This window comes from Mycolicibacterium hodleri (assembly GCF_025822245.1).
Taxonomy (GTDB): domain Bacteria; phylum Actinomycetota; class Actinomycetes; order Mycobacteriales; family Mycobacteriaceae; genus Mycobacterium; species Mycobacterium hodleri.
On the sequence record NZ_JACKTL010000004.1, the window covers coordinates 1 to 41260 of the forward strand.

Consider the following 41260-nt stretch of genomic DNA (forward strand, 5'->3'; position numbering starts at 1 on the left):
CGTGGCCGCCACGGCCAGTCCGCCCGCCGGCGGTGGCGGCGAGGCCAGCGCGAGCATGCCCGCCACCAGTGGCCGCGGACCGTGCCGCCGGGCCGCCCTGTCGTCGGCACACATCTCGAGCAACTCGGCAACGGCGGCCGCACCGCGGGTGAACAGCGGGAGGTGCGCCATGCGTGCGGCCAGTGCCCGCAGCACCATCAGCAGTTGGTGATGCCGGCCGGCGATGTGGGCGTTCTCGTGGGCGAGCACCGCGTCGAGTTGAGGTCCGTCGAGCGCCGCCACCGCCGCCGTGGTCAGGACGATTGCGTGGGGACGGCCGACGACGCAGTACGCCGCGGGCCGCGTGCCGCTCACCACCACCACACCCGCTGCGGCCGTGGGCGTTCCGACCATCCTGGCGGCGTCGGCGTGCTCCGCGCTGGTCGTGCGCAGCACGCGCACCGTCCGGCCGACGCCGAACGCCACCACCGTCGAGATGCCCAGGCCGACGGTCAGGAGTGCCACGACGCCGGAGGGTCCCAGCGTCGCCCGCCGCTCCGAGACCCCGAGAAGTTCCAGGCACACCACGACGACCGACCCCGTCGGGCCGCTGCGCAGGAGCGGCGCGACGAGGACGACCATCGCGGCGATCCAGGCGACCACCACACCGGCCATCGCGGTGAGCCACGCCGCGACGCCCAGGCGTGGGTTGGTGCCGCGGCGCGTCAGTCGGGCCAACGGCGACGGTGCCAGCCAGGCGACCAACGCCCCGTAGAGCAGCAGGTAGACGGCGCCGGTCACGTGCGACGCCTGGGCCCGCCGCCGAGCCGCAACGCGGCTTCCAGCTGCGCCGACTCCTCCGCCGTCATCTGCTCGACGAAGAAGGCGAGCACCGCCTCGGTGTCGCCACCGGCACTGAACGCCGCGCGCATCAGGTTTGCCGACCGTTCCTCACGCGTCATCGTGGGCCAGTACCGGTAGGCCTTGCCCTCGCGATCGCGGCGCACCCATCCCTTGCGGTGCAGGTTGTCCATCGTGGAAAGCACTGTGGTGTAGGCAATCTGCCGGACTCCGGCGAGCTCGTCGAACACCTCGCGGACGGTGACGCCGTCCTCGCGAGCCCAGACGCGGTCCATCACGGTCGCCTCGAGATCGCCAAAACCCCGCTGCTGCATCGTCACCTCCCGTGGCTGGTGCCTTCGAATCTAGCCGCCACCCACCGTGCACACACGAAGTCGCCGTTGCGGCCCACCTCCCGCAGGGACCACTCGGTGCGCAGCGGCAGGACGCGCGCACCCGAGCCGAGCGAGCAGGGCGCGTAGGACACCACCACCTCGTCGACGAGTCCCGCCGCGGCGAACTGCGCCGCGACGTCGCCGCCGCCGACCACCCACACGTCCCGCCCGGCCGCGGCCGCCTGCAGGACGGAGTGCAGTTCGGCGACGTCACCGGCGAACGTCGTGACGGGGTGCCCGTCGGCGACGATCTCGGGCCGGTGGGTGAGCACCCAGCTCGGCTGGTCGTACATCCAGTCACCGGGTTGGTTCTCGAGCAGCCACTCGTAGGTGGACGCGCCCATCACCAGAGCGCCGACCCCGTCGGCGAAGGCCTCGTAGCCGAAGTCGCCGCCAGCGTCGACGGCCCTGGAGGTCAACCAGTCCAGGCTGTTCGCCTCGTCGACGACGAAGCCGTCCAGGCTCGAGGCGGTGTAGTACACCGTTGCCACGTCAACTCCTCCTCATCCAGTCCAACGGGTCGCCGGTGCCGGCATCGAGGCCGTGCCGCCTCAGCATCGACCGGCACAGCTGCCGCCGGTGCGCCGAGTAGACCAGCACGTGCGCGACGATGCCGTAGAGCTGAAAGGACTCCGGCGGGTCACACAGCGCGTCGATGACGGTGTCGCCCAGCCGGCCTCGGTCGGCGTGCTCGGCCACCATCGCCGTCCAACGTGCGGCGACCGCCGCGTGGTCGTCGAGGAGCGTTGTCGCAGAACGCAACTCGCGCCGTCGAGGTTGGTCCAGACCCTCGATGCCCGCGAGCCACACCTCCTTGGTCCACACGACGGCGCCGAGGACCGACGCGACACTGGGTTCGACGCCGTCCCAGTCGAGCACCACCTGTCCTGGCGAAACCTCCTGTCGCCATTGGTCTTCGGTGAGCTCACGGGCCGTCTCGATCAGATGGGAGGTGTCGGCGACGTCGTGGGCCACCATCAGATGGGACACCTCGGGTGCCGGGGCGTCGTCGGCACTGGTCAGCCACAGCGACTCGGGCGGGTGGAAGTGCAGGCCGTTGGGCGCGGGCAGCCAGAACTCGACGTCGCCGGCGCGCGACGGCGGCACGCCGTAGGACCGCCGAAAGGCTCGCGAGAACACCTCGGGTGACGACCAGCCCTCCTCGGCGGCCACCACCGCAACGCCGTCACCACGCCGCAGTCGCCACGCGGCGCGTTCGAGCATGACCCGGCGTCGGATCGCGGCGGGTGGCTCACCGGCCAGCCGGCTGACCTGGCGGGAGAAGTGGAACTCCGACGAATGGCTTCGGCGCGCCATCTCGGCGACGTCGGAGTTGCCGCCGTCGACGACCGCGTCGAGGAGTTCGCGCAGCCGGTCGCGTCCCGACGGGCAGGAGCCCGGGGGTTGATCGTGCAGTTCGCTCACAGTCGTCGAGTATGGCCGCGCGCCGCGTCGAGCGACATGACGATTCCTGCTGCGTGCCGCACTACACTCGGAAATCCTGTGAGCGAATTCGATGCGTTGCGAGCCGACGACGCCGACCTTGCCGGACTGCGCAAGGCGGTCCGGACCTTCCTCGTCGCCGATCGGGAGACCTTCGGGTGGACCCCGGCCGTGGACTGCTGGCTGTCCAGTTGGGACACCGACTTCAGCGTCCGGCTGGCCGAGGCCGGGTTCATCGGCCTGACCATCCCCGCCGAATACGGTGGTCGGGCACCGGCCGACGGCACCGGCTACCTGCACCGCTACGTGGTGACCGAGGAACTGCTGGCCCATGGCGCACCGGTCGGCGCGCACTGGATCGCCGACCGTCAGGTCGCCCCCGGCCTGATGGCGTACGGGACCGAGGAGCAGCGGCGACGTCTGCTGCCGCGGATCGCCGCGGGGCAGCTGTACTCGGCCATCGGCATGAGCGAACACGGCGCCGGCTCGGATCTGGCGGCCGTGCAGACCCGGGCGACCCGTGCCGACGACGGCTGGGTTCTCAACGGCACCAAGGTGTGGACCAGCGGCGCGCACCTGGCACACCAGATCGTCGTGCTGGCCCGCACCAGCCCGCTCGATCGCGACCATCGGCACGCCGGCTTCAGCCAGTTCATCGTGCCCACCGATCTGCCCGGGATCACGATCAGCCCCATCGTCCTGATGAACGGCGAGCACCACTTCAACGAGGTGCAGTTCGACGACGTTCGGCTCACCGACGGCGACGTGCTCGGCGAGATCGGCGCCGGGTGGCACCAGGTCACCTCGGAGTTGGGATTCGAACGCAGTGGCCCCGAACGCATTCTGTCCACGGCCACGATGCTCTTCGAGGTCGTCGAGGCCCTTGGTCGCGGGGACGTCGACGACCGAACCGCTGCCGCGGTCGGCGACCTCGTCGGGCGGATGATCTCGCTGCGGCAGATGTCGGTGTCGGTGGCCCGGGCGCTGACTGCCGGCGAGGACGCCAACACCCGGGCGGCGATGGTCAAGGACGTGGGCACCCGGTTCGAGCAGGACTCGGTCGAACTCGCTGCCGACCTGATCGACGGCGTCGACGGACCCGAGGGCGCCCGGCTGCGTGCGCTACTGGCCACGGCGCGGGTGCACTCGCCCTTGTTCACGCTGCGCGGCGGCACCAACGAGGTGCTTCGCGGCATCGTGGCCCGAGGAACCAAGGCGGCGACGTGAACGACGAACTCAAGGCGCTCGTCGACGAGATCGGCCGCCAGTCCTTCGACGCGCCCGTGGGCCGTCACGGGCTGCCCGAACCCTTCGATGCCGAGTTGTGGCAGGTCCTCGAGACCTCGGGACTGACCAGGCTGACGACCGAGCAGGGCGCCGACCCGGCCGACGCCGCGGTCGTCCTCGGTGGGTTGGCCCGCTACGCGGCGGCCGTGCCCGTCGCCGAAACCGACGTGCTCGCAGCGTGGTTGGCCGCCCAAGCCGACCTGCCGGTGCCCGCCGACGGCCCCCTGACGGTGGCGATCACCGACGTCGAGCCCGGCGGCGAGCGGATCGCCGGCACCGCTCGCGACGTCCCGTGGCCGGCGGCCGGACCGGTCGTCCTGGCCGCGCGTGGCGCCGACGCCACCTTCGTCGCGGTGCTCGAGCCGGGTCCGGCAGCCACCGGGTACAACCTGGCCGGCGAGCCCCGGGGCGACGTGCCGTTCGACCTGTCGTCGAGTGACGTCGTCCGGCTTTCCCCCGGTGTCGCGGACGAATTGGTGCGGCGAGGCGCGTGGGCACGGTGCGTGCAGATCGTCGGCGCCTTCGACCTGGCGGCGCGGCTCACCGTCGGCCACACCGGCGAGCGCACGCAGTTCGGTCGCACGCTCGACACGTTCCAAGCCGTCCAGCACTCTCTGGCCGCACTCCACGGCGAGGTCGAGAGAAGCCGTGCGGCAACCACTTTGGCCACCTACGCCGCCGTCGACCACGGATTCGGCAGCCCGCAGGCGGACTACGCGGTGACGGCGGCCAAGGTCGCGGTGGGCCGCGCCGTCGGCCCCGTGACGACCATCGCCCACCAGTTGCACGGCGCCATCGGCGTGACGCTCGAGCACCAGCTGTGGCTGGCCACGATGCGCGCGCGAAGCTGGGCCGACGAGTTCGGCACCACCGGCTGGTACGCCACCCGCCTCGGCCGGATGGCGCTGGCGGCCGAGGACCCGTGGGACGTCGTCGTCGGCCGGACCTACGAGTCCAGCAGCTGACCCACCCCGCTCCGTCGTGGCTACGTACCGCACGCGTGCCGTCCGGATCTAAGGTGAGTCATGAACAAGTTGACGCCCACGGCATGCGTCGTCGCGACGGCAGCCCTGATGACCTCGGCAGTCGCGATCGCTCCGCTCGCCGGTGCCGCCCCGGGATCGGCGAGCTCGGCCATGCCGATGTCCGGTCAGTGGCGGGCGTGTGACTTCTCGAAGTTGCCGTGGGTCGACGCCGTGGGCGACGCCCGACCCGTCGCACACGTCCGCACGGACGGTTCCGGCATGTTGGTCGCGACGGTCGACATCGCGACCGCGCTGCCGAACACCCGCTACGACGTTCGGGTGATTCAGACACCCCGGCCGTCGGCGTACTGCGGCGCAGGTGCGCCGGGCGTGGTCACCGGCACGCTGCAGACCGACGCGATCGGCGGGGGCACGACGACCTTCGGTGGCCCGGTCGCCGACAGCGCGACCGGAGCCTGGGTCATTCTCGAGCGGCCGTCGCCATATGCCCAGGCCCCGGCGGAGTTCTACACCACGGAGTTCCTCGCGTCCGTCTGAGGCTCGCGACCCAGGATTACCGCGACGCAGGGTGCCCCGGGTAATCTAAAACTAGAACACGTTTCACTTTCGGCAGGGAGCACCCGTGGACGCGAACGACATCGATCCGGTCGACATCGAACCGACAGCCGTCACGAAGTGGGATCCGGGTCTCACCGAGCGCGTGATGGGCTTCCTGCGCCCGCTCATCAAGGGCTATCACCGCGCCGAGGTGCACGGCCTCGAGGACTTTCCGGCGGGTGGCGCCCTGGTGGTGGGCAACCACTCGGGCGGCCTGTTCGCGATGGACGTCCCGGTGTTCGCGACGGGCTTCTACGAGAAGTTCGGCTTCGACCGTCCGGTCTACACGCTGAGCCACGACATCATCTTCACCGGCCCGACCGGCGACTTCTTTCGCAAGACCGGCTTCATCCCCGCCAATCACGAGAACGCCGACGAAGCCCTGCGGGCCGGCGGAGTGGTGATCGTCTTTCCCGGCGGCGACTACGACGTCTACCGGCCGACCCGATCGGAGAACCAGATCGACTTCGGCGGGCGCACCGGCTACGTGCGAGCGGCCCTCAACGCCGGGGTGCCGATCGTGCCGTCGGTGTCGATCGGCGGGCAGGAGGCCCAACTGTTCCTCTCCCGCGGCGAGGGGATGGCCAAGGCGCTGCGGCTCGACAAGCTGCTGCGCGTGAAGATCCTGCCGATCTCGTTCGGGTTCCCGTTCGGCCTCTCGGCGGTCCTGCCGGTGAACGTGCCGCTGCCGACGAAGATCGTCACCCGCGTCCTGCCTCCGATCGACGTCGTCGCCGAGTTCGGCGACGACCCGGACGTCGACGAGGTCGACGCGCACGTCCGCCGGGTGATGCAACAGGCACTCGACCAACTGGCCAGGCAACGCCGACTCCCCGTGGTGGGCTGAGCGGACCATGGCGCTGACCGATCCGCTCACCAACACCCTCGGCCTGCTGACGACGATGGCACGCGCGGGCGTCATCGCCCCGTTGCGCCCGGACAAGTATCTGCGCATCGGCGCCGCCATGGCGCGCGAGAACATGGGCATCACTTCGGGTTTCGCGAGTGCGGCCCAGCGGTGCCCCGATCGTCCCGCCCTCGTCGACGAGCTCGGCACCCTGACGTGGCGTGACGTCGACCAGCGGGCCGACGCCCTTGCCGCCGCGCTGCAGGCGCTGCCCGGCGGAGCCCCGCAGACGATCGGCATCATGGCGCGCAACCACCGCGGCTTCGTCGAGTCGTTGATCGCCGCCAACCGCATCGGCGCCGACGTGCTGCTGCTCAACACCTCCTTCGCGGGACCCGCTCTCGCCGAGGTGGTGTCGCGCGAGGGAGTGGACGCGGTCGTCTTCGACGAGGAGTTCACCCCCACCGTCGAGCAGGCCCTTGCCGACCGGCCCGACGCGGTCCGGATCGTCGCGTGGCGCGACGATCCCGACCATGGGGGGCGTGCCGTCGAGACCATGATCGGCGAGCACTACGGCCGGCAGCCGAAGCGGGCGGGCACCAAGTCGAAGGTCATCCTGCTGACCTCGGGGACGACGGGAACGCCGAAGGGCGCCAGCCACTCTGGCGGCAGCCCGCAGACGCTCAAGGGCATTCTGGACCGCACCCCGTGGCGCACCGAGGAGGTCACCGTCGTCGTGGCCCCGATGTTCCACGCGTGGGGTTTCGCGCAACTCGCCTTCGCCGCGATGATGGCGTGCACGATCGTCACCCGGCGCAAGTTCGACCCCGAAGCGACGCTCAAGCTGGTCGACCGCCACCGGGCGACCGGATTGTGCGTCGTCCCAGTCATGTTCGACCGCATCATGGCGTTGCCCGAGGACGTGCTCTCGCGGTACAGCGGGCGTTCGCTGCGGTTCGCGGCCGCATCGGGCTCGCGGATGAACCCCGACGTGGTGACCGCGTTCATGGACCGCTTCGGGGACGTCGTCTACAACAACTACAACGCGACCGAGGCGGGCATGATCGCCACCGCGACGCCCGCCGACCTGCGCGCCGCACCGGACACCGCGGGAAAACCCGCCGAGGGCACCGACATTCGCATCCTCGACGCCGAGCGCCGGGAGGTGCCCACCGGTGAGGTCGGCACCATCTTCGTGCGCAACTCCACCCAGTTCGACGGCTACACCTCGGGTGCGACGAAGGACTTCGAGGGCGACTACATGTCCAGCGGCGACGTCGGATACCTCGACGCCGACGGGCGACTGTTCGTCGTCGGCCGTGACGACGAGATGATCGTCTCGGGCGGCGAGAACGTCTACCCCATCGAGGTGGAGAAGGTGCTGGCGGCTCATCCGGCGGTGGCGGAGGCGTCGGTGCTCGGCGTGGCCGACGACGACTACGGCCAGCGGCTGGCGGCCTTCGTGGTGCTGGCCGACGGGTCGGCGACGCCGGACGACCTGAAGGCGCACGTTCGGGCGAACCTGGCGAACTTCAAGGTGCCGCGCAGCATCACGGTGCTGGAGAGTTTGCCGCGGGGCAGCACGGGCAAGATCGTTCGTCGTGACCTTCACGCGCTTCTCGACACGGGCGACCATGCGACGTAGGCATCCTCTGCTGCGCGCCGTCGCCGAGCTCCTCAACGCCGCCAACGCCGTGCAGCCGCTCGGCCGCGAGGGCTACGTGACGATTCCGGTGTTCTTCCTGGGCTGGCCCACCGGCGAGGCGGCGCCGGTGGTGGCCGGGGCGTCGATGGTGGACGCGGCGCGACGCGGCCTGCGCGGCGACTTCGCCGGCAGGCGAGGCAGGCTCGCGCTGGGGCTCACCGCGTTGTCCTGGGCCGCACTGGGTTTCGTCTACTTCCGAAACGCGAAGTCGCAGGAGCGCTTCGAGGCCCCGCTACGCGACGTCCTCGGCGACGACTACGCCGCGATCGCCGCCGAGGAGCGTCGGCGGCGTCGCGGTGGCGTGCTGCGGACGTCCTGGGCCCGGCGCCAGTACGTGAAGAAGGACGACGTCATCCGGTACGGTCCGCACCGCGCCAACGTCGCCGACGTGTGGCATCGCGGCGACCTGCCCCGCGACGGCAAGGCACCCGTTCTGCTGCAGGTGCCCGGTGGCGCCTGGGCGATCGGGATGCGCCGTCCGCAGGCCTATCCCTTGATGACGCACATGGCTGAACGCGGCTGGATCATCGTCTCGATGGCGTACCGGGTCAGCCCGCGCAACACCTGGCCGGCGCACATCGTGGACGTGAAGCGGGCCCTGGCGTGGATCAAGGAGAACATCGCCGAGCACGGCGGGGATCCCGACTTCGTGGCGATCACGGGCGGTTCGGCGGGCGGGCACCTGACGGCGCTCGCCGCCCTGACGCCGAACGAGCCGCAGTGGCAACCGGGTTTCGAGGACGCCGACACCTCCGTGGTGGCCGCGGTGCCGATCTACGGCCGCTACGACTGGTTCACCCGAGAGGGCAGCGGTCGACCCGAGTTCATCGCCATTCTGCAGCGCTACATCGTCAAGAAGCGGTTCCTCGAGCACCGCGCGGACTACCTCGACGCGTCGCCCATCACGAAGGTGCGGGCCGACGCGCCCCCGTTCTTCGTGCTGCACGGCACCGACGACTCGATCATCCCGGTGCAGGAGGGACGCGCGTTCGCCGAGGCCCTCGAGAAGGCGTCGGACAACCCGGTGGCGTATGCGGAGATCCCGCACGCCCAGCACGCCTTCGACTTCTTCGGCTCGCCGCACGGGGACTACACCGCGACGGCCGTCGCCCACTTCCTGGATTGGGTGAAGGCCAAACGGGGTTAGCTCACGGCAGGACGGTGTGCATCAGCATGACGTTGTAGGCCGACCACAGCGACAGGTTGTAATACAGCTCCTTGCCCGTCGACCACGGATGCAGGTAGGGCGCGTAGATCCCGCCGGGAAACTCCATGTGGCTCACCAACATCGACTCCGGGCTCCACGGCCCCTGCGGGGTGGGCGACGTCCGCATCACCACGTCGTTGGCGCCGTTGCAGTAGAGCGCGAGGTACTGCTTGAGATAGGTGTTGTACTGGGCCGACATCTCGCCCACCGGACCGGGAATCACCGGCGTCGCCGCGGCCGGGTTGGCGGGCACCCACGCCCCGCTGTCGCCGTTCCAGTACTCGTACTTGGTCAGGTCGGGGATGAGACCGGGTGCCACGCGCGCGACGTACGCCGAACCGCCGCGGCCGTTGGGCGTGCCGTAGGTGTAGACGTACTGGTCGCCGGGCCCCGGCTTGAGGAACGCGCCCATCTGGAAGTTCTCGTTGCCCGCCCCCGGCGTGCGGATGGTGCCGGGGTAGACGCCCCACGTCTCGCCGTTGTCGGGCGACATCGCGATTGCCGAGTAGTTGGTGGTCCATGCGCCGTTGGCGTCCCAGCTGCGGATCGACATGAAGTTCAGGTACTGCTTGCCGCCGGCGGCGATGCCCGCGGTGGGAATGATGCCCGTCTCCTGCGGCGCCTGCCCGATGGTGTTGACGATCTGCTTGGAGATGCCGGGCCGCCACACCGGAGAGCCCGAATACTTGTTGGCGACAACGCCGTTGGGCACGGCGACCGTATTGGACAGTGAGCGGTCCTGGCTGCGGAACAGGGTGTTGTACCGCCACTGCTTGCCGGGGATGCCGCAGTAGCCGTTGGTGTCGCCGAACGCCATCAGCACCTGGTCGTTGGCGGGATCGCCGTTGTCCCACATGATGCCGAGGTCGGTGCCGGTGATGGCAAACCTCTTGATGGTGTCGTTGGGGCTGTCGGGCCCGGTCACCCAGCCCACCAGCGAGGTGCCCGGTGGTGCCGTCGACACCGGCGCGGGGGCCGCGACGGGGGCCGGCGCAGGCGCCGCCGCAGACGGCTGGGTCGCGGTCCCACCGGGCCGGGGCGAGGGCACCACGGCGGCCTGCTGCTGCACCGGTGCCACGGGAGGCGGGGTCAGCGCCTTGATGAGCGCGGGCAGCAGACCGAGCTTGGGGAGGGGGGCCGCATCGTTGGCACCAGCGGGTTTGTGGCCGATCGGCCGGTTGAACGGCGAGATGCCCGACGGGCTGGGGATCTGGAACGCCTGCCCGGGGAGCGGCTGCGCCTGTGCGGCGGCACCCTCGCAGGGTTCGGCGTTGGCCGGTGGGGCGACGCCCACGACGGCGCAGAGTCCGAGCACGGCCGCCGTCGCCACGGATGCGGAGGCAAAACGACGACGCGGCGACATGTCACACCTTTCACGGAGGACGTCGCAGTGACGTCAGCAACTTAGGTTGTGACGATAGTTATCCGTGGGACATTTGTGATTGGTGAGTCACGGCTTGGTATCCATCCGTGACCGTGTCGCAACCTTCGGCGGTCGAGACCCGCGGGATCGGCCTACGGCGCCATCGCCCCGTCGACGACCGTGAGCTCCTCGGAAAGTCCGGCGGCACGCCGAATCTCGACGAACGCCGCCACCATCGCATCGGTCAGCTCGTGGGCGTCGGAGAGCGTGGCGCCGTCGGACAGCACCGAGACGTTGAGCTGGTCGACGTAGCTCCACACCGTGATGTTGAGCCCACTGCCGGTGGTCAGCGGACCCACCGAATAGATCTCGGTCACCAGGGCACCGCCCACCCGACCGTGCTCCCGCGGGCCGGGAACGTTGGAGATGGGCAGGTTCAGCACCTTGTTTTGACCGTCCTTGCCGGCCAGCCAGCGGAACATCGCCTCCGCGGGCGCCGGCGGGAAGTACGCCGACCACCGGCTCACCAACTCGGGACCCATCAGGTCGTGGGTCTCCTTCGCCGACACCGCGGCCTCGTGGACGGCCCGGACCCGCTCGAGCGGATCGGCCATCTCGACCGGCAGCGTCATCATCACGCCCGTGAAGTAGTTGCCCGACACGCGATCGCGGGAGAAGTCGAAACTCACTGGGACGGAAGCCAACAGCGGATGGTCGGCGTGTCCGTCGTACTTCTCCAGCAGCGTACGCAGCGCGCCGGCGGAGATCGCCAGCACCATGTCGTTGATGGTCACGCCCAGGTGCTTGCCGGTCTGCTTCACGTCGACGAGCGGCAGCGTCGCGGTGGCGAACTTGCGGGTCGCGTCGACCATGTGGTTCATGAAGGTGGGCGGCGGCGTGAATGGTCGGGTCAGCTCCGGTCCAAGCTTGCGCGAGCTCTTGCGTACCCGGCCCAACCCCTGCGCGGTGTACCTCAGCGTTCCCGGCAAGCGCCCAATCTGACGCAGATGGTCACCGAAGGCGGTGCGCACCAACTCCGCCTTAGAGGGCGCGGGATCCGTTGCGTAGGAGTCGCGGTCGTCGGGCGTGCTCTGAAGATCCATGCCGCGCGCCATCAGGTTGGCCGATGCCACGCCGTCGGCGAGCGCATGGTGAATCTTGCCAAGCACGGCGATCCTGCCGTCGGCGAGACCCTCGATGAAGTACATCTCCCACAGCGGCCTGCTGCGATCCAGCGGCGTGCTGGCGATCTTGCCGACCGCGTCGTCGAGTTCGCGGCGCCCGCCGGGACTGTCCACCCGGTAGGGCCGGATGTGGTACTCCAGGTCGACCTTGCAGTTCTCTCGCCACATCGGATGGTGGAACTTCATCGGGATGTCGACCAACTCGTAGCGGAACGGGTCGAGCTTGTGCAGTCGGCCGTGGATGACCTTGCGGAAGTCCTCGACGCCGAACGTGCGGCCCTTGAGATCGTCGAGCGCGATCACCGCCAGCTTCAGCGTGTGCATGTGCACGGTCGGCGTTTCGCTGTACAGAAGTACCGCGTCCCACCCGCTGAGCCTCTTCACGCGGTTATATAACCGCCCTTGTCCCCGCCGCGGTCTGGTTTCGGTGAACTTCGTTGAGGAACAAGCCGATCGCGGTGGCCGTCGACCCCGTCCTGGCCCCGTCGGTCATGTCGAAGCCGTGCCCGGCGCCGGGCAATTCGACGTACCCGACCACCGAACGGGACTCCGCGCGGAGCTTCTGGACGAAGTCCCTCGCCTGTTGCACGGGAATGACCGTGTCGCCGCTGCCGTGGATGACCAGGAACGGCGGCGCCTCGGCGTGGGTACGGGCGATCGGCGACGCCTTCCGGAAGATCTCCGGGTGCCTGGCGATCTTGCGCTTCACCACGACCCGCTCCAGGAAGTCGACGAAGCGGGCCCGCTCGACGGTGGAGCGGTCCTCCCAGTCGTAGCGGCCGTAGATGCCCACGACCGCGTCGACGGAGGTGTCGGAACCCTCTGGCAGGTCGCGCTGCAACTCCGGATCGTTCGGGGTCAGTCCGGCCAGCGCGGCGAGGTGGCCGCCGGCCGACGTGCCGGCCACGGCGACGAAGTTGCGGTCACCGCCGTACTTGTCGACGTTGGCCCGGGCCCAGGCGATCGCCGTCTTGACGTCGGTGAGGTGTTGCGGCCACGGATGATGCGGTGCGACGCGGTAGTCGATCGACAGGCACACCCAGCCCATCTCGGCCAGGTGCGACATCAGCGCGTAGCCCTGCAGGATGCGTCCGCCGTGCACCCAGGCACCGCCGGGCAGGAAGATCATGACGGGTGCGGGCTGCGTGGGCAGCTCCTCGGGCCGCCACACGTCGAGTAGCTGAGTGGGGCTGTCGCCGTAGCGAACCGAGGACCGGTAGACGTTGCGGCGGTGCTCCAACGCCTTCCACACCGGCGGGGTGCGCTCGGGAGCGGGCCAGGTGATGTCGAGGTCCTTGGCGGGCACCACCCCGCGCAGCGCCGCCTGGGTGACCGAGGCAGTCGCGTCGCGTTGCTGCTTCTTCACCTCGCCGATGCCGGGGGTGAACCACGACTTGACCGCCGCACCCACGAAGTCCGGCGTGTGGCGAACCCCCCAGATGCACCCGGCGGTCGCCCCACCCAGCGGTTCGAGGTACTTGCCGATCACCGGAAGCGACGTCGCGGCGACACTGGCCGCCAGCATGTAGTCGGCCGGTCCCGCCTCCATCAGCCACCGCACCCGCGTGGTCATGGTGGGTCCGGGGTACCGGGTGTCCGGTCGAGCCGTCATTTCGCGAGGGTACCCCGGTTACCCGGGGGTACACGACAGTCTGCGAAATTTGTCTACTCGCTACTCGTCCTTGCCCGGTAGGGGCCGGTTCGCGACCACTGGGAACTGGCCCGTGTACCCCTCCCGTTCCTGGGCCACGGCCAGCACCCGCGACCGGACCGCGAACCAGCCGATGACCAGCGCGGGAATGATCACGATGAGGGACGCGACGGTCCAGGTGCCGATGGGCGGGTCGCAGGCCATCAGGACCAGCACGCCCACCAGGAACGCCAGCGTGGCGTACCCCGTCCACGGAGTACCCCACAGCCGGAACGAGGGGCGCTCCAGAATGCCCTTCTTCGACCAGCGGTACAGCTGGATCTGGCAGATGACGATGGTGCCCCAGGAGGCGATGATGCCCAGCGCGGCCACGTTCAGCACGATCTCGAACGCCTGCGCCGGCACGACGCCGTTGAGCAACACGCCGAACAGTCCGATCACCGCCGTCAGGCAGATGCCGCCGTAGGGCACCCCGCGCTTGTTCATCAGCGACGTGAACTTCGGCGCGCTGCCGTTCATCGCCATCGACCGCAGGATCCGGCCGGTCGAGTACAGGCCGGCGTTGAGGCTCGAGAACGCGGCCGTGAGTACCACGATGTTCATGATCGTGCCCGCGCCGTCGACCCCGATCTTGGAGAAGAACGTCACGAAGGGGCTCTCACCGGACTTGTAGGACGTGTAGGGCAGCAGCAGCCCGAGCAGGAAGACCGAGCCGACGTAGAACAGCGCGATGCGGGCGATGACCGAGTTGATGGCCCGCGGCATGATCTTCGCCGGGTTGGCCGTCTCCCCCGCCGCCGTCCCGACGAGTTCGACTGCGGCATAGGCGAACACGACGCCGGAGGTCACGATGACCACCGGGAACAGGCCGGTCGGGAGCAGGCCGCCGTGATCGGAGATGACGCTGAATCCGGTGGCCTGTCCCTGGATCTTGTAGCGCCCCGCCAGGAAGATCGTGCCGGCCACCAGAAAGGTCACCAGCGCAATGACCTTGATCAGTGCCGCCCAGAACTCCAGCTCGCCGAACACCTTCACCGAGATCATGTTCATGCCCAGCACGAGCGCGAGCGCGATCAGCGCGATCGTCCACTGCGGGATGGCGGCGAAGGCCTTCCAGAAGTGGAAGTAGGTGGCGATCGCGGTGGAGTCCACGATCGCCGTCATCGCCCAGTTCAGGAAGTACATCCACCCCGCGACGAACGCCGCCTTCTCCCCGAGGAACTCGCGGGCATAGGACACGAAGGATCCCGACGACGGCCGGTGCAGCACCAGCTCGCCGAGCGCCCGCAGGATGAGGAACACGAAGACGCCGCAGAACGCGTACACCAGGAACAGCGCGGGTCCCGCGCTGGCGAGCCGGCCCCCGGCGCCTAGGAACAGGCCCGTGCCGATGGCGCCGCCGATCGCGATCATCTGAAGCTGACGCGGCTTGAGACCCTTCTCATAGCCCGCGTCCTCGGTGGTGAACGCCGAGTTGTCGTACTCCTCCTGGGCTGCCTTGGGCTCGGTGCTCATCGGGTCGCCCCGCTCGCCGGCGGCACGACCGGCGGCGGCTTCGAGGTGTCGTTGATGTCGCGGAAGGTGAAGGCGAAGCCGAACACCGCGAGGACGGCGGCAAGGGCGTACCCGACGATCGACCACCACCCCACGTGCAGGTAGGCCGTGATCGCGACGATTCCCATCGCCAGGAACACCATGGACATCCCGATCAACGGGATCTTGGCAGTCAGGTCGATACGTGCCATGGCACCTACCTCGCGTCGTCGTCGAGCCGAGCCGGGTTCGATCCTCAGTAGACACCCGCGCCAGCGGTGACGTGTCAGAAATCACCCCGACTCACAGACATTCGAGACACGGAATGGCGTCGAAGCTGGTCACGGTACGGCCGCAGACGTGGCGTCGTCTCGGCGGCTGTGCCACGCTTGACGGCGTGGCTAGCACATCCGGCCAGTCCATCGTCGTGGAGAGCAGAGTCGTGGAGAGCGGGTACGTACCGACACCTCGACGGAGCCGGGCACGGTGAAGAATCCCCCCACGGGCAGCGGCGTCCCAGACCTCGCGTCCGTGCTCGCCGCACTCGACGACACGTGCTCGGGACCCGAGGGCGAGGCCAAGCGACTGCAGGCCCGGGCGCATCGCCGCGGAATCCTCACCCTGGTGATGATCGTGCTGCTCGTCGGCGGGGTCATCCAGTTGCTCACGTCCACCCCGGCGGAGACCCGAACCGCCGACAACGGCAGCCGCGCCAGCATCGTGTTCAGCAACGCCGGCACCGGCACCTGCCTCAGCTGGCCCCCGGACGCACCCGACAAGCCGTCCTTCGTGCAATGCCGGTCGGACCACATGTTCGAAGTCGCCAAACCCGTCGACATGAACGGCTTCGGCGAACCGTGCCAGCTGGCGGTGCGCGAATACCTCGGCACCCACTACGACCCCAACAGCCGCTTCACCATCAGCGTGCTCTGGGCCGGGGACGCCAACGGCACCAGCACCGGCGCCCGCAATCTGCTGTGCGGTCTCCAGCTGCTCGGCAAGGACGGCAAGCCGGTGCCCTTCAAGGGCCGCATCCTCGACCTGGACCAGTCGAAGGTCTGGTCACCCGGCACCTGCCTCGGCGTCGACTCGTCGAACCGCTCGACCGACACCCCGGTCGACTGCTCGACACCCCACGGCCTCGAGGTCACCGGCTCGGTCAGCCTGGCCGAGCGCTTCACGGGCGCCCTGCCGTCGGACTCCGAGCAGCGGTCGTTCATCACCGAGGCCTGCACGCGCGCCACCGACGCCTACCTGGCGCCCGCCAGGCTGAGCACCTCCGGACTGTCCCTCGGCTTCGATCCGGTGTCCGCGACCAGCTGGGCGGCGGGCAGCAAGCAGGTGTCGTGCGGCATCGGCAAACCCGCCGAACAGGGCTGGGCGCCACGGACGGGAAGCGTGCGGACGTCGTCGCCGGCGGATCTGCCGCCGCCACCGTCGCCGCCACCTCCCCCACCGCCCCCGCCACCGCCGAGCGCGTCGGACCCGGCGCCCCCGCCCGTCTACGAAGAACCCCTGATTCCGATCGGTCCGCTGCCGACGGAGACCCCGCCGGCCGCCCCGACCACCACTGCGGCCCCCTCGACGGAGTCGCCCACCTCCACGCCGCCGCCCGCGGAGACATCGTCCACGGCGGCCCCGACGACCACGGCCACGGCACCGCTCGGGCCGCCGCCGGGACCGGCGACGCCGCCCAGTGAGACCAGTACCGCCGCACCGCCGGGCATCTTGGAAATCCCCGGGCTTCCGCCGATCACGCTGCCCGGCTACGTGCCCCCGGAACCCGCGCCGGCAGAGGCGGGTTAGTCAGCGGACGGCGGCGGCGGAGCGGATGCGCCCCAGAGCCGTCAACGCCACCAGGGTGACGAGCAGCAGGATGGTCGTGCTGGCGGCGGCCTGGAAGGCCTGGCCGCGGTCGGTGAGCGCGAAGATGGTGACGGGCAACGTCTTCCACGTCGCCGGGTACACCATCACCGTGGCGCCGAGTTCGCCCATCGACAAGGCGACCGCGAGCCCGGCGGCCGCCCCCAACGCCGGGAGCAGCAGCGGCAGCGTCACCCGCGTCAGCACCCGAAACTGCCCTGCGCCAAGGGATTCCGCCGCCTGACGGTAGGCGGGGTCGAGGCGGTCCAGCGCGGCCGAGACGGCGCTGAAGGCGAACGCGAGGACCAGAACGGCATGCGCGAGGATGACGATCCACCGGGTGCCGCCCAGCAGCAGCGGCGCGGAGTTGAAGGCGATCACCAGGCCGAGCCCGAGAGCCACCGACGGCACGGCGATCGGCAGGTGGAACACCGCGTCGACGACCCGGCTCAGCCAGGGCGGCGCCTCCCGCGACGCGAGCGCCGCCCACGTGCCGAGCACCAGGGCGAGGCCGCCGGCGACGACGGCGGTCTGCAGGCTGACCGACAGGCTCGCCAGGTTCTCTCCGGACAGCGCACCGCCGACGTGGGTGAAGCCCAGGTGTGACGGCAGCGCGCCGGTCCACGATCCGGCCAGTCCGGCGAGTACCACCGTCGCCAGTGGCGCGACGAACACCACGACCACCACGACCCCGAAGAGCCCGAGCAGGACGGCCCTACTGCGACGGTTCCACAGCAACATCGGTTCCTGCCCTTCCTCGTTGGGTCATCGAGCGGGCGAAGACCATCCGGTAGACGCCGTAGAGGGACAGCGACAGCGCGATCTGTACGGTCGCGATCACCGCCGCCCCCGGCAGGTCGAACGTGACGATGCCCCTGGTGTAGATCAGCACCGGCAGCGTGGTGACACCCTTGGCGCCGGTGAACAGGACGATGCCAAACTCGTTGAGCGTCAACAGCAGAACCAGACTGCCACCGGCCGTCAGGGCGGGCCACGCCTCCGGCAGCACCACCGATCGCAACACGCGCAGCGGGGATGCGCCGAGGCTGGCCGCGACGTTGAGCTGCGCCCGCGGCAACATCGAGAACGACGCCAACAGCGGCCGGATGACGAAGGGCGTGAAGAACGTGATCTCCGCGGCGATCACCCCGGCCGGGGTGTAGAGGAAGTTCAGCAGGGGCGCGTGGTCTCCCGTGACGCCGGCGATCGCGGCGTTGACCGCGCCCGCGGTGCCGTAGAGGAAGGTGAAGGCCAGCGTGACGAGGAACGACGGCAGTGCCAGCACGGTGTCGATCAGACGACCGACGAGGCGGCTGCCCGGGAACGGCACGAAGGCCAGCACGACGGCCAGGAACGTGCCGAGCACCAGGCAGCCCAGCGTGGCGGTCGCGGCGATGGCGACGGTGCGCCACAACGCGCCGCGAAACGCCTCCGAGGACAGCACGCTCCCCCAACTACTTTGTGTCCCAACGCCCGTCACCGACTCCAGGCACACCCGGATCAGTGGGTAGACCGCGACGAGCAGCACGACCACCAGGGGCGGCACGGCCCACCACGTCGCCGCCGACCGCGGTGCGGGCGGTCGGACCGGAGCCTCCGACGACTGCTCGAGCAGCGCGGTCACGGGGACTGCACCAGCACGCCCGCGGGTTCGGGGAATCGCAGGCCGATCTCGGCCCCCAGGTCGTAGGTCACCGCGCCGGGCACGTCCACGTCGAGCAGCTGGTCGGGCAGTCCGTGGACCGACACCACCAGCCGGGTGCTGGCGCCGCGCCACACCGCGGCGTTGACCTTGGCGCGCAGGGCATCTCGGTCACCGAGGCCGACGACCTTGATCACGTGCGGGCGAATGCACAGCAGCGCCTTGGATCCCGGAGCCCAGTCGACCTTGCCGACGCCCGGCTGCGGCGCCTCCGCGCCGACCGTCTGATGCGCGACCGACACGAGCGCCGACGTCCCGATGACGCGCCCGACGGTGCAGGGAATCAGGTTGGCTCCGCCCAGGAATGCCGCGGTGAAGCTGGTGGGCGGGCGCGACCACAGGTCCTTCGCGGTGCCGACGTCGGTCAGGCGCGCCTGGTTCATGACGACGATCCGGTCGGCCAGCGCCAGCGCCTCACCCTGGTCGTGGGTGACGTACAGCATCGCCGTGTCGGGCAGCGCCTCCTTGAGCCGCTGCAGCTCGGTGAGCATCGACTGCCGCAGCTGGGCGTCCAGCGCCGCCAACGGCTCGTCGAGGAGGAGCACGTGTGGCCGAATCGCCAGGGCTCTGGCGATGGCGACGCGTTGCTGCTGGCCGCCGGAAAGCTCACGGGGCAAACGTCGTCCGAAGCTCGTCATGCCGACCATGTCGAGCGCCTCGGCGACCCGGGCCGCGATCTCTCCCCGGGGCACCCGATGCGACTTCAGGCCGAAGGCGACGTTCTCGGCCACCCGCATGTGGGGGAACAGTGCGTAGGACTGCAGCACCACCCCGATGCCGCGCCGTGCCGGCGAGAGGTCGGTGACGTCGCGGCCCGCGAGCCGGACGGCGCCGGCGGTGGGCCGGACGAAGCCGGCCAGCGCGTTGAGGGCGGTGGACTTGCCGGACCCGCTGGGCCCCAGCAGCGCCACCGTCTCGCCCGCGGCGACGCGCAGGTTGAAGTCGACCAGCGCCGCGGTCGCCTTCTTGCCGCGGCCGTAGGCCACCCCGACCCGGTCGAACACGATCGCCGGCGGCGCGTCCACGGGCTGGCGGGCGGCGCCCGCCCTCCCCGTCTGAACGGTCTTCGTTGCCCTGGTGTCGGCCATCATCAACTGCCGGTGGCCTTTTGGTACGCGGCGACGTCGGCGTCGAGGTCCACGAGGACGGCGTTCCAGTCCGGCACCCACACGTCGACGCCCTGCAGCACCGCGGCCGGCGTGTTCGGTGCGGCCGCCCCCTGCGACGACGAGGCCAGCGAGGTCAGCACCGGAATGCCGAGCGCCGAGGGTGCGACGGTCTTCTGGACGTCCTCCGAGACCAGGAAGGCCAGCAGCTTCTTGGCGGCGTCGGCGTGCGGCGCCCCCTTGGTGACGCCTGCGACGTAGGGCAGCGAGACCGTGGTCTTCTTGCCGTCGGCGGCGGCCGGGAAGAAGACGGTGAACTTCGACCCGTCGTCCTTGATGGAGCCGAGGTTCATCTGGACGTCCCCGTTGGCGACCAGCAGCTCGCCGTTGCTCACCTTCGGCTGCAACTTGCCGGTCGACGACGACGGCCCGACGTTGTTGGCCTGCAACTCCTTCAGGTAATCCAGCGCCGCAGGCTTGCCCATCAGGTGCTGCAGCAGGACCAGCACTGCGGTGCCGTCACCGGCCTGTCCCGGCGTCGAGTACTGCAACTTGCCCTTGAACCGAGGCGACAGGAGATCGGTCCAGGTGGCGGGCTGCGGATTGGCGTCGGGGTTGGCGATGAAGCTCAGCGCGTTGTCCACGACCGGCAGGTAGTTCCCGCCCGGGCCTACCTGGGCGGCGGCGATGCCGCTGGCGTCGACGCCGCTGGGCTGCAGCAGCCCCGATTGATCCGCCTTCTGGATGAACGGGGGCAGGGTGACCAGCAGGTCGGCCTGCGGGTTGGACTGTTCCTTCTCGACGCGCGACACCACCTCGCCGGAGCCGGCTTCCACCACGTCGACGTTGACGCCCGTGCTCTTGGTGAAGGCGTCGAACTGCGTCTTGTACCAGCTGGCCAGGCCGTCGGCGCTGTAGACCGTGACGGTCTCGCCCCCACCCGATCCGGACGATCCGGTACCGCCGCACGCCGTCAGGGCGGCGGCCAGCGTTGCGGCGGTCAGGGCCGCCAGAATGGTGCGAAGCGTCATGTCTCAGTCCTAGGTTTGGCGGTCGAGGATCAGGTCGGCGAACTCGGACACCGTCGGCACCACATGGGTGGCACCGGCGTCGTACAACTGCTGCTCGCCGTGCGCACCCGTGAGAGTGCCTGCGGCGATGGAACATCCGGCGCGCAGTGCGCTCGCGACGTCGCTGGTGGTGTCACCGAGCGCGGCGACGTCGCCGACCCCGTCGACGCCCAGCCGCATCAGGGCGGTCAGGATGAGGTCCGGGTAGGGACGGCCGCGCACCCCGGCGCCGGGCGCCAGCACCAGGTCGGCGACGGACTGCCAGCCCAGCGCGGCCAGCAGCTTCTCCTGGGTCGTGCCACTGAAGCCCGTCGTCAGCGCCACCTTGACCCCGGCGTCGCGCAGACGTGTGATCGCCTCCGCCGCACCGTCTACCGCTCTGGCGTTGCCGTCGTCGACTGCCGCCGCGTAGGCGCTCTCGAAGGCGGCGTTGGCTCGCTGGGCGAGGTCCTCGGTGTCACACAGCGCACGGAACACGACGATCTTGGACTGGCCCATGGTGTCGAGCACGTACTGGCGGGCGTGGTCGCGTTCGGGGCCGTCGGCGGGTATGCCCGCCGCGGTCGCGGCGACCTCGAACGAACTGATGACCAGTCCGTCGTCGGCCACGGTGGTTCCTGCCATGTCGAGCACGGCGAGCTGAATCATGTTCTCCCTCATAGTTCGATCACGTCTGCGGTCTGTTCGGCGATGACCGGCCCGAGTGTCATGCCCCGGCCGCCGGGGCCGGTGACGACCCAGACTCCGTCGGCGGCTTCGGTGCGGGACACCAGGTGGCCGGGGTCGACGCACTGGCTGTACACGCCGGCCCACCGGCGTCGGATCGTGGGCAGCGGCCGACCCAGGAATTCCTCGACGCGCGCCGCCAGATAGTCGTAGGGCGCGTCGTCGACGTCGAAGGCGAAGGGCTCGTCGTATTCGTGGGTGTCGCCGATCGTCAGCCCACCGTGCAGCCGCTGCACGCACAGCAGCTGCATGTGTCCGTCGGCGGCCACGGGATTCTGGGGTTCGTTGTCCCGCAGCTCGTTTAGCGCATCGCCCGCAAAGCCCGGGTAGTAGCGGAAGCTGTCGCCGTCGGCGATGGCCGTGGTGAGCGGTTCGTCGAGGGGGTCGGTTTGCATCATCTGCAGCCGCACGCGCCGCACCGGCAGGTCGCCGGCGATCTCCCGGGTGAGGCCGCCGTGCGCGGCGCCGGGGCACACCAGGACGAGGTCGCCGTCGTGGCGCCGGCCCCGGTCGTCGCGAACGGTCGTGCCGTCCACCGACCGCGCCTCGGTGGCGGCCAGGAACTCGTATCGACCCGTGCCTGCGAGGTGTTCGCGGATGGCGGGCATGGCTTGGCGTGATTCCACGGCGGCGTCCCGCGAGCAGTGCAGTGCGGCCAGGAACGTCCCGCGCAGTGCGGGATTGAGCGCGCGGGCGCCGGCCGGGTCGAGCAGCTGGAACCCGCGGTCACCGGCGTCGGCGCGCCCGGCGACCTGTTCGGCGACGGCAACCTCGCGCGGGGTCCGCAGCAGGGTCAACGAGCCGGCGGGCCGGAACCCGACGCCGGGGATCTGCGCGCCGATGCGTTCCCAGAGTTCGCGGGACCGAAGCGTCGCGGCGAGCTCGTGGTCGGCGCGGCCCGAGACCCAGACCAGGCCGAAATTGCGCACGGTCGCGCCACGGGCCTCGGTCTCGCGCTCGAGGTGGGTGACGTGGTGGCCGCGCCGAACCGCCTCGAGGGCGTGGGCGGTTCCGAGGATTCCGCCGCCAATGATCGTGACGCGCATGGTGGGTGACCTTTCAGACTCGGGGATACGGACTGCGAAAGCTCCGGTGATGGGGATCGGAACGGAAGATGAACAATTGGTATAGACCAATTGGGGGTATGCTGCAACCGTGGACGCGATCAACGACACCGCCCGCCTCCTGTCGTCGCTGCGCGACGTGTGGGACGAGGAGGCGGTCGACGAACTGAACCACGCCCTGCAGTCGGCGGCCCGGGCCGTCGACGACGGCGCCGACGACGAACTGGTGCTCGCCGCCGCCCTACACGACGTGGCGCACAGCCCGTTCTTCGACGCGGCGGCGGCTCGGCTGCACGACCAGACCGCCCGAGAGTGGCTGACGCCGCGGTTCGGCGAGCGGGTCGGCTGGTTGGCCGGCCAACACGTCGCGGCCAAGCGGTATCTGGCCGCGACCGATCCCGCCTACGGTGCCGCGCTCACCCCCACGTCGACGGCGTCCCTTCGGGCCCAAGGCGGCGCCGGGGTCGACGCCGCGCTCGTCGCACACCCCTGGTGGCCCGACGCGGTGCGGTTGCGGCGCTACGACGACGCCGCCAAGGATCCCGACGCCGACGCGACCGTCACGATCGAGGACGTGCTCGCCGTCGCCGAACGCGTTGCCCGCCAACGGTCGTCGCGATGAGCAAGCCCTACGCGATCCGCACCGCACTCGAGGAGGTTCTCGACGGGCTCGTCGAGGGCGACTCCTTCCCCCCAGAACGCGAACTTGCCGTGCGCTTCGGCGTCGCAAGGGAGACCGTGCGACAAGCGGTCCACGAGCTTCTGGTCGAGGGACGCGTCGAACGCCGCGGTCGCGGCACGGTGGTGTCGAAGCCCAAGCTGGTGCAACCTCTTTCACTCAAGTCCTACACCGAGGGCGCCCTTTCGATGGGTCGCAAGCCGGGCCGACTGCTCGTCACCTGGGAGGACGTGGAGGCGGGTTCGGCGGCGGTGCCGGACCTCGCCGCCGCCCTCGACGTCGCCGACGGAGCCGCGGTGATGCACCTCGAACGCGTCCTGCTCGCCGACGGCCAACGCATCGGGCTGGAGAGCACCTACCTGCCGACACATCGCTTCGGCGCGTTCACCGAGACCTTCGACCCGACCACGTCGCTCTACGCCGCGATCCGCGCGACCGGGGTGCACTTCGGATCCGCGGTGGAACGGGTCGAGACGGTGCTGGCGTCCCCGCGCGAGGCCGGTCTGCTGGAATCCACGACCGCCATGCCGATGCTGCGACTGCATCGGCGGTCGGTGGACACCGAGGGCCGCCCCATCGAAGTGGTGCGCTCGCTGTACCGGGGCGACCGGGTGGCCTTCGAGGCGCTGCTCGACGATCGGGATTAGCCCCGCGGGCACCGGCCGGTCAGTACTGTCGACCCGTGGCCGACTTCCATCCCGACCTGGCGCGCTCCGCCCGGCTGATCCCCCGCAGCATGATCACCCCGAACTCCCTGCCGGTGTTCCGCGTGGCGGCGCGGCTGATGGACCGTCGCACCCCGGCCGACGTCGAGGTGCTGAGACTGACCTCCGGCGTTCGAGTGCGCCTGCACCGAGCACCCGGGACGACGTCGAAAGGCCCTGGGCTGCTGTGGATTCACGGCGGCGGATACGTCATCGGCAGCGCCGCCCAGGACGACGACCTCTGCCGCCGCTTCGCCCGTGAACTTGGCGCCACCGTGGCTGCGGTCGACTACCGCCTGGCTCCCGAGTACCCCTACCCGATCCCGCTCGAGGACTGCTACCGCGCGCTCACCTGGCTGGCGGAGCTGCCCGCCGTCGACCCCGCGCTCGTCGCGATCGGCGGCGCCAGCGCCGGTGGTGGACTGGCGGCCGCATTGGCGCTGCTGGCCCGCGACCGGCGCGAGGTGAACGTCGCCGCCCAGCTGCTGGTCTATCCCATGCTCGACGACCGCTCGGGTACCGAGGAGGGTCTCGACGACCACCGACACCGGATGTGGACGCAGAAGTCGAACGTCTACGGCTGGTCCAGCTACCTCGGCGACGCCGACCCCAATGTGGCCGTGCCGGCGCGCAACCCGGATCTCGGCGGGCTGCCGCCGGCGTGGATCGGGGTCGGCACCAACGACCTGTTCCATCGGGAGGACCTCGCCTACGCCGAGCGCCTCACTGCCGCCGGGGTGCCGTGCCAGGTCGAGGTCGTGCCGGGGGCGTTCCACGGCTTCGACGGCGTCGTCCCCAAGGCACCCGTGTCCCGGAACTTCCTCGCCAGCCAGGTGAGCTGGCTGAAGGAGCACCTCACGCAGACGCAATCGGCCTCGTCCTGAAACCGTCGCCACCGAGGGCGGTGGTCCGCCGCGCGGCGTTCTGCTCGTGGGGTTGGCCCAACGCGATGGCACTCACCTGTTCCAGCCGGTCGTAGATCTCCGCACCCAGGTCGACGTCGAGGGCGGCCAGGTAGTCGTCGAGCTGGTCGACCGTGCGCGGTCCGATCACGGGAACCACGCCCGTCGGTGACCGCCTCGCGCGTTCCAGTAGCCAGGCGACGGCCACCCGGGCCGGTGGGACGCCGAGTTCGCTCGCGGCCTCGAGCACGGCGTCCACGGTCGCGGCCTTCACGGGCTCGTCCTCGGCGTGCACCAACCGATTCCACTCGGTGAGCCGGCCTGCATTGCTGCTGCGGTACTTGCCGGTCAACAGTCCACCACCCAGCGGTGACCACAGCGCGGCGCCGACGCCGAGCGCCTCGGCCATGGGCAGGTTGTCGCGATCGCCGCTGCGCTCGACGAGGCTGTACTCGAACTGCACGGCCGAGATCGGCGTCCAGCCCCGCACGTCGGCCAGGGTCACTCCGCGGGCGGTGAGCCAGGCCGGGAAGTTGGACAGACCGGCGTAGAGGATCTTGCCCGCGCTGGCGAGGTCGTCGAACGCGCGGACGATCTCCTCGACCGGGGTGACGAAGTCGGGGAAGTGCACGTAGAGCAGGTCGAGGTAGTCGGTGCCCAGGCGGCGCAGACTGTCCTCGACCGAGCGGAACATGGCACGGCGCCCGTTGCCGGTCTGCAGCACCCCGCTGCCGTCGGGTGTCGCACCTCCGATGGCGAACTTGGTGGCAATGGTGAACTGCTCACGGCGCCCCGCCAGCATGCGGCCGAGGATTTCCTCGGACTCGCCGACCTGATAGCTCGCCGCCGTGTCGATCGTCGTGCCTCCGGCGTCGGCGAAGCGGTCGACCAGGGCACGTGACGTCTCGGCATCGGCCCCGTACCCCCAACGCGTGCCGAAGTTTCCGGCGCCGAGGGCGAGGGCGGACACGCGTAGGCCGTTGTTGCGGCCGAAGGTGAAGTGCTCCATCCTCGGTCCAAGCCCCGTCGAGCTGAGTTTATTTCCCGATACTCAGATCGCGGACGTGCCTACCCCTTCAGGAAGGCCAGCAGGTCGGCGTTGATCACGTCGGCGTGCGTGGTGGGCATGCCGTGGGGGAAGTCGTCGCGGTAGGTCTTGAGCGTGCCGTTCTGGAGCAGTTCGGCGGACTTCGGCCCGGCCGCCACGTACGGCACGATCTGGTCGTCGACGCTGTGCATCACCAGGACCGGCACGGTGATCTTCTTGAGGTCCTCGGTGAAGTCGGTCTGCGAGAACGCCACGATGCCGTCGTAGTGCGACAGCGCGTCGCCCATCATCCCCTGGCGCCACCAGTTCTCGATGATCGCCTCCGACGACTCGACGCCCGGCTTGTCGAAGTTGTAGAAGGGGCCCGACGGCAGCGCGCGGTAGAACTCCGACCGGTTCGCCGCGAGCTGCGCCTGCAGACCGTCGAACACGCTCTTGGGCAAGCCTTCCGGGTTGGCCTCGGTCTGCACCATCAACGGCGGCACCGCACTGATGATGGCCGCCTTGGCCGCCCGGGACTCGCCGTGGCGAGCCAGGAAGCGGACCACCTCACCGCCGCCGGTGGAGTGCCCGACGTGGATGGCGTCGTGCAGGTCGAGGTGCTCGACGAGGGCGTGCAGATCGTCGGCGTAGTGGTCCAGATCGTGCCCGCCCGGGGTTTGGGTGGACCGGCCGTGACCGCGCCGGTCGTGGGCGATGACGCGGTAGCCCTGGGCCAGGAAGAACAGCATCTGGTTGTCCCAGTCGTCGCTCGACAGCGGCCAGCCGTGACTGAACACGATCGGCTGACCCCGACCCCAGTCCTTGTAGAAGATGTCGGTGCCGTCTCCGGTGGTGATGAAAGCCATTGCAATGCCTCTCAGTTGAGCGATTTGTGGAGTTCGAGGAGCGCTGACCGCTCTTGAAACTCCACAAATCGCTGGGGGGGGACTAACGGGGGTCGAGCGGGTTGCGGCGTCCGACGACCAGCGGGTCGGCGGGGGTGAAGGGGAACGTCGGGAGGTCGTCGATATGGGTGTCGAACGCGGCGGCGAGCACCTCACGCGAGTAGGCACTGGCCGATGCACGGTAACCGATGTCGGCGGGGAACGGCTGGTCGAAGAAGATCAAGAAGTGCCAGTCGTCGTGGCCGATGTTCTCGATGTGGTGCGGGTAGGCCCGCGGGATGAAGTACATGTCGCCGGTGGTCATGTTCCACGTGTCGAGTGTGCCATCGGGATTCATGATCGTCATGCGGGCGTCGCCGTACTGGACGTATCCCATCTCGGCGGTGACGGGATGCCAGTGCGGCTCCCGCATGCCGTCCTCGGTGACGCGCAGCGAGTACATCGAGATGTCCTTCAGCGCCGGCCAGTACTGGTCGCGGGCGAAGCGGGCGCTGCCGCTGACGTAATTGAGGCTGGGCGGCTGGGCCTCGACGTCGAACTTGTGGGGATCGTTGAAGTGGGCAGCGGTGGGCACGACCGGAGCACCGGTGCGGGCGGCCAGCTTTCGGTCGACGGTGCTGCGGCGGATCTTCGCGAAGTCCGAGGACGGCAGGTCGTAGGTGTTGCCCAGCACGGCGTCGGAGAAGGCGCCGAGGGTGGCACCGAAGCCGAAGTCCTCCGGACGCTCGTGGCGGAAGGCGATGATGAACTCGGCGACGTCGTCGCCGATGTTCTCGATGTGGTGCAGCGAGCCCGACGCGGTGTGGAACATCTGCCCCGCGGTGACGATGAAACTCGAGAACGTGCTGCCGTCGTCCAGGATCGACACCAGGGCGGTGCCCGACACGCAGTAGGTGAGCTCGTCGGCGTTGGCGTGCCAGTGCGGCGTGCGCATCGCCCCTGGGTTCAGCAGTACCCGCTTGATCGACAGGTTCTTCAGGATGGGCAGATTGTCGGCGGTGACCCGCCGCATCGAGCCCAGATCGGACTCCTCGACGATCTCGCCGTCGAGCAGCGAGAGGGTGTGGTTGTTGCGGGTGATCGACGTGGTCATGACTGCGCCTCCTCGGTATGCGGGTCAGCCCGGTGGGGCCATGCCACTTACCTTGGTCCACCCGGGGTGACGGCGTCGACGGCGCTGGCCGCAATCTCGACTACCGGCTAGCCCCCAGCGGGATCGCGGGTCAGAACTGCAGGGCGCGGAATCGCCAGTCCAGCACCTGCCGGTCGGGCTCTCCGACGGCGTAGACGAGCGATCGCAAGGACAGCACCCCGCCGCGCCCACCGGGCAGCGGTCGAGCCGCCTCCACGTGGAGCTCGCTGTAGAGGGTGTCGCCCTCGCGCACCGGTCCCGTGTGATCACAGGAGTCCCACCCGAGGACGGTGACCAGGTTGGGCATCAGCCGCGTGGCCTGTGCCAGCGCCAGGCCGATGGTGTGCCCGCCGTAGACCAGCCGGTGCCCGTTGACCCGCCAATCATGATGCGTGGCAGCGATGTTGAGGCTCAACCGGGCGAGTTCGGGTGCGCTGCTCACCACGTCGCCGGTGCTCGTCAGCACCGTGCCCGCCATCCCGGCGTCGAAGTGGGGGCCGGGCACCCGCGCACGGAAGGCGTCGGCGTCCCACTCGGCCGTCGGGTCCGACGACGTCCCCGTGTCGACCCCGATCGCCGAGAGGTCGTCGGCGTGCCCGGTGTCCGGCGCCTCCGGGCTCAGCGGCAGCATCGCGCATCGGTAGAAGTCCAGCACAAGACGGTCGGCCTGGTCGATCGTCGTCATCCGCAGCGCGGCCAACCCCGTTCGGCCGCGGCCGGGCTTGGTCGAATTCTGCTTCAGCCCAACCACTTCGGTCCTGGTGTAGAGGGTGTCTCCGATGATCGGGTACCGGAAGTACGTCAGCCCGCGGTAGAACAGGTTCGCCTTCACCCTCTGCGTGGCGAGGGTGCTCTGGCCGATCGCCACGTCGCTGACCATGGCGGGGTGCGCCAGCGCGGCCGTGGCTCCGGTGACCGCGCGCGTCAGTGCGGCGTCCAACGGCATCCGCATCGGGTCGCCGAGGATCGACTGGTGCACGGCGGCTGTGCCGGGGGTCAGCGTCATCGACGGCGCCCGGTCGAAGACCTGCCCGACCGCCAAGTCGTCGAAGAACGGTGCGGACGATATTTGGCCGGACAAAGTCACAGCGTCACATGCTGGCAGTGCCGCCACTGACGTGTCAATATGGCCGTACAAATGGAACTCAACGATGAAGAACTCCTGTTGATTGCCACGGTGCGTGAATTCGTCGACCGTGCCGTCAAGCCGACCGTCCGCGACGTCGAGCACGCCAACACCTACCCCGAGGCGTGGATCGACCAGATGAAGCGCATCGGCATCTTCGGGCTGGCCGTGCCCGAGGCGTACGGCGGCACCCCGGTCTCGACGCGGTGCTACGTCCTGGTCACCCAGGAACTGGCGCGGGGCTGGATGAGCCTGGCCGGCGCGATGGGCGGCCACACCGTGGTCGCCAAGCTGCTGGACCTGTTCGGCACCGACGAACAGAAGCAGCGGTACCTGCCCGCCATGGCGACCGGCGAGCTCCGCGCCACGATGGCGCTCACCGAACCGGGCGGCGGTTCCGATCTGCAGGCGATGACCACCGTCGCCCGCGCGGACGGCGACGAGCTGGTGGTCAACGGCGCCAAGACCTGGATCACCAACGCACGGCGCTCGGGACTGATCGCGCTGCTGTGCAAGACCGACCCACACGCCACCCCGAAGCACCGCGGCATGTCCATCGTGCTGGCCGAACCCGCTGCGGGACTGGAGGTGTCACGGGATCTGCCCAAGCTCGGCTACAAGGGCGTGGAGTCGTGCGAACTGTCGTTCGTCGACTACCGCGTGCCGTCGACTGCCGTCCTCGGCGGCACGCCGGGCAAGGGTTTCGGGCAGATGATGAAGGGTCTCGAGACGGGCCGCATCCAGGTCGCCTCCCGAGCGCTCGGGGTCGCGACCGCCGCGTTCGAGGACGCCCTGGCCTACGCCCAGGAGCGCGAGAGCTTCGGCGAGCCGATCTGGAAGCACCAGGCCATCGGCAACTACCTGGCCGACATGGCCACCAAGCTCACCGCCGCCCGGCAACTGACCCTGCACGCCGCCGACCGCTACGACAGCGGTGCCCGGGCCGACATGGAGGCGGGAATGGCCAAGCTCTTCGCCTCGGAGGCCGCGATGGAGATCGCCCTGAATGCGGTCCGGATCCACGGCGGCTACGGCTACTCCACCGAATACGACGTCGAGCGCTACTTCCGCGACGCGCCGCTGATGATCGTCGGCGAGGGCACCAACGAGATCCAGCGCAACGTCATCGCCGCCCAGCTGGTGGCCCGCGGCGGGCTCTGATCGTGCGCGCCCCGCCCGCGTATCAGGCCCTGCGCCAAGCACTTCGAGACGACATCGCCTCGGGATCCTATCCCGACGGGGTCCGCTTGCCCACCGAATCCGAGCTCGTCGCCCGGCACGGCCTGTCCAGGCAGACCGTGCGGCGCGCGTTCCAGGACCTCGTCGCCGAAGGCCTGGTGTACCGGGTCCCGGGACGCGGCACCTACGCCCGCGAGGACGGGCACCGCTATCTGCGGCAGCTGGGCTCCATCGAGGACCTGATGAGCCTGTCCGACGACACCACCATGGAGGTGCTCACCGGGCTGCGGCGCCGAGTCGACGTCGAGGCGGCCAGCCGGCTGCGACTCGACGACGACGTCGTCCACACCGTGGTGCTTCGTCGCCTGCACGGCACCAACCCCGGCGTGCCGTTCGTGCTGACGCGCGTGCACCTGCCGGAGTTCGTGGCCAGGCCGGTCCTGCAGGCGCGGGAGTTGACCGACGGCGCCGTCAGCACCAGCACCGTGATCGGACTGACGGAGCCACACCTCGCCGCGCCGATAACCGAAGCGGCACAGTCGATCACGGTCTCGGTCGCCGACGACGAGGTCGCCACGGCGACCGGCTGCGCACCTGGCCATCCGATGCTGCGCGTCGACAGGCTGTACTCAGACGCCTCGGGGACGCCGGTGGAGCTGGCGGTCAGCCACTTCCTGCCCGAGCAGTACACCTACCGGGTGACGCTGCGCCGCTCCAGCTGACCCTCACCTAGCGGGAGTACTGCTCGATCAGCCCCTGCTTGTACAGCTTGCCGGTGTCGGTGCGGGGCAACTGCGCCTCGAACGAGATCGACCGCGGACACTTGTAGTGGGACAACCGATCTCGCAACCAAGCGAGCAACTCCTCGGCGAAGGCGTCGGTCGCGTCGGCCTGGTCGACGGTCTGCACCACGCCCTTGACCCGCTGCCCCATCTCCTCGTCGGGAATGCCGAACACCGCGGCGTCCATCACCTTTGGATGGGTCACCAGCACGTTCTCCGCCTCCTGCGGATAGATGTTCACTCCGCCCGAGATGATCATGTGGTGGCGCCGGTCGGTCAGGTACAGGTAGCCGTCCTCGTCGAGATAGCCGATGTCCCCCACCGTCTTCCAGCCATGGGAGTCGCGCGAGGACGCCGTCTTGTCGGGGTCGTTGAGGTACTCGAAGTCGGCGCCGCCCTCGAAGTAGATCTCGCCCGCCTCACCCGGGGGCAACTCGTTGCCGTCCTCGTCGAGGATGTGCAGCGGAGTCATCATCGACCTGCCGACCGACCCGGGGTGGGTCAGCCACTCCTCGGCGCTGATGAGCGTCGACCCGATGGCCTCCGAGGACGCGTAGTACTCGTCGACGATCGGGCCCCACCAGTCGATCATCTGCTTCTTGATCTCCACCGGACACGGCGCGGCGGCGTGCATGACGCGTTCCAGGCTGGAGACGTCGTAGGAGGTGCGCACGGCCTCGGGCATCTTGAGCATGCGGGTGAACATCACCGGCACGAACTGGCCGTGCGTCACCCGGTACTTCTGGATCGCCTCCAGGGTTCCATCGGGGCTGAACTTATCCAGGATGACGGTCGTGATGCCGCCGGCCTGCGTCTGCATCGACCAGACCGACGGGGCGGTGTGGTACAGCGGCGCCGGGCTGAGGTAGACCGCCTCGGGGTGCATCCAGAAACCGATGAGCGCCGCCATCAAGCCGGGTACCTCGGCCGGCGTTTGATGCGTCAGCGCCCGCTTGATGCCCTTCGGCCGGCCGGTCGTGCCCGAGGAGTACTGCAGCAGATCGCCCTCGATCTCGTCGTCGATGGGCGTAACCGGCTGATCGGCAACACATTCCGGGTAGCTCTGCCAACCCTCGAGATCGCCGTCCACGATGAGGCGAACCGCGGGCAGACCGTTGGGCAGCTCGGCCTCGAGCCCGGCCAGCAGCTCGCGCAGACCGCCCGACCCGACGATGGCCTTGGCGCTGGAGTTGTCGACGATGTAGGCGACCTCGGCAGCCGTGAGGTGGGTGTTGATCGGCACGTAGTACAGCCCGGCGCGACGCGCGGCCCACATCACCGCATGGAAGTGTTCGCTGTTCTCCATCAACATCGCGACGGCGTCGCCCTCGACCAAACCGGCCGACCGGAACAGGTGGGCAAGCTGGTTGGCCCTGGCCTCGAGCTGGCCGAACGTCACCACCGTCCCGGACGGATGCATGATGATGGCCGGCTTGTCGGGGGTCGCTACGGCAGTGTCGCGGATCTGCATGACGTGACTCTACGACGGCGTTACTTGACGGGTGTCAACTAGGGTCGCCTACCCACGCCACCAAACGCATAAGGCCCTGAATCCAATGGATTCAGGGCCCGTTGCGACTGCTCACGCAGAGGCAGTTAGTCGGCCTCGGCCAACCGGGTCTTCAGCGCGTCGAACTCGTCCTTGATGCCGGTGGGCAGCTTCTCACCGACGAATTCGAACCACTCCTCGATCAGCGGCAGTTCCTTGCGCCACTCGTCCGCGTTCACCGCCAGCGCCTCGTCCACGTCGGCCGGGTTGACGTCGAGACCGTCGAGGTCCATGTCCGCTGCCGTCGGCACGATGCCGATGGGCGTGCTCTTGCCGTCGGCCGTGTGCTCGATGCGTTCGATGGCCCACTTCAGCACGCGGCTGTTCTCGCCGAACCCGGGCCACAGGAAGCGGCCGTCCGCACCGCGGCGGAACCAGTTGACGAAGAACACCTTTGGCATCTGCGACTCGTCGGCGTTCTTGCCGATGTCGATCCAGTGCTGGAAGTAGTCGCCGACGTTGTAGCCCAAGAAGGGCAGCATGGCCATCGGGTCGCGGCGCACGGTGCCGACCTTGCCCTCGGCGGCGGCGGTCTGCTCGGAGCCCAGGGTGGCCCCGATGAACACGCCGTGCTGCCAGTCGCGAGCCTCGGTGATCAGCGGGACGGTGGTCTTGCGGCGGCCGCCGAACAGGATCGCCGAGATCGGCACACCCTGCGGGTCGTCCCACTCCGGGGCCAGCGTCGGGCACTGCGAGATCGGGGTGCAGTAGCGCGAGTTCGGGTGCGCCGCCTTGCTTTCCGTCTCCCGCAGGATCCAGTCGTGGCCCTTCCAGTCGATCAGGTGGTCGGGCTCGCCCTCGAGACCCTCCCACCAGACGTCGCCGTCGTCGGTCTTGGCGACGTTGGTGAAGACGGTGTTACCCGCGGCGATGGTCTTCATCGCGTTGGGATTGGAGCTCCAGTTGGTGCCCGGCGCGACGCCGAAGAAGCCGAACTCGGGGTTGACGGCGTAGAGCCGGCCGTCCTTGCCGAAGCGCATCCACGCGATGTCGTCGCCGACGGTCTCCGCGCGCCAGCCGGGGATCGTGGGCTGCAGCATCGCGAGGTTGGTCTTGCCGCACGCCGACGGGAACGCCGCAGCGATGAAGTAGGCCTTGTTCTCCGGGCTGATCAGCTTGAGGATCAGCATGTGTTCGGCGAGCCAGCCCTCGTCGTGGGCCATCGCCGACGCGATGCGCAGCGAGTAGCACTTCTTGCCCAGCAGCGCATTGCCGCCGTAACCGGAGCCGTAGCTCCAGATCTCGCGGGACTCGGGGAAGTGGGTGATGTACTTGGTGTCGTTGCACGGCCACGGCACGTCCGCCTGGCCCGGCTCCAGCGGAGCGCCGATCGAGTGCAGCGCCTTGACGAAGAAGCCGTCGTCACCGATCTTGTCCAGAGCGGCCTTGCCCATCCGGGTCATGGTGCGCATGGAGACGACGACGTACTCCGAGTCGGTGATCTCGACGCCGAGCTTCGGATCCTCGGCGCCCAGCGGACCCATGCAGAACGGCACCACCCACAGCGTGCGCCCGCGCATCGAGCCGCGGTAGAGGCCGGTCATCAGCTCCCGCATCTCGGCGGGGTCCATCCAGTTGTTGGTAGGCCCCGCGTCGATCTCGCGCTCCGAGCAGATGTAGGTCCGCGATTCGACTCGCGCCACGTCCGACGGGTCGGACAGCGCGAGGAAGGAGTTCGGCTGCTTCTTGTCGTTGAGCTTCTGGAAGGTGCCCACATCGACGAGGTGCGCGGTCAGCCGCTCGTACTCCTCGTCGGAGCCGTCGGCGAACATCACGCGGTCTGGTTCGGTGAGCTCGGCGACCTCGCGAACCCAGGCGAGCAGCCCCTCGTGTTTCGTCGGTGCGCTGTCCAGACCCGGAATGGTCGCTGAGGTCATCTAAATCTCCTGCTCGGCGGTCTCGGTGAATGCCTGGCTCGAGGTTAACGTGGGTGACATACCCGCGGTTAATCCGTCGTATGTCCGTTGTCTCACAGGAACGATTCAGAAGAGCGTTTCCGGCGAGATTGGCGGAAAAAACCTTGAATCAACACCATTCATACTGGTCAGTAACATCATGGCGCGTCAATTGGCGGCTCGGCAAGACCTCGGGTGGGGGCGCCGCGCGGGCCGCCGTGGCCCACTGCGACTCGGCGGCCAGCAATCGTTCGGCGACCATGGCCTCCCCGTGCCACCGAAGGGTCGCGGCGACCTCCCCCACCCACCGGTCGAGCAACGCGCGATCGTGGAGCAACCCCCGCGCTCGCACCACCCACGCCACCAGGGCCAGCCCCGCCGCGGCACCGGCCGCCCACCCCGCCGTCGACGATCCCGGCACCAGCCCCGTCAGCAGCCGGCTGGCCGCCACCGCGATGCCCAACCCGAATCCCACACCCAGTACCGCCACCAGTCGGCCCTCCAGCCGGCGCGACGACGTCGCCGCCCGGCTGACGTCGGGCGGCTCGTGGAACGCGGGGTGGGACGTCGAGCCGAGCCCCAGGTCGACTGCGGCGGCGTCGACCGCCCGGTCGACCTCGTCGGCCAACCGGACGTGGAATCGCAGCGACTCGGCCAGGACCACCGCCTCGAAGGCGGCCGATCCGCCCACCCCGACCTCGGCGGCCGCCTCCCTCAGCTCGGCCCGCAATGCCGAGCTGCGATCCCTGACGACGCGCAGCAACTGCAGCCGGGTGCGCGCGAGCACGCGCCGGGCCTCGGCCGGATCCGGCCCCCGTCGGACGGGTATTCGCCTGGTACGCAACGGACTACGTTCGAGCTCACGGCGCAGCAGCTCGACCAGGTCGTCGACGCGGGCCTCCCCGAGACCCGGTGCGGCGGCCACGCCCACCCACGGCGTCGACCGGTATTGCGCGTCCCAGGACGCAACGAGCGCCCGGTCGGCGGCCAGGACGTCGCGCCACCCGCGGTGCGCGTCGACCTTCGACACCACCCCGATCACCAGATCGGTACGCGCCGCCGCCCGTTCGACGGGCGCCCAGTCCGACCGCGCCACCGGTGCCGCCGCCGAGACGACCGCGAGCACCGCGTCGGGCGCCCGCCCCGGCGGGTCGGTCTCGACCACGACCACCCCGGGCAGCCGATCGCGGAGGGCGGCCGCGACGCCGCCCACCCCGCTCAACGGCGGCCCGACCACCTGGACGACGCGGTCTCCCGACGTCACGCCCGCTGCCCGTCCCGCAGCCGCAGCGAGCCCCTGACGATGTCGGCGCTGCACTGCCGATGCAGGGCGTCGACGGGTCCGCGGCCGTAATTGCGCCACCTCCTCGCCCGGTCGAGATGGGCCGTTGCGGTGTCACCGCAGTCCACCGACAGCCCCGCCGCGGTGACCACGTCGACGGCCGCGGTCATCGCGGCCATCGCCGTGACGTCGGCGGCCAGCAGCTCGGACAGGGCGACGTCGTCCAATTGACCTGCCAGACAGTGCAATTCGGCGATCGCGGCACGCACCCGGCGGTACCGGACCGGTGCCGCGACCGCGTCGAGGGCGCCCATTAGCTCGTCGGCGTTGCCGACCCTCGCCAGGTGGGCCGGCAACCGGTCGGGATCGCACCCGTCCTTCAGCGCCAGGACCGCGTGGGCGATGCCGAACCGGTCGAGACGCGCCAGCAGCCGGGTCCGCACCTCGCGTTCGACGGGATGCGGGTCGTCGACGAAGGCGTCGACGCTGCTGAGGTTCGGAGGTTCGGTGACGAAGTGGCGCATCGCCGCGACGAGGTCGTCCCCCAGGTCGCCCGGGGACTGGAGCGCGGCGAGCAGCCCGACGACGGCCACGGCGGGGATGCCGGTGGTCCGGTGCACGGCTGCGGCGCGCCGTCGCGCCGTCGCGACCGGACCCACCGGGCCGGCCCCGGCCAGGTCGGCCTTGGTGAGAACGACCAGGACCGGCCGACGGGCCGCCCGGGCCGCCGCCAGGTCCTCTGGCTTCACCGCTTCCGCCACCACCAGGACGCAGACGTCGCCGCCGTCGGTGACGGTGATCCCGCGACGTCGCAGTGCGGTGGCCACCCGACCCCGGCCGACGCCGTCGCGGCCCGTCACCTCGACGCTCAGCGGTCGCCCGAGGCGGTCGACGACGCCGCTGAGGGCCGAGCCGCCTGTGGTCTCCGCCACCGTCGCCAATTCTCCGATGAATGCCCTCGTCACGGTTGCCTCCCCGGATTTCATCGTGGCACCACCGCATACCCCCGCCGAGCGGCAAATTCGCGCGGTGTCGCGTTAGCGGCTCAAGGCAACTGTTGGGTATCAAATTGCACCACGATGCGGGCACACCGGCCCAGATGAGCGACCATGGACGGATGCACGTGCAGCGCGATGGAGCCGAGCCGTCGGTCTCCGACGACGACTCTGGCGCTGCGCACGCCCCTCGACGCGTCAGCAGCTTCCGATCCCGGCGGTCGGCGTTGTCCGGATTGCAGCGGGAGACGTGGGATCGGCGCTGGCCAGAGCTCGGAATGTTGGTCCGGGACGCCGACGGCAACCTCGCCGACCCGGTCGACGCGCGCGCCTGGTTCGGGCGGTCCGCGCCGCTCGTCCTGGAGATCGGCTGCGGTACCGGGGTCTCCACCCTGGCGATGGCGGCGACCGAACCGGACCTCGACGTCATCGCCGTCGAGGTCTACAAGCGCGGCCTGGCCCAGCTGCTCAACGGCCTCGACCGCGAGGGGCTCGACAACGTGCGCCTCATCCGCGGCGACGGCGTCGACGTGCTCGAGCATCTCCTCGGACCGGGCTCGCTCACCGGCGTCCGGGTGTTCTTCCCCGACCCGTGGCCGAAGGTGCGCCACCACAAGCGCAGGCTGTTGCAGCCGGAGACCGTCGCGCTGATCGCCGACCGGCTGCGGCCCGGCGGGATCCTGCACGCCGCCACCGACCACGCGGGATACGCCGTGCAGATCGGCGAGGTCGGCGACGCCGAGCCCTCGCTGCGCAGGCTCGACGACTCGGTCATCGAGGACGCCGGTGCCGACCTGCCGATCTCGGTGCGCCGACCGGTCACCAAGTACGAGGACAAGGCGCAACGTGCGGGCAGCGCCGTGTCGGAGTTCCTCTGGGAGAAGCGCGCATGAGCCTCACCGAGGACGTCGGGATGATCGACGAGGACGCGCCCGACGAGGCCCACGACGACGAACTCGAAGACGAGCTCGAGGATGAGCTCGACACCATGACGGTGGCGCCCGATCCCCGCACCCCGCAGCGGGTACTGCTGGTGTGGGACGCGCCCAACCTGGACATGGGACTCGGTTCCATCCTCGGCGGTCGCCCGACGGCCGCCCACCGGCCGCGGTTCGACGCCCTGGGGCGCTGGCTGCTGGCGCGCACCGCAGACCTCTCCCGAGAGCGCGCCTCCGACCAGCCGCAGGTCACGTTCGAGCCCGAGGCCACGGTCTTCACCAACATCGCGCCCGGCAGCGCCGACGTCGTCCGGCCCTGGGTGGAGGCGCTGCGAAACGTCGGTTTCGCCGTGTTCGCCAAGCCGAAGATCGACGACGACAGCGACGTGGACAGCGACATGCTCGACCACATCGCGCTGCGCCGTCGCGAGGGCCTGGCCAGCGTGTTCGTCGCCTCGGCGGACGGTCAGGCGTTCCGCCTTCCGCTCGAGGACATCGCCAGGGACGGCATCCCCGTCAGCGTTCTCGGATTTCGCGAACATGCGAGTTGGGCGCTAGCGTCGGATACCTTGGAGTTCGTCGACCTCGAGGACATCTCAGGTGTCTTCCGGGAGCCTCTACCGCGAATCGGCCTTGATTCGCTGCCCCAGCAGGGGGCGTGGTTGCAGCCGTTCCGGCCGCTGTCCTCGCTACTTACCTCACGCTCGTGAACGATTGAGATCGAGACGGCGGAGGTAAGAGAGAACTTGAAGAAGATCAGTTAGGAGCTCACGTGTTCGCCTGGTGGGGTCGGATGGTGTACCAATTCCGGTACTTGGTCATCGGAATCATGGTGGCGCTGTGCGTTGGTGGCGGCATCTACGGCGCGAGCCTGGGTCAGCACGTCACGCAGAGTGGGTTCTACGACGACACCAGTCAGTCGGTGGCCGCGTCGGAACTCGCCGACGACGTCTACGGCCGTGACCGGCTAAGCCACATCGTCGGCGTGCTGGACGCGCCGGCGGGCAAGAAGGTCAACGACCCGCAGTGGTCCAAGCAAGTCAAGGGCGAGCTCGACAAGGTCGTCGCCGACCACCCCGATCAGATCCTGTCCTGGCAGGGCTACCTGACGAACCCGACGGGTGATCCGACGACCAACAAGGCGCTGGCCAACGAGGGCACCCGCACGTTCATCGTCATGCCGCTCAAGGGCAACGACGACGACACCATTCTCAAGAACTACAAGCTCATCCAGCCCGACCTGCAGACCGTCGACGGGGGCAAGATCCAGCTGGCCGGCCTGCAGCCCATCGCCAGCGAGCTGACCGGCACCATCGGCGACGACCAGAAGCGCGCCGAGGTGGCCGCCATCCCGCTGGTCGCCGTCGTGCTGTTCTTCGTCTTCGGCACGGTGATCGCGGCGAGCCTGCCCGCCCTCATCGGTGGCCTGACCATCATGGGCGCGCTGGGCATCATGCGGCTGGCCGCCGAGTTCACCCCCGTGCACTTCTTCGCCCAACCCGTCGTCACGCTGATCGGTCTCGGCATCGCGATCGACTACGGCCTCTTCATCGTGAGCCGGTTCCGGGAGGAACTCGCCGAGGGCTACGACACCCCCGCGGCCGTGCGCCGCACGATGATGACCTCGGGCCGCACGGTCATGTTCTCGGCGGTGATCATCGTGGCCTCGTCGGTGCCGCTGCTGCTGTTCCCGCAGGGCTTCCTGAAGTCGATCACCTACGCCATCATCGCCTCGGTCATGCTCGCCGCGATCATGTCGAACACGGTGCTCATCGCCGCCTTGGCCGTCCTCGGCCACCGGGTGGACTCGATCGGCGTCGGATCGCTGACCAAGTTCGCGCTGCCGAACACCATCCACTCGGATCCGTCGAACCCGAAGAAGAACACGCTGGCCCTGGCCGCGATACCGACGGGCATCCTGCTTCCGCCGATCGGCATCGCCGTCGGCCACATCGCCCGCAACCAGATCAAGAAGACCGGTGAGCAGGGGGCGAAACTGGCCTACATCGGCCTGGTGTTCGCCTATCTCGGCCTCTACGGCGGGCTGGCCTACGGGTGCTACGCCCTGCGCGACGCCGGCGTCATCGAGGGCGCGCTGTTCTGGATCCTGCTGGGCATCGTCATCTTCTGCGCGACGGTCACCGCGATCCTCGTGCTGGCCCGGTTCGTGCCGCTGATCCGCAGGATCACGCTCTGGTGGCTGAACTTCCTTGCCGAGAAGACCCAGAAGACCAAGACCCGCGAAGAGGTCGAGAAGGGCTTCTGGGGCACGCTGGTCAACAAGGTGATGAAGCGGCCGGGCGCATTCGCCCTGCCCATCGTCATCGTGATGATCCTGCTGGTCATCCCGTTGGGTCAGCTCGCCCTCGGCGGCATCAGCGAGAAGTACCTGCCCCCGGACAACGCGGTGCGCCAGGCGCAGAACGCGTTCGACTCGAGTTTCCCCGGCTACCGCACCGAGAAGCTGACCCTGGTCGTCCAGGGTGCGACGCCCGAACAGCTGGCCCAGGTCAAGAACGAGGCCGCGCAGATCAGCGGCTTCACCGGTACCTGGGACGAGCGCCCGGTGGCTCCCGACGTCAAGGATCCGAAGATCCCGATCGGCACCGACGGCCAACCGCACCCCTGCCTGTCGAAGGACCTGCCCTGCGTCCTGCAGAACGGCCTCGAGGTGCGCAACGACGCCTCGAAGAAGATCGACGAGTTGCGCAACATCTCGGCGCCCAAGGGCGTGACCATCTGGGTCGGCGGCACCCCGGCGCTGGAGCAGGACAGCATCCACAGCCTCTTCGCGAAGCTGCCGCTGATGGTCGTCGTGTTGATCTTGACCACCACGGTGCTCATGTTCCTGGCGTTCGGTTCGCTGGTGCTGCCCATCAAGGCGGCGCTGATGAGCGCCCTGACCCTCGGCTCGACGATGGGCATCCTGACCTGGATGTTCGTCGACGGGCACGGGTCCGGCCTGATGAACTACACGCCGCAACCGCTGATGGCCCCGATGATCGGGTTGATCATCGCCGTCATCTGGGGTCTGTCGACCGACTACGAGGTGTTCCTGGTCTCCCGCATGGTGGAGGCCAGAGCCCGTGGATTGTCGACGGCCGAGGCGATCCGCGTCGGCACGGCGACCACGGGCCGGCTCATCACCGGCGCCGCGCTGATCCTCGCGGTGGTCGCGGGCGCCTTCGTGTTCTCCGACCTGGTGATGATGAAGTACCTGGCCTTCGGTCTGCTGTTGGCGCTGCTCCTCGACGCCACGATCATCCGAATGTTCCTGGTCCCGGCGATCATGAAGATGCTCGGCGACGACTGCTGGTGGGCGCCGCAGTGGATGAAGCGCATCCAGGAGCGGCTGGGCCTCGGCGAGGTCGAACTGCCCGACGAGCGCAAGCGGCCCACGGCCCGCGAGGCCGAGGTCGACTCCGAAGCCCTCGTCGGCGCCGGCGCACCCATGCGGGCACTCCCCCCGCACGACCCCACCCATCCGCAACCCGGACCACGGTCGGTCACCACCGGCAAGGTCGCGCCCCAGCGCGTCAGCCCTCCGTCGGCGGCGGGCACCACCCGCCTCCCGACGGCGCCCCCGGCCCCCGCGGCCAAGCCGCCCGCGCCTA

Annotated in this window: 38 protein-coding genes; 15 read left to right on the top strand and 23 right to left on the bottom strand. The window is 69.4% G+C overall.

All coding sequences use genetic code 11. From position 1 onward, the window contains the following. The 4 genes from H7J06_RS00180 to H7J06_RS00195 all read right to left on the bottom strand — a co-directional run. Positions 1-780: M56 family metallopeptidase (locus H7J06_RS00180; RefSeq protein ID WP_264035886.1), on the bottom strand; the 780-nt coding region annotated here is incomplete at its 3' end. Continuing rightward, positions 777-1154 carry a BlaI/MecI/CopY family transcriptional regulator gene (locus tag H7J06_RS00185; protein WP_264035888.1) on the bottom strand — a complete coding sequence of 126 codons (378 nt, stop codon included), beginning with the start codon at positions 1152-1154 and terminating at the stop codon, positions 777-779. The genes H7J06_RS00185 and H7J06_RS00180, both read right to left, overlap by 4 nt. 2 nt (positions 1155-1156) lie before the next feature. Then, positions 1157-1705, bottom strand: coding sequence for a dihydrofolate reductase family protein (locus H7J06_RS00190; RefSeq protein WP_264035890.1), 549 nt, complete (start codon positions 1703-1705; stop codon positions 1157-1159). A gap of 1 nt (position 1706) precedes the next feature. After that, positions 1707-2639: a helix-turn-helix domain-containing protein gene (locus H7J06_RS00195; RefSeq protein ID WP_308205657.1), complete on the bottom strand. Its 933-nt coding sequence runs from the start codon at positions 2637-2639 to the stop codon at positions 1707-1709. 78 nt (positions 2640-2717) lie between these two features. On the opposite strand from H7J06_RS00195, the gene H7J06_RS00200 reads away from it, so the two are divergent. From H7J06_RS00200 to H7J06_RS00225, 6 genes are all read left to right on the top strand, one after another. Next, entirely contained in the window at positions 2718-3884 is a 1167-nt protein-coding gene (locus H7J06_RS00200) for an acyl-CoA dehydrogenase family protein (RefSeq protein WP_264035892.1), read from the top strand. After that, positions 3881-4909 (top strand): acyl-CoA dehydrogenase family protein, encoded by a 1029-nt coding sequence (locus tag H7J06_RS00205; protein ID WP_264035893.1) that lies wholly within the window; start codon positions 3881-3883, stop codon positions 4907-4909. Before H7J06_RS00200 ends, H7J06_RS00205 begins: the two co-directional genes overlap by 4 nt. A gap of 60 nt (positions 4910-4969) precedes the next feature. Continuing rightward, positions 4970-5467 carry a hypothetical protein gene (locus tag H7J06_RS00210; protein ID WP_264035894.1) on the top strand — a complete coding sequence of 166 codons (498 nt, stop codon included), beginning with the start codon at positions 4970-4972 and terminating at the stop codon, positions 5465-5467. A gap of 166 nt (positions 5468-5633) precedes the next feature. Further along, on the top strand, positions 5634-6374 hold the full coding sequence (locus H7J06_RS00215) for a lysophospholipid acyltransferase family protein (protein WP_264035944.1): 741 nt from the start codon (positions 5634-5636) through the stop codon (positions 6372-6374). 7 nt (positions 6375-6381) lie between these two features. Continuing rightward, positions 6382-8019 (top strand): acyl-CoA ligase FadD12, encoded by a 1638-nt coding sequence (gene fadD12, locus H7J06_RS00220; protein ID WP_264035895.1) that lies wholly within the window; start codon positions 6382-6384, stop codon positions 8017-8019. Further along, positions 8009-9226 (top strand): alpha/beta hydrolase, encoded by a 1218-nt coding sequence (locus H7J06_RS00225; RefSeq protein WP_264035945.1) that lies wholly within the window; start codon positions 8009-8011, stop codon positions 9224-9226. Before fadD12 ends, H7J06_RS00225 begins: the two co-directional genes overlap by 11 nt. A 1-nt stretch (position 9227) precedes the next feature. Here H7J06_RS00225 and H7J06_RS00230 read toward each other — a convergent pair whose 3' ends face one another. From H7J06_RS00230 to H7J06_RS00250, 5 genes are all read right to left on the bottom strand, one after another. After that, the gene (locus H7J06_RS00230; RefSeq protein ID WP_264035896.1) at positions 9228-10649 is read right to left on the bottom strand and encodes a glycoside hydrolase family 183 protein; all 1422 of its coding nucleotides are present in this window, start codon (positions 10647-10649) and stop codon (positions 9228-9230) included. A gap of 152 nt (positions 10650-10801) precedes the next feature. After that, positions 10802-12217 carry a WS/DGAT/MGAT family O-acyltransferase gene (locus tag H7J06_RS00235; protein WP_264035897.1) on the bottom strand — a complete coding sequence of 472 codons (1416 nt, stop codon included), beginning with the start codon at positions 12215-12217 and terminating at the stop codon, positions 10802-10804. A 4-nt stretch (positions 12218-12221) separates the two neighbouring features. After that, positions 12222-13445 (bottom strand): alpha/beta hydrolase, encoded by a 1224-nt coding sequence (locus H7J06_RS00240; protein ID WP_264035899.1) that lies wholly within the window; start codon positions 13443-13445, stop codon positions 12222-12224. A 60-nt stretch (positions 13446-13505) separates the two neighbouring features. Continuing rightward, entirely contained in the window at positions 13506-14999 is a 1494-nt protein-coding gene (locus H7J06_RS00245; protein ID WP_264035900.1) for an amino acid permease, read from the bottom strand. Continuing rightward, positions 14996-15229, bottom strand: a complete 234-nt coding sequence (locus H7J06_RS00250; RefSeq protein ID WP_264035902.1) for a hypothetical protein — start codon at positions 15227-15229, stop codon at positions 14996-14998. The genes H7J06_RS00245 and H7J06_RS00250 overlap by 4 nt, the downstream gene beginning before the upstream one ends. A 274-nt stretch (positions 15230-15503) precedes the next feature. On the opposite strand from H7J06_RS00250, the gene H7J06_RS00255 reads away from it, so the two are divergent. After that, the gene (locus H7J06_RS00255; RefSeq protein ID WP_264035904.1) at positions 15504-16823 is read left to right on the top strand and encodes a septum formation family protein; all 1320 of its coding nucleotides are present in this window, start codon (positions 15504-15506) and stop codon (positions 16821-16823) included. On the opposite strand, the gene H7J06_RS00260 is transcribed toward H7J06_RS00255, so the two are convergent. From H7J06_RS00260 to H7J06_RS00285, 6 genes are read right to left on the bottom strand one after another with little or no spacing between them, the layout of a single operon-like run. Then, positions 16824-17621: an ABC transporter permease gene (locus H7J06_RS00260; RefSeq protein WP_264035906.1), complete on the bottom strand. Its 798-nt coding sequence runs from the start codon at positions 17619-17621 to the stop codon at positions 16824-16826. Continuing rightward, the gene (locus H7J06_RS00265) at positions 17596-18504 is read right to left on the bottom strand and encodes a 2-aminoethylphosphonate ABC transporter permease subunit (protein WP_264035908.1); all 909 of its coding nucleotides are present in this window, start codon (positions 18502-18504) and stop codon (positions 17596-17598) included. Before H7J06_RS00265 ends, H7J06_RS00260 begins: the two co-directional genes overlap by 26 nt. Next, positions 18501-19670: an ABC transporter ATP-binding protein gene (locus H7J06_RS00270; protein WP_264035910.1), complete on the bottom strand. Its 1170-nt coding sequence runs from the start codon at positions 19668-19670 to the stop codon at positions 18501-18503. Before H7J06_RS00270 ends, H7J06_RS00265 begins: the two co-directional genes overlap by 4 nt. A 2-nt stretch (positions 19671-19672) precedes the next feature. Then, positions 19673-20719, bottom strand: coding sequence for a 2-aminoethylphosphonate ABC transporter substrate-binding protein (locus H7J06_RS00275; protein WP_264035912.1), 1047 nt, complete (start codon positions 20717-20719; stop codon positions 19673-19675). 9 nt (positions 20720-20728) lie between these two features. Continuing rightward, positions 20729-21406 carry a phosphonatase-like hydrolase gene (locus tag H7J06_RS00280; RefSeq protein WP_264035914.1) on the bottom strand — a complete coding sequence of 226 codons (678 nt, stop codon included), beginning with the start codon at positions 21404-21406 and terminating at the stop codon, positions 20729-20731. 8 nt (positions 21407-21414) lie between these two features. Next, positions 21415-22530 (bottom strand): TIGR03364 family FAD-dependent oxidoreductase, encoded by a 1116-nt coding sequence (locus tag H7J06_RS00285; RefSeq protein ID WP_264035916.1) that lies wholly within the window; start codon positions 22528-22530, stop codon positions 21415-21417. Positions 22531-22639: 109 nt separating this feature from the next. Here H7J06_RS00285 and H7J06_RS00290 point away from each other — a divergent pair, with 109 nt between their 5' ends. The 3 genes from H7J06_RS00290 (at position 22640) to H7J06_RS00300 (ending at position 24815) form a co-directional block, all read left to right on the top strand. Then, positions 22640-23170 (top strand): HD domain-containing protein, encoded by a 531-nt coding sequence (locus H7J06_RS00290; RefSeq protein WP_264035918.1) that lies wholly within the window; start codon positions 22640-22642, stop codon positions 23168-23170. Further along, a complete protein-coding gene (locus tag H7J06_RS00295) occupies positions 23167-23874 on the top strand; it encodes a GntR family transcriptional regulator (protein WP_264035920.1) in 708 nt (235 codons plus the stop codon). The genes H7J06_RS00290 and H7J06_RS00295 overlap by 4 nt, the downstream gene beginning before the upstream one ends. 89 nt (positions 23875-23963) lie before the next feature. Continuing rightward, a complete protein-coding gene (locus tag H7J06_RS00300; protein WP_264035947.1) occupies positions 23964-24815 on the top strand; it encodes an alpha/beta hydrolase in 852 nt (283 codons plus the stop codon). On the opposite strand, the gene H7J06_RS00305 is transcribed toward H7J06_RS00300, so the two are convergent. The 4 genes from H7J06_RS00305 to H7J06_RS00320 form a co-directional block, all read right to left on the bottom strand. Next, complete coding sequence (locus H7J06_RS00305) at positions 24787-25842, bottom strand: aldo/keto reductase (RefSeq protein ID WP_264035922.1); 1056 nt, start codon at positions 25840-25842, stop codon at positions 24787-24789. The genes H7J06_RS00300 and H7J06_RS00305 overlap by 29 nt on opposite strands. A gap of 59 nt (positions 25843-25901) precedes the next feature. Beyond that, positions 25902-26729 carry an alpha/beta fold hydrolase gene (locus H7J06_RS00310; protein WP_264035924.1) on the bottom strand — a complete coding sequence of 276 codons (828 nt, stop codon included), beginning with the start codon at positions 26727-26729 and terminating at the stop codon, positions 25902-25904. A gap of 82 nt (positions 26730-26811) precedes the next feature. Further along, entirely contained in the window at positions 26812-27861 is a 1050-nt protein-coding gene (locus H7J06_RS00315) for a cupin domain-containing protein (protein WP_264035925.1), read from the bottom strand. A gap of 130 nt (positions 27862-27991) precedes the next feature. After that, the gene (locus H7J06_RS00320; protein WP_264035949.1) at positions 27992-28906 is read right to left on the bottom strand and encodes a hotdog family protein; all 915 of its coding nucleotides are present in this window, start codon (positions 28904-28906) and stop codon (positions 27992-27994) included. A 132-nt stretch (positions 28907-29038) separates the two neighbouring features. Between H7J06_RS00320 and H7J06_RS00325 the strand changes: the two genes are divergently transcribed. Together H7J06_RS00325 and H7J06_RS00330 are read left to right on the top strand one after the other, a co-directional pair. Next, entirely contained in the window at positions 29039-30187 is a 1149-nt protein-coding gene (locus H7J06_RS00325; RefSeq protein WP_372515199.1) for an acyl-CoA dehydrogenase family protein, read from the top strand. A 2-nt stretch (positions 30188-30189) separates the two neighbouring features. Further along, positions 30190-30927, top strand: coding sequence for a GntR family transcriptional regulator (locus H7J06_RS00330; RefSeq protein WP_264035929.1), 738 nt, complete (start codon positions 30190-30192; stop codon positions 30925-30927). 7 nt (positions 30928-30934) lie between these two features. Here H7J06_RS00330 and fadD4 read toward each other — a convergent pair whose 3' ends face one another. The 4 genes from fadD4 to H7J06_RS00350 all read right to left on the bottom strand — a co-directional run bounded on the left by fadD4 (position 30935) and on the right by H7J06_RS00350 (position 36678). Then, positions 30935-32458: a fatty-acid--CoA ligase FadD4 gene (fadD4, locus tag H7J06_RS00335; RefSeq protein ID WP_264035931.1), complete on the bottom strand. Its 1524-nt coding sequence runs from the start codon at positions 32456-32458 to the stop codon at positions 30935-30937. Between the two features lie 125 nt (positions 32459-32583). Beyond that, a complete protein-coding gene (locus tag H7J06_RS00340; RefSeq protein WP_264035933.1) occupies positions 32584-34413 on the bottom strand; it encodes a phosphoenolpyruvate carboxykinase (GTP) in 1830 nt (609 codons plus the stop codon). A 148-nt stretch (positions 34414-34561) separates the two neighbouring features. Continuing rightward, positions 34562-35695, bottom strand: coding sequence for a hypothetical protein (locus H7J06_RS00345; protein ID WP_264035935.1), 1134 nt, complete (start codon positions 35693-35695; stop codon positions 34562-34564). Continuing rightward, entirely contained in the window at positions 35692-36678 is a 987-nt protein-coding gene (locus tag H7J06_RS00350; protein WP_264035937.1) for a hypothetical protein, read from the bottom strand. Before H7J06_RS00350 ends, H7J06_RS00345 begins: the two co-directional genes overlap by 4 nt. A gap of 134 nt (positions 36679-36812) precedes the next feature. On the opposite strand from H7J06_RS00350, the gene trmB reads away from it, so the two are divergent. The 3 genes from trmB to H7J06_RS00365 form a co-directional block, all read left to right on the top strand. Next, positions 36813-37601, top strand: a complete 789-nt coding sequence (gene trmB / locus H7J06_RS00355; protein ID WP_264035938.1) for a tRNA (guanosine(46)-N7)-methyltransferase TrmB — start codon at positions 36813-36815, stop codon at positions 37599-37601. 95 nt (positions 37602-37696) lie between these two features. Further along, positions 37697-38356: an NYN domain-containing protein gene (locus H7J06_RS00360; protein WP_264035950.1), complete on the top strand. Its 660-nt coding sequence runs from the start codon at positions 37697-37699 to the stop codon at positions 38354-38356. Positions 38357-38418: 62 nt separating this feature from the next. Then, on the top strand, positions 38419-41260 hold a 2842-nt coding region (locus H7J06_RS00365; protein WP_264035940.1), incomplete at its 3' end, for an MMPL family transporter.

Coding starts and splice junctions, on each gene's coding strand:
- H7J06_RS00250 (WP_264035902.1), bottom strand. CDS start 15,229: ATGGCACGTATCGACCTGACTGCCAAGATCCCGTTGATCGGGATGTCC.
- H7J06_RS00285 (WP_264035916.1), bottom strand. CDS start 22,530: ATGCGCGTCACGATCATTGGCGGCGGAATCCTCGGAACCGCCCACGCC.
- H7J06_RS00185 (WP_264035888.1), bottom strand. CDS start 1,154: ATGCAGCAGCGGGGTTTTGGCGATCTCGAGGCGACCGTGATGGACCGC.
- H7J06_RS00305 (WP_264035922.1), bottom strand. CDS start 25,842: ATGGAGCACTTCACCTTCGGCCGCAACAACGGCCTACGCGTGTCCGCC.
- H7J06_RS00225 (WP_264035945.1), top strand. CDS start 8,009: ATGCGACGTAGGCATCCTCTGCTGCGCGCCGTCGCCGAGCTCCTCAAC.
- fadD4 (WP_264035931.1), bottom strand. CDS start 32,458: ATGCAGATCCGCGACACTGCCGTAGCGACCCCCGACAAGCCGGCCATC.
- trmB (WP_264035938.1), top strand. CDS start 36,813: ATGAGCGACCATGGACGGATGCACGTGCAGCGCGATGGAGCCGAGCCG.
- H7J06_RS00260 (WP_264035906.1), bottom strand. CDS start 17,621: ATGTTGCTGTGGAACCGTCGCAGTAGGGCCGTCCTGCTCGGGCTCTTC.
- H7J06_RS00325 (WP_372515199.1), top strand. CDS start 29,039: ATGGAACTCAACGATGAAGAACTCCTGTTGATTGCCACGGTGCGTGAA.
- H7J06_RS00245 (WP_264035900.1), bottom strand. CDS start 14,999: ATGAGCACCGAGCCCAAGGCAGCCCAGGAGGAGTACGACAACTCGGCG.
- H7J06_RS00280 (WP_264035914.1), bottom strand. CDS start 21,406: ATGATTCAGCTCGCCGTGCTCGACATGGCAGGAACCACCGTGGCCGAC.
- H7J06_RS00275 (WP_264035912.1), bottom strand. CDS start 20,719: ATGACGCTTCGCACCATTCTGGCGGCCCTGACCGCCGCAACGCTGGCC.
- H7J06_RS00230 (WP_264035896.1), bottom strand. CDS start 10,649: ATGTCGCCGCGTCGTCGTTTTGCCTCCGCATCCGTGGCGACGGCGGCC.
- H7J06_RS00360 (WP_264035950.1), top strand. CDS start 37,697: ATGACGGTGGCGCCCGATCCCCGCACCCCGCAGCGGGTACTGCTGGTG.
- H7J06_RS00295 (WP_264035920.1), top strand. CDS start 23,167: ATGAGCAAGCCCTACGCGATCCGCACCGCACTCGAGGAGGTTCTCGAC.
- H7J06_RS00240 (WP_264035899.1), bottom strand. CDS start 13,445: ATGACGGCTCGACCGGACACCCGGTACCCCGGACCCACCATGACCACG.
- H7J06_RS00300 (WP_264035947.1), top strand. CDS start 23,964: ATGATCACCCCGAACTCCCTGCCGGTGTTCCGCGTGGCGGCGCGGCTG.
- H7J06_RS00310 (WP_264035924.1), bottom strand. CDS start 26,729: ATGGCTTTCATCACCACCGGAGACGGCACCGACATCTTCTACAAGGAC.
- H7J06_RS00315 (WP_264035925.1), bottom strand. CDS start 27,861: ATGACCACGTCGATCACCCGCAACAACCACACCCTCTCGCTGCTCGAC.
- fadD12 (WP_264035895.1), top strand. CDS start 6,382: ATGGCGCTGACCGATCCGCTCACCAACACCCTCGGCCTGCTGACGACG.
- H7J06_RS00340 (WP_264035933.1), bottom strand. CDS start 34,413: ATGACCTCAGCGACCATTCCGGGTCTGGACAGCGCACCGACGAAACAC.
- H7J06_RS00210 (WP_264035894.1), top strand. CDS start 4,970: ATGAACAAGTTGACGCCCACGGCATGCGTCGTCGCGACGGCAGCCCTG.
- H7J06_RS00320 (WP_264035949.1), bottom strand. CDS start 28,906: ATGACGCTGACCCCCGGCACAGCCGCCGTGCACCAGTCGATCCTCGGC.
- H7J06_RS00215 (WP_264035944.1), top strand. CDS start 5,634: ATGGGCTTCCTGCGCCCGCTCATCAAGGGCTATCACCGCGCCGAGGTG.
- H7J06_RS00270 (WP_264035910.1), bottom strand. CDS start 19,670: ATGGCCGACACCAGGGCAACGAAGACCGTTCAGACGGGGAGGGCGGGC.